The organism is Methylosinus sp. R-45379 (assembly GCF_001644125.1).
Classification (GTDB): Bacteria; Pseudomonadota; Alphaproteobacteria; order Rhizobiales; family Beijerinckiaceae; genus Methylosinus.
The window spans coordinates 1-55,829 of the sequence record NZ_LUUM01000254.1; the positions used below are offsets into that span (position 1 = coordinate 1).

The 55,829-nt window shown below is 66.2% G+C and carries 51 protein-coding genes, 1 tRNA gene, 1 other RNA gene and 1 pseudogene (1 of these 54 running past the window's edge); 38 read left to right on the forward strand and 16 right to left on the reverse strand.

Annotated elements, in window-relative coordinates; all coding sequences use genetic code 11:
• Window positions 1–126: 126 nt before the first annotated feature.
• The gene (locus tag A1351_RS12705; protein ID WP_157096296.1) at window positions 127–1,686 is read left to right on the forward strand and encodes a hypothetical protein; all 1,560 of its coding nucleotides are present in this window, start codon (window positions 127–129) and stop codon (window positions 1,684–1,686) included.
• On the opposite strand, the gene A1351_RS12710 is transcribed toward A1351_RS12705, so the two are convergent.
• Window positions 1,667–2,722 (reverse strand): DUF2865 domain-containing protein, encoded by a 1,056-nt coding sequence (locus tag A1351_RS12710; RefSeq protein WP_245291650.1) that lies wholly within the window; start codon window positions 2,720–2,722, stop codon window positions 1,667–1,669. The genes A1351_RS12705 and A1351_RS12710 overlap by 20 nt on opposite strands.
• 242 nt (window positions 2,723–2,964) lie before the next feature.
• Here A1351_RS12710 and A1351_RS12715 point away from each other — a divergent pair, with 242 nt between their 5' ends.
• Entirely contained in the window at window positions 2,965–3,489 is a 525-nt protein-coding gene (locus A1351_RS12715) for a CreA family protein (RefSeq protein WP_026598146.1), read from the forward strand.
• Window positions 3,490–3,518: 29 nt separating this feature from the next.
• Here the strand turns inward: A1351_RS12715 and A1351_RS12720 are convergent, their stop codons facing one another.
• Together A1351_RS12720 and A1351_RS12725 are read right to left on the reverse strand one after the other, a co-directional pair.
• Window positions 3,519–3,854: a hypothetical protein gene (locus tag A1351_RS12720; protein ID WP_024879419.1), complete on the reverse strand. Its 336-nt coding sequence runs from the start codon at window positions 3,852–3,854 to the stop codon at window positions 3,519–3,521.
• 213 nt (window positions 3,855–4,067) lie between these two features.
• Window positions 4,068–4,466, reverse strand: coding sequence for a carboxymuconolactone decarboxylase family protein (locus A1351_RS12725; protein ID WP_024879420.1), 399 nt, complete (start codon window positions 4,464–4,466; stop codon window positions 4,068–4,070).
• Window positions 4,467–4,551: 85 nt separating this feature from the next.
• On the opposite strand from A1351_RS12725, the gene A1351_RS12730 reads away from it, so the two are divergent.
• Complete coding sequence (locus tag A1351_RS12730) at window positions 4,552–5,049, forward strand: hypothetical protein (RefSeq protein ID WP_245267255.1); 498 nt, start codon at window positions 4,552–4,554, stop codon at window positions 5,047–5,049.
• A gap of 189 nt (window positions 5,050–5,238) precedes the next feature.
• Entirely contained in the window at window positions 5,239–5,982 is a 744-nt protein-coding gene (locus tag A1351_RS12735) for a hypothetical protein (RefSeq protein WP_024879422.1), read from the forward strand.
• Here the strand turns inward: A1351_RS12735 and A1351_RS12740 are convergent, their stop codons facing one another.
• Window positions 5,983–6,882, reverse strand: a complete 900-nt coding sequence (locus tag A1351_RS12740; RefSeq protein ID WP_024879423.1) for a LysR family transcriptional regulator — start codon at window positions 6,880–6,882, stop codon at window positions 5,983–5,985.
• Between the two features lie 94 nt (window positions 6,883–6,976).
• On the opposite strand from A1351_RS12740, the gene A1351_RS12745 reads away from it, so the two are divergent.
• Window positions 6,977–7,897 carry an alpha/beta fold hydrolase gene (locus A1351_RS12745; protein WP_083967311.1) on the forward strand — a complete coding sequence of 307 codons (921 nt, stop codon included), beginning with the start codon at window positions 6,977–6,979 and terminating at the stop codon, window positions 7,895–7,897.
• Window positions 7,898–7,924: 27 nt separating this feature from the next.
• Here A1351_RS12745 and A1351_RS12750 read toward each other — a convergent pair whose 3' ends face one another.
• Window positions 7,925–9,121, reverse strand: coding sequence for a beta-ketoacyl synthase (locus A1351_RS12750; protein WP_256388644.1), 1,197 nt, complete (start codon window positions 9,119–9,121; stop codon window positions 7,925–7,927).
• Between the two features lie 292 nt (window positions 9,122–9,413).
• On the opposite strand from A1351_RS12750, the gene rnpB reads away from it, so the two are divergent.
• The 20 genes from rnpB to aspS all read left to right on the forward strand — a co-directional run bounded on the left by rnpB (window position 9,414) and on the right by aspS (window position 34,361).
• Window positions 9,414–9,806, forward strand: an RNA gene (gene rnpB / locus A1351_RS12755) — RNase P RNA component class A.
• A 524-nt stretch (window positions 9,807–10,330) separates the two neighbouring features.
• A complete protein-coding gene (rsmH, locus tag A1351_RS12765) occupies window positions 10,331–11,341 on the forward strand; it encodes a 16S rRNA (cytosine(1402)-N(4))-methyltransferase RsmH (RefSeq protein ID WP_024879427.1) in 1,011 nt (336 codons plus the stop codon).
• Window positions 11,341–11,727, forward strand: coding sequence for a hypothetical protein (locus A1351_RS12770; protein WP_024879428.1), 387 nt, complete (start codon window positions 11,341–11,343; stop codon window positions 11,725–11,727). Before rsmH ends, A1351_RS12770 begins: the two co-directional genes overlap by 1 nt.
• Entirely contained in the window at window positions 11,724–13,493 is a 1,770-nt protein-coding gene (locus A1351_RS12775; RefSeq protein ID WP_157096297.1) for a penicillin-binding protein 2, read from the forward strand. Before A1351_RS12770 ends, A1351_RS12775 begins: the two co-directional genes overlap by 4 nt.
• Entirely contained in the window at window positions 13,493–14,941 is a 1,449-nt protein-coding gene (locus A1351_RS12780; RefSeq protein ID WP_064033159.1) for a UDP-N-acetylmuramoyl-L-alanyl-D-glutamate--2,6-diaminopimelate ligase, read from the forward strand. The genes A1351_RS12775 and A1351_RS12780 overlap by 1 nt, the downstream gene beginning before the upstream one ends.
• Window positions 14,942–16,360, forward strand: coding sequence for a UDP-N-acetylmuramoylalanyl-D-glutamyl-2,6-diaminopimelate--D-alanyl-D-alanine ligase (locus tag A1351_RS12785; protein ID WP_064033160.1), 1,419 nt, complete (start codon window positions 14,942–14,944; stop codon window positions 16,358–16,360). It abuts the gene before it with no gap.
• Window positions 16,361–16,372: 12 nt separating this feature from the next.
• Complete coding sequence (gene mraY / locus A1351_RS12790; RefSeq protein ID WP_024879432.1) at window positions 16,373–17,455, forward strand: phospho-N-acetylmuramoyl-pentapeptide-transferase; 1,083 nt, start codon at window positions 16,373–16,375, stop codon at window positions 17,453–17,455.
• A 4-nt stretch (window positions 17,456–17,459) separates the two neighbouring features.
• Complete coding sequence (gene murD, locus A1351_RS12795) at window positions 17,460–18,884, forward strand: UDP-N-acetylmuramoyl-L-alanine--D-glutamate ligase (protein ID WP_064033161.1); 1,425 nt, start codon at window positions 17,460–17,462, stop codon at window positions 18,882–18,884.
• Window positions 18,881–20,044, forward strand: a complete 1,164-nt coding sequence (locus tag A1351_RS12800) for an FtsW/RodA/SpoVE family cell cycle protein (RefSeq protein ID WP_024879434.1) — start codon at window positions 18,881–18,883, stop codon at window positions 20,042–20,044. The genes murD and A1351_RS12800 overlap by 4 nt, the downstream gene beginning before the upstream one ends.
• Entirely contained in the window at window positions 20,041–21,165 is a 1,125-nt protein-coding gene (gene murG, locus A1351_RS12805; protein WP_083967312.1) for an undecaprenyldiphospho-muramoylpentapeptide beta-N-acetylglucosaminyltransferase, read from the forward strand. Before A1351_RS12800 ends, murG begins: the two co-directional genes overlap by 4 nt.
• The gene (gene murC / locus A1351_RS12810; protein WP_026598159.1) at window positions 21,162–22,568 is read left to right on the forward strand and encodes a UDP-N-acetylmuramate--L-alanine ligase; all 1,407 of its coding nucleotides are present in this window, start codon (window positions 21,162–21,164) and stop codon (window positions 22,566–22,568) included. The genes murG and murC overlap by 4 nt, the downstream gene beginning before the upstream one ends.
• A gap of 223 nt (window positions 22,569–22,791) precedes the next feature.
• Window positions 22,792–23,718 (forward strand): UDP-N-acetylmuramate dehydrogenase, encoded by a 927-nt coding sequence (gene murB, locus A1351_RS12815; RefSeq protein WP_064033162.1) that lies wholly within the window; start codon window positions 22,792–22,794, stop codon window positions 23,716–23,718.
• Entirely contained in the window at window positions 23,715–25,229 is a 1,515-nt protein-coding gene (locus tag A1351_RS12820) for a hypothetical protein (RefSeq protein ID WP_064033163.1), read from the forward strand. The genes murB and A1351_RS12820 overlap by 4 nt, the downstream gene beginning before the upstream one ends.
• 505 nt (window positions 25,230–25,734) lie before the next feature.
• Window positions 25,735–26,073, forward strand: coding sequence for a hypothetical protein (locus A1351_RS12825; protein WP_036308753.1), 339 nt, complete (start codon window positions 25,735–25,737; stop codon window positions 26,071–26,073).
• Between the two features lie 202 nt (window positions 26,074–26,275).
• A complete protein-coding gene (locus A1351_RS12830) occupies window positions 26,276–27,199 on the forward strand; it encodes a D-alanine--D-alanine ligase (protein WP_024879439.1) in 924 nt (307 codons plus the stop codon).
• Window positions 27,196–28,194, forward strand: a complete 999-nt coding sequence (locus A1351_RS12835; RefSeq protein ID WP_083967313.1) for a cell division protein FtsQ/DivIB — start codon at window positions 27,196–27,198, stop codon at window positions 28,192–28,194. The genes A1351_RS12830 and A1351_RS12835 overlap by 4 nt, the downstream gene beginning before the upstream one ends.
• Complete coding sequence (gene ftsA / locus A1351_RS12840) at window positions 28,191–29,504, forward strand: cell division protein FtsA (protein ID WP_026598166.1); 1,314 nt, start codon at window positions 28,191–28,193, stop codon at window positions 29,502–29,504. The genes A1351_RS12835 and ftsA overlap by 4 nt, the downstream gene beginning before the upstream one ends.
• A 97-nt stretch (window positions 29,505–29,601) precedes the next feature.
• Window positions 29,602–31,308, forward strand: coding sequence for a cell division protein FtsZ (ftsZ, locus tag A1351_RS12845; RefSeq protein ID WP_024879442.1), 1,707 nt, complete (start codon window positions 29,602–29,604; stop codon window positions 31,306–31,308).
• A 218-nt stretch (window positions 31,309–31,526) separates the two neighbouring features.
• Window positions 31,527–32,447 carry a UDP-3-O-acyl-N-acetylglucosamine deacetylase gene (lpxC, locus tag A1351_RS12850; protein ID WP_024879443.1) on the forward strand — a complete coding sequence of 307 codons (921 nt, stop codon included), beginning with the start codon at window positions 31,527–31,529 and terminating at the stop codon, window positions 32,445–32,447.
• 135 nt (window positions 32,448–32,582) lie between these two features.
• Window positions 32,583–34,361: an aspartate--tRNA ligase gene (gene aspS, locus A1351_RS12855; protein ID WP_024879444.1), complete on the forward strand. Its 1,779-nt coding sequence runs from the start codon at window positions 32,583–32,585 to the stop codon at window positions 34,359–34,361.
• 230 nt (window positions 34,362–34,591) lie between these two features.
• On the opposite strand, the gene A1351_RS12860 is transcribed toward aspS, so the two are convergent.
• The 4 genes from A1351_RS12860 to A1351_RS12875 all read right to left on the reverse strand — a co-directional run bounded on the left by A1351_RS12860 (window position 34,592) and on the right by A1351_RS12875 (window position 37,437).
• The gene (locus A1351_RS12860) at window positions 34,592–35,068 is read right to left on the reverse strand and encodes a GNAT family N-acetyltransferase (protein ID WP_024879445.1); all 477 of its coding nucleotides are present in this window, start codon (window positions 35,066–35,068) and stop codon (window positions 34,592–34,594) included.
• Window positions 35,065–35,775, reverse strand: coding sequence for an aminotransferase class IV family protein (locus A1351_RS12865; RefSeq protein WP_024879446.1), 711 nt, complete (start codon window positions 35,773–35,775; stop codon window positions 35,065–35,067). The genes A1351_RS12860 and A1351_RS12865 overlap by 4 nt, the downstream gene beginning before the upstream one ends.
• Window positions 35,727–36,926, reverse strand: coding sequence for an aminodeoxychorismate synthase component I (locus tag A1351_RS12870; RefSeq protein ID WP_026598170.1), 1,200 nt, complete (start codon window positions 36,924–36,926; stop codon window positions 35,727–35,729). The genes A1351_RS12865 and A1351_RS12870 overlap by 49 nt, the downstream gene beginning before the upstream one ends.
• Window positions 36,927–37,002: 76 nt before the next feature.
• Window positions 37,003–37,437 (reverse strand): MarR family winged helix-turn-helix transcriptional regulator, encoded by a 435-nt coding sequence (locus A1351_RS12875; protein ID WP_024879448.1) that lies wholly within the window; start codon window positions 37,435–37,437, stop codon window positions 37,003–37,005.
• Between the two features lie 155 nt (window positions 37,438–37,592).
• On the opposite strand from A1351_RS12875, the pseudogene A1351_RS25375 reads away from it, so the two are divergent.
• The 4 genes and pseudogenes from A1351_RS25375 (at window position 37,593) to A1351_RS12895 (ending at window position 42,222) form a co-directional block, all read left to right on the forward strand.
• A pseudogene (locus A1351_RS25375) lies at window positions 37,593–38,275 on the forward strand (SDR family NAD(P)-dependent oxidoreductase).
• A 123-nt stretch (window positions 38,276–38,398) separates the two neighbouring features.
• Window positions 38,399–39,274 carry a TIGR00282 family metallophosphoesterase gene (locus A1351_RS12885; protein WP_024879450.1) on the forward strand — a complete coding sequence of 292 codons (876 nt, stop codon included), beginning with the start codon at window positions 38,399–38,401 and terminating at the stop codon, window positions 39,272–39,274.
• Entirely contained in the window at window positions 39,271–40,188 is a 918-nt protein-coding gene (locus A1351_RS12890; RefSeq protein WP_024879451.1) for a neutral zinc metallopeptidase, read from the forward strand. The genes A1351_RS12885 and A1351_RS12890 overlap by 4 nt, the downstream gene beginning before the upstream one ends.
• Before the next feature lie 123 nt (window positions 40,189–40,311).
• Window positions 40,312–42,222 carry a S9 family peptidase gene (locus tag A1351_RS12895; RefSeq protein WP_064033165.1) on the forward strand — a complete coding sequence of 637 codons (1,911 nt, stop codon included), beginning with the start codon at window positions 40,312–40,314 and terminating at the stop codon, window positions 42,220–42,222.
• A gap of 56 nt (window positions 42,223–42,278) precedes the next feature.
• Here A1351_RS12895 and A1351_RS12900 read toward each other — a convergent pair whose 3' ends face one another.
• Entirely contained in the window at window positions 42,279–42,809 is a 531-nt protein-coding gene (locus A1351_RS12900) for a hypothetical protein (RefSeq protein ID WP_024879453.1), read from the reverse strand.
• Window positions 42,810–42,908: 99 nt separating this feature from the next.
• On the reverse strand, window positions 42,909–43,664 hold the full coding sequence (locus A1351_RS12905; RefSeq protein WP_064033166.1) for a hypothetical protein: 756 nt from the start codon (window positions 43,662–43,664) through the stop codon (window positions 42,909–42,911).
• Between the two features lie 182 nt (window positions 43,665–43,846).
• Here A1351_RS12905 and A1351_RS12910 point away from each other — a divergent pair, with 182 nt between their 5' ends.
• Window positions 43,847–44,080 (forward strand): hypothetical protein, encoded by a 234-nt coding sequence (locus A1351_RS12910; RefSeq protein ID WP_064033167.1) that lies wholly within the window; start codon window positions 43,847–43,849, stop codon window positions 44,078–44,080.
• A gap of 37 nt (window positions 44,081–44,117) precedes the next feature.
• On the opposite strand, the gene A1351_RS12915 is transcribed toward A1351_RS12910, so the two are convergent.
• The gene (locus A1351_RS12915) at window positions 44,118–44,786 is read right to left on the reverse strand and encodes a glutathione S-transferase family protein (RefSeq protein ID WP_024879456.1); all 669 of its coding nucleotides are present in this window, start codon (window positions 44,784–44,786) and stop codon (window positions 44,118–44,120) included.
• A gap of 125 nt (window positions 44,787–44,911) precedes the next feature.
• Between A1351_RS12915 and A1351_RS12920 the strand changes: the two genes are divergently transcribed.
• From A1351_RS12920 to mtnA, 3 genes are all read left to right on the forward strand, one after another.
• Window positions 44,912–46,129 carry a polyhydroxyalkanoate depolymerase gene (locus A1351_RS12920; RefSeq protein WP_371441487.1) on the forward strand — a complete coding sequence of 406 codons (1,218 nt, stop codon included), beginning with the start codon at window positions 44,912–44,914 and terminating at the stop codon, window positions 46,127–46,129.
• A gap of 609 nt (window positions 46,130–46,738) precedes the next feature.
• Window positions 46,739–47,029, forward strand: coding sequence for a hypothetical protein (locus A1351_RS12930; protein WP_024879459.1), 291 nt, complete (start codon window positions 46,739–46,741; stop codon window positions 47,027–47,029).
• Between the two features lie 121 nt (window positions 47,030–47,150).
• Window positions 47,151–48,239, forward strand: a complete 1,089-nt coding sequence (gene mtnA, locus A1351_RS12935) for an S-methyl-5-thioribose-1-phosphate isomerase (RefSeq protein WP_024879460.1) — start codon at window positions 47,151–47,153, stop codon at window positions 48,237–48,239.
• Window positions 48,240–48,294: 55 nt separating this feature from the next.
• On the opposite strand, the gene A1351_RS12940 is transcribed toward mtnA, so the two are convergent.
• Window positions 48,295–48,945, reverse strand: coding sequence for a class II aldolase/adducin family protein (locus A1351_RS12940; RefSeq protein WP_024879461.1), 651 nt, complete (start codon window positions 48,943–48,945; stop codon window positions 48,295–48,297).
• An 89-nt stretch (window positions 48,946–49,034) separates the two neighbouring features.
• Between A1351_RS12940 and hslV the strand changes: the two genes are divergently transcribed.
• The 4 genes from hslV (at window position 49,035) to A1351_RS12960 (ending at window position 52,381) form a co-directional block, all read left to right on the forward strand.
• Window positions 49,035–49,601: an ATP-dependent protease subunit HslV gene (hslV, locus tag A1351_RS12945; protein WP_024879462.1), complete on the forward strand. Its 567-nt coding sequence runs from the start codon at window positions 49,035–49,037 to the stop codon at window positions 49,599–49,601.
• A gap of 18 nt (window positions 49,602–49,619) precedes the next feature.
• Entirely contained in the window at window positions 49,620–50,927 is a 1,308-nt protein-coding gene (gene hslU / locus A1351_RS12950) for an ATP-dependent protease ATPase subunit HslU (RefSeq protein WP_024879463.1), read from the forward strand.
• 119 nt (window positions 50,928–51,046) lie between these two features.
• Window positions 51,047–51,122 (forward strand) — tRNA-Ala (locus tag A1351_RS12955).
• Window positions 51,123–51,265: 143 nt separating this feature from the next.
• Window positions 51,266–52,381 (forward strand): acyltransferase, encoded by a 1,116-nt coding sequence (locus A1351_RS12960; RefSeq protein ID WP_024879464.1) that lies wholly within the window; start codon window positions 51,266–51,268, stop codon window positions 52,379–52,381.
• A 22-nt stretch (window positions 52,382–52,403) separates the two neighbouring features.
• Here the strand turns inward: A1351_RS12960 and pstS are convergent, their stop codons facing one another.
• Together pstS and phnA are read right to left on the reverse strand one after the other, a co-directional pair.
• Window positions 52,404–53,435: a phosphate ABC transporter substrate-binding protein PstS gene (gene pstS / locus A1351_RS12965; protein ID WP_024879465.1), complete on the reverse strand. Its 1,032-nt coding sequence runs from the start codon at window positions 53,433–53,435 to the stop codon at window positions 52,404–52,406.
• Between the two features lie 46 nt (window positions 53,436–53,481).
• Window positions 53,482–54,699 carry a phosphonoacetate hydrolase gene (phnA, locus tag A1351_RS12970; RefSeq protein ID WP_064033168.1) on the reverse strand — a complete coding sequence of 406 codons (1,218 nt, stop codon included), beginning with the start codon at window positions 54,697–54,699 and terminating at the stop codon, window positions 53,482–53,484.
• A gap of 196 nt (window positions 54,700–54,895) precedes the next feature.
• Between phnA and A1351_RS12975 the strand changes: the two genes are divergently transcribed.
• Entirely contained in the window at window positions 54,896–55,789 is an 894-nt protein-coding gene (locus A1351_RS12975; protein WP_064033169.1) for a LysR substrate-binding domain-containing protein, read from the forward strand.
• Here the strand turns inward: A1351_RS12975 and A1351_RS12980 are convergent.
• Window positions 55,786–55,829: the end of a hypothetical protein gene (locus tag A1351_RS12980; RefSeq protein WP_064033170.1), read on the reverse strand. Its footprint extends 259 nt past the window's final position; only the last 44 of its 303 coding nucleotides appear in the window; the start codon falls outside the window, past its right edge; it ends in the stop codon at window positions 55,786–55,788. The genes A1351_RS12975 and A1351_RS12980 overlap by 4 nt on opposite strands.

Consider the following 55,829-nt stretch of genomic DNA (forward strand, 5'->3'; position numbering starts at 1 on the left):
CCCTCTCCCCGCGAGCGGGGAGAGGGAGCGATAGCCGCGCTGATCGGCCGAAACCGAGAGACGATATTGCGTTGAATGAGGGCGAGCCATCACGCTCACACTCACTTTCCGATTTTGCGAGCCATCGTGGATCTCTCCGCGCCCCCTCCCCAACCCTCCCCCGCTTTGCGGGAGAGGGAGCAGATTCCGCGCGTCATCGACGTTTCGCGTAACGTCGCCGTTCCCCTCTCTCGCGAAGCGGTAGAGGGTGAGGGAGGGGGCCTCGGTGCCTTCCGTTACGCCCTCATCGCCCTTACCCTGCTCGGCGCGGCGCTGCGCCTCTACGCCGCGCAGGGCGATCTCTGGCTCGATGAAATCTGGACGCTGAACCTGCTCGAGCGGGCGCATTCCTTCGGCGATGTCTTCATCGGCCTGCATCACGACAATAATCACGTCGCCAATTCCGCCTGGCTCTATCTCATCGGCCCAAACGCCTCGGTTCCGCTGATGCGATTGGCGGCGGTCGCGTTCGGGACGCTGGCCATTCCCGCCGCCGCGGCCGCGAGCCGCCGCTATTGCGCGACCGCCGGCCTCATCGCGGCTTTCGTCTTCGCGACCTCCTATTTCTTTGTCCATTACGGCTCGGAGGCGCGCGGCTATGCCGGCATGACGCTCGCCGTGCTGCTGGCCTATGGTCTCGTGGACGCCATTCTGGTCGAGGGCGCCTCCTGGCGCCGTCTGCTGGCGCTGGCGGCGGCGATCGGTTTCGGGACCTTCTCCCATCTCACCATGATCGAGGCGAGCGCCGCGCTGGCGCTGACGGCGATGTTGCGCTTTCGCCGCAGCACTCTCGGCCGGGCGGTCGCCATAGGGGCGGTCGCCGGGCTCGCCAGCCTTCCGGCTCTGTTCTGCTTCGCCTATGGCGCGCTGGCGCCGGATTTTCAGGTCGGGGCCATGGTTCCGCTGAGCCCGGCGATCTTCGCCGAGGGCGTCGCGGGAATGGCGCGGGCGACCTTGGGATTTCCGCGCGGCGTCGATGATTTCGCCCTTCTCGGCGCCGCGGGCCTGCTCGCCCTCGGCCTGCTGGCGGTTCTGCCGGCGGAGCGGCGGGTTTTCCCGGCCATCGCCGTCTTCGGCCTGCCGCTGCTGCATATCGCCGCCGGCCTGCCGAGTCAGCAATATCCGCGCTTTCACGCCACCGCGGCGATCGGCCTGGCTCTGCTCGCCGCCGAAGGCTGCGCCGCCCTCTATCGTGCTGGAGCATTGCGGCGCGGGGCGGCGGCAGTCCTGCTCGGCGCCTTCGCCATAGGCGACGCCGGGCGGCTCGCCGATTTCTACCGCGACGGCCGCGGCCATTACGCCGATGCGGTGAAGATCATGGCCGAGCGCAAGGAGGCGCCCTACGCCGTCGATTTCGCGCGCGGCGAGACGAAGGCGGTCGTCGCCTATCACGCTCGCAAGCTGGGCGTCGTCGCGACGATGGTCTCGCCGGCTGAATGGTGCGCGACGCCGCCGGCCTTTCTGCTGGTGGTCGATCTGCCCGATTCACAGGCGGAACATGCAGAGAGGCGCTCCGCCGGGCCGCAGGATTGCCGCTCGGCCTTCCTGCGCCGCGGATATTTCCCGGCCTCGGGCCTCTCGGGCTTCGCCTGGACGCTCTATGAGCGCGAGAATCCAGAGATGGAGATCACAAAGTCGGCGCGATGACGCGGACGCGCTTCTTGACGCCATCGGCGCCGACGATCTCGCGCGTCGTCTCATGCGCGTCGACCGGGCGCTTCTCCGGTTGCGCCGCCTCCGTGGCGGGAAGGTTGGGCGAGACGGCGCCGCGCGCGGCGCGCACGCCGATCGGCCGCGACATCTCCTCCGCCTTCTCCGCCGAGACGACGAGATCGCCCTTATTGCGCTCGGCCAGCAGCCGCTCCGCCTCGGCGAGCGTCTCCGCCCAGCTGCGGCCGGGCGGCCGGCAGGAGCAGGTCGGATCATAGCTCTTGGTGAATTTCAGCGCATTGGGATGGTCGCCATAGGCTTCGCCATCCATCGACACCGCTGTCTCTATGTCGCGCGAGGGCGAGCGCGTGTAGAGCGCTACTTCCACATTTGGGCATTGCGCGCGGCACAATTCCTGGAGATCGGCGAGATTGGCGCGCCGCGCCGAATAGCTGATGGGGAAGAAGCCGCCGTCGCAGGCGCGCACGCAGACGGCCAGCGAGCCGCCGCGCGCGACAGGCCCGCCATTGTCGTCCTCGTCGCGTTCCTGCTGCCCGTTGAGGGGCAGCTCGCGGACCGGCGTCGGCTCCTCCTCCTGCGAGCCGAACAGCTCCTCGAAAATATTGCGCTGGCGGGAGGCGACGCGCACCGGCTGCTGCGGCTGCCGGCACTGCTGATCGAAGCGCGCCTGCAGCGCCTGGCGCTGGCCGTCGCCGGAGTTTTGCTGGAGCGAGGCGAGGTTGGAGCGCATCTGCGCGATGCGGCCGTTGATCGCGCCGCATTGCGCCGGCGGCGCGTTGCCGAAGAAGAGGAACTGCTGCCGGTCGCAGCCGATGGAACGCCCATAGGCGACCGTGCGGTCGATCTCCTTCTGCTGGGTCGCGGCGGCGGCGCGATAGCGGGCGGAGCCGCTATTATTGCCGGCGGCGGCGATCTGCGCCCGCAGATTGTCGCAATAGGCCGATTGCGCCATCGCCTGCGCGGAGAGCAGAGCGGCGGCGGCCAGAACGAGCGCGCCCGCGAGGCGTCGCAACGGCCCCTTTCGGGAAAGCGTCTTCCGAATGATATGTTTCGCCGACATTGGTCCTATATTTCGCGATTCGAAAGGCGAGGCGCCGCGGGCCGGCGAATCCGAAACCGTCGAGCTCGAGACCATATCGGCCATATCATCCGTCCGATCAATCGGCGCGCGATTGTCGCGAGCTTCTTGTCGCGAACAAGGCGCGTCACGACATTTGTCGAGGGAATTTCCTGGCGCTCTGGAGGAACGCAGTTATGAAGCCGTCCAAATTCGTCCTGTCCGCTCTCATCGCCTCGGGGCTCTTCGCCGCCGCGGGCGCAGCGCCCGCCCGGGCCGACGGGCCGGATCTGATCTTTCGCAAATCCACCGACTTCAAGCTGCTGACGCCTAACGACAAATTGGCGACCTATGTGCTCGACGATCCCGATATAGACGGGGTGGCCTGCTATTACACCGTGCATGAGAAGGGCGGCGTCGCGGGAATGTTCGGCGTCGCGGAGCAGACCTCCGATGTGTCGCTGTCCTGCCGTCAATATGGGCCGGTGAAATTCAAGGACAAATTCGGTCAGGGCGACGAAGTGTTCAGCGAGCGCCGCTCGGCGCTGTGGAAGCGCCTGCATATCGTCCGCGGCTGCGACGCCAAGCACAATGCGCTGGTCTATATGGCCTATTCCGACCGGCTGATCGAAGGCTCGCCGGAGAACTCCACCTCGGGCGTGCCGATCCAGCCCTGGGGCGCCGGCGATGTCGAGCAATGCGGCGAGTTTTTGAAGAAATGACGCAGCGGCGGGCCTGCGCCCGCCCACGCTCATTCGCTGCAGGAAACGACGGCGGCTTCCGCCGTCAAGGGCTTGCGCGCCGAGGCCGGGCCGATCGCCGAGGTCACATCGTCGGCGCGGCCGAAGGCCACCGCGGGGCCGTGGCCATGCGACTCGCACCAGCTGTCGGCGACGATCTTCCCGCAATCTTTCTTCTGCGTGATGCATTCGACGACGCCATAGCCTTCGTGGCCGGAAATCAAATAGACATTCTTCGGCGCCTCGGCGGCGCGGGCGCCGCCCTGGGCCGCCGCGAGCAGCAATCCGCCCAGCAGCGGAAAGGCGAGACGCGGGAGAACGAGACGCTGAAATTCGGTGGAGAGCATCGGGGGGCACGCCTCGCGCGGGGACGCTCATTCGCCTCACCGCGCCGGCTCCTGGTATATGCGATCGCGGTTAAGGCGCGGTTAAGTTCGCGCCGATTTGCGTAAGAGACGTCGAGGGCGGGCCATTCACGCCACGACGAGCGCGGGCAAGACGCTGGCGCGAAGGTTTTGCCGACCCGGACTCTCGGAGCCCGGGGGCGTGGGCGTCGCCGTTCAGCGAATATCGTATTCCGCATCCACCTCCACGCCGAGCGCGGTGACGAGACGGTTGGTTTCCGAAGCCATGCCGACGATCGCCAAGAGCTCGTTGAACTCCGCCTCGGTCATGCCCTTGGCGCGCGCGCTCGCCGTGTGGGAGTGGATGCAATAGCTGCAACCATGCGCGATGGAGACGGCGATATAGATCATCTCCTTCACCTTCGGGTCCAGGACGCCCGGTCCCATCACCGCCTTTATGCTCTCCCATGTGCGTTTCAGCGTCACCGGATCATGCGCGAGGGCGCGCCAGAAATTATTGACGAAATCGCTTTTGCGCGTCGCGCGAATATCGTCGAAGACCGCGCGGGCTTCGTCCGAGAGCTCATCGTCGCCGAGCAGCTTCACAGTGGCCATTGTTCCCTCGCTTCCTCTCACATTCGCCTTCGGCCTATCATAGCGGCGGCGTGCGCGGCGCGCATGTCTCGAGATGGAGAGGAAGATGTCGATCGGCGTATTGGCTCGCAGGGCGCCCGCGGCGCTCATCGTCGCGCTTTTGGGGATTGCGTCGCCGGCGGCGGCGCAGCAAGGGCGCATATGGAGCTTCTCTCTCGACGAGGCGAAGCCGCCGATGGCCTTTCTCAACTATGGCGTTCCCGAAACGGACGATTCCCTCGGCGGCTTTCATTGCGACGCCCATAGCGGCGCGACGACGCTGTTCATCTCCGAAACCGACGGCAAGCAGAAGGCCGGCAAGGCCGCGACGGCGATTTTGGCGGTCGGCGACGCGCAGACGAAGGTCGCGGGAAAGCTCGTGCCGAATGAGGAGGCGGGCGTTCCGAGCTTCGAAGGGCGGGTCGCCGCCGATGATCCGATCTTCGCCGCCATGGCGCGCGGCGAGACGCTCGTCGTGACGATCGGCGGCTCGAAACAATCCGCGCCGCTGAAAGGCGCATGGGCAAAGATCGGCAAATTCGTCGACGCCTGCAAGAAGAGGTGACGGCGGCGCGGCGCTTTCCTGCGCCGCCGTCGATCTCGTCCTGATGCGCCACCCGCGGGCCGGGCTGTCTCGACAGCGCTCATAAAATAGTTATAATCGATCGACTTTATATGAATATGGATCGGCTATGCGCTTCGCCGGCCTTCTGAGCGCGGCGCTATCCACCTTCTCACGCCAAAGGTCGTTCCCATGAGCGAAGCCGTCGATAGCCTACCCGTCGCGTCCAAAATTCATCTGCCGAAACAGGGCTGGTTCGTTGGGCTCGCAGTCCTGCTGCTGCTCGTCGGCTTTGCGCCGACCTTCTATCTGAAGCCGGTCTTCGGCGCTGGAAAGCCGCTGACCCTGCTCGTTCTCGCGCATGGCGTGACGACGACGGCCTGGCTCGCCGTCTTCATCTATCAATATGTCGCCGCGAGCCGCGGCGCGCTGAAGAATCACCGCACTGTGGGCGTGATCGGCGCGGTTCTCTTCGGCCTCGTCATCGCATTGTCGATCGTCACCGCGGTGGCGCGCGTCGCCGCCGCGGACCCCAAGGTCGCGGGAACGGCGCCTTTGATCGGCCTCGCCTATCCCTTCTGGGTGATCACCGAGGTCGCCTTCTTCGGCATAGGCGCTTTCGTCACTGTACGTCGTCCCGAGTGGCACCGCCATTTTCAGCTGGCGAGCTTCTTCACCTTCATCGCTCCGGCGACGGCGCGTGCGCTGCGCTTCGTCATTCCGGGCGGACCGGCGGTGACTTATGGATCGCTGCTGATCTCGCTTCTGCTCTATGTCGGGGCGAGCCGTCTCGACGACGGCGCCGGAAAATTGTCGCGCGCGGCGCTGGTCGCCATCGGCGTTCAGCTCGCGGCGGCGGCTCTGATTTTCGTCAGCCTCTCCGGCGCGGATCCATGGCTGTGGTTCGCTTCCGCCATCACGGGCTATTCTTTGTAATTAGAATATCCCTTCGATGCGGCGTAGCGCCGGCGTGGCGAAATCCACGAAGGCGCGCACCGCGGGTCGCAGGAATTTCGTCGAAGGATAGACGAGGAAGAATTCGCTCGGCTCGATCTCATGATCGGGCAATGCGCGGGTCAATGCGCCGCTGCGCAGCTCTTCGGCGACGAGCAGGAGCTGCGTGGTGGCGACGCCGCGGCCGGCGCGCAGCGCCTCGAGGAGAACCTGCGCGCTATTGGTCGTGAGCTTCGGCCGAACGGCTATGTCTTCCGCGCTGTCGCCCTTGCGCAGACGCAGCGCGCCATTGTGCAACGACGCGTCGGTGACGAGAAGATCATGCGCGGCGAGATCGGCGGGCGTGCGTAGAGGCGCCGCGCGCGAGAGATAGGCGGGCGCGGCGACGAGGATGCGCCGGCTGAAGCCGATGCGCTTTTGAATCAGTGATTGTTCTCTCGGCCGGCCCATGCGCAGCGCGAGGTCGATATTCTCGAAAATGAGATCGACCGGACGATTTTCGAGCGACAGAGCGACGGCGACGGAAGGATGCGCGTCCTGAAACGCCATCGCGATGCGAAACAAATGCCTTTCGCCGATACAGCTCGGGCCATGCAGGCGCAACTCGCCGGCGATCGCCGCGCCGTCGCCGCGAAGACTTTCCAGCGCGGCGTCTATCGCCGCGAGCGGGCCGCCGGCGGCCTCATAGAGCGCGAGGCCTCGCGCCGTGGGACGTAGCGCGCGCGGGCCGCGCTCCAGCAGGCGCGCGCCGGCATGCGCTTCGAGATTGCGCAGCATCTTGCTGACGGCAGGCTGCGACACGCCGAGGTCGGCGGCCGCGGCGGTCATCGAGCCGCGCTCGACGATGCGGATGAAAGCGCGAAGGGCGGCGGCGAGGTCCATGCATAACATTTGGTTATAATAATTCGATCCGCCTATTCGATAGACGCATGAGCGACGATCGGCAACTCTCGCGAAGCTTTCGAAGGAGGAGAGGATGACGATCGACAGGCGGGCGTTTCTGGCCGCCGCTGGAGCCGTCGCGACGCAGGGATTCGCGGGGGCGCATGCCGAAGAGGCGCGACTTTTGCCGCAGGGGGCGGAGAGCCGTTGGCTCGCGCTCGACGGCGCGCGGCTGCATTTCGTCACATTGGGCGCGGGGCCGACGGTCGTGCTGCTGCACGGCTGGCCGCAGACATGGTTCGCCTGGCGCGCGACGATGGAGCGACTGGCGCCTCGCTTCACCGTCGTCGCGCCGGATCTTCGCGGCCTCGGCCTCTCCGAGCCCGCGCAGTCCTATGACAAGCGCGCTGTCGCCGGGGATATCGTCGCTCTCATCGATCGCGTGGCGGGCGGGAGGGCGCATGTGATCGGCCATGACATGGGCGGCAAGGCGGCCTTCATGCTCGCGCTGCTTCATGCGGAGAAAGTGGAGCGGCTCGTCCTCGTCGACTGCCTCGTTCCGGGAACCGAGAATATGGACGCGCGGCGCGGCGGCGCCTGGCACTACGGTTTTCACATGGCGCGCGACATTCCCGAGCTGCTGACGCGCGGACGCGAGAGGGATTATATCGCCGCGCAAATTCGCGCCTGGTCGCATCGCAAGGACGCGGTCGGCGCGGCGGCGATCGACGAATTCGCGCGCCATTATGCGAGGCCGGGCGGCATGGCCGCGGGCTTCGACTATTATCGCGCGCTGCCCGAGGATGCGCGTCTCGTGGCGAGCCTTTCGGATCGTAGGCTCGACATGCCGGTGCTCGCCATCGCCGGGCGACATGGCGTCGGGCCGCGACTCGCCGAAGCGCTGGCGCCGCGGACGCGAGCGCTTTCCTCTATTGTCGTCGAGGAGAGCGGCCATTTCGTCCCCGACGAGGCGCCGGAGACGTTTTTTCGGGAAGTCGAGCGATTTCTCGCGTGACGCGTGAGATGGCGCGAGACGCCGGCTCTATCGCGCCCGCCGCACCACCAGCACGGCGTTGATGCCCCCAAAGGCGAAGGAATTGGACATGGCCGCGCGGATCGGCACGCGGCGCGCCTCGTGCGGCACGGGGTCCACCGGGCATTTGGGGTCCGGCGCCTTGAAATGGATCGTCGGCGGGGCGAGCTGCTCGCGCAGGGCGTTTATCGTGATGGCGAGCTCGAGCGCGCCGGAGGAGCCCAGCGCATGGCCGTGGATCGGCTTGGTCGAGGAGACCGGCAGACGCGCGCCGCGCTCGCCGAAGACGCGCAGGATCGCCTCCGACTCGGTGATGTCATTGGCGTAAGTGCCGGTGCCATGGGCGTTGAGATAATCGATATCGTCGGGCGTGAGGCCGGCGCTCTCCAGCGCCTGCCGCATGGCGGAGGAGGGGCCTTCGACATTGGGCCGCAGCGGATCGAAAGCGTCGCTCGACGTGCCATAGCCTGCGAGCTCGCAGAGCGGCGCATGGCCGCGGGAGTGCGCGAGCTCCTCCGTCTCCAGCACGAAGATCGCGGCGCCCTCGCCGAGCACTATGCCGTTGCGGCCGGCCGAGAAGGGCCGGCAGAAATCCGGCGTCAGCACGCGCAGCGCCTCCCAGGAGCGCAGCGAGCCATTGATGACGGCCGCCTCCGCCCCGCCGACGATGGCGCGATCGGCCGTGCCGGAGCGGATCATCTCCAGTCCGACGCCGATCGCCTGGCTCGCTGAGGAGCAGGCGCTGGCGATGGCGAATGTCGGCCCATTGCAGGAAAAGCGCATGCCCAGCATGGTGGGCGCGGCGCTGGGGATGAGGCGCGGCACGGTCAGCGGATCGGCGCGCTCGCGCGTGTTGTATTCCTTATGCGCCTCGTCATCGATGGTCTTGGAGCCGCCTATGCCGGAGCCGATGACGACCGCCGTGCGCGGCCCGGCGATATCCTTGCGCGCAAAGCCCGCCTGCGCCATGGCCTCGTCGGCGGCGACGATGGCGTATTGGGTGAAAGGGTCGCAATAGGGAAGAATCTCGGGCTCGAGATAGGCGAGCGGATCGAAGTTCTGCGGCTGCGCGGCGATCTTGATGCGGCCGCCATAGGGTCGCTCGAGCTTCAGCGGGCGGACCTGACATTGGCCGTCGCGCGCCGCCTCCCAAAGTGGCTGCGCCCCGACGCCGGCGGCCGAAACCGCGCCCATGCCCGAGATCACAACCCGTCTCTCGTTCGATTTCACCGCTGTCGCCAAAGTAGAAATTCGCTCCGTTGCCGCCGTCTCCAGTCCGACGGGACCAGACGTTAATCCTTTTTGCCGTCACGATCGCCTCGCGCGCAAGCAGAGGTCCTCGCTTTTCCCCGAAAAGGCGCGCGGCGCGGCGCCGCAGCGGTCTCTACTCGACTGATTCATAAGTTGTTCTACTGAGACGTGCGGCTCTGCGCAGCCGCGGCCGCTGGTTTTTGCGGCGTCTTGACCTTCCGCGCCGGTCTGCCTATTGGCTCATCAGCCAGTCGGCTGGATGGCCGCTGTCCTTCGGGATAGAGGAAAGTCCGGGCTCCACGGAGACACGGCGCCGGATAATGTCCGGCGGGGGCGACCCCAGGGAAAGCGCCACAGAAAGCAAACCGCCGCGGCCTTCGGGCTCGCGGTAAGGGTGAAAGGGTGCGGTAAGAGCGCACCGCTCGGGCGGCGACGTTCGAGGCATGGCAAGCCCCGCCGGGAGCAAGACCGAATAGGGGCGACTGGAAATAGCGATATTTCCTGGCCCGTCTCCGGGTCGTCGCCCGGGTTGGTTGCTAGAGGCGGCGCGCAAGCGTCGTCCCAGAGGAATGGCCATCGCGCGTGGAAGGGGCGACCCGACCGCGCCATACAGAACCCGGCTTATAGGCCGACTGGCGATTTTTTGGGTGAGCGGTAGGAGCGCCGGAAGAGGCGCTTCTACCTCCCCCTCGAGCGGGGAGGTCGAGCGCGAATGCGCTCGGGAGGGGGTGAACGCCCCAAGTCTTTGCTGTCGAACCCCACCCCGGACCGCTGCGCGGTCCGACCCTCCCCCTAAAGGGGAGGGTAGATACGGCGCCTGTGGAATTTGCTACGGCCTACCGCCACGCCCCCCGATGGCTAACGCGAAATGCGCGGCTCGCGCCCGCGTCAACGCTCTCTTAACCCTGACGACGGCTAATAATCGCAAGCGCCGCGCCGCCCGCGCCGCTCCGTCGCCCGTGGTCTTTCATGATATGCGTTGTTGTTCAGAGCGATGACACGTCTCTCCGGGAAAAGTCGCGCCCGCGCCTCGCGCGCGTCGGCGCTTTCGCGTCTGCGCGCGGGCTCGGCGGACGGCCGCGTCGACGCCAAATATCCGCCCTGGAGGGCGCGTCCGACGGGCGCGGACCGGCCCTGCGGCGACATTTTCGGATCGGAGGAGAGATGACGGCGAGCGGCGCTGAGCGGCATGTTCCCGTGCTGCTCGAGGAGGCGGTCGCCGCCCTCGCGCCACAGGCGGGCGGCGTCTATCTGGACGCCACCTTCGGCGCTGGCGGCTACACGCGCGCCTTGCTGGCGCATGAGGGCACACGCGTGCTGGCGCTCGACCGCGATCCGAACGCCATAAGGGGCGGCTATGCGCTGGTGGAGGAGGCGGGCGGACGGCTGACTCTGGTGGAGGCGCGCTTCTCCGAGCTGGCGCAGGTCGCCGAGCGCGCGGGGCTGGCGCCGCTCGACGGAATCGTCGCCGATATCGGCGTCTCCTCCATGCAGTTCGACGAGGCGGCGCGCGGCTTCTCCTTCCGCAATGACGGCCCGCTCGACATGCGCATGGAAGGCCGCGGACCGAGCGCCGCCGACATTATCGCGGATGCCGAGGAAGAGGCGCTCGCCGATATTCTGTATCACTATGGCGAGGAGCGCGCCTCGCGCCGCATCGCCCGCGCCATCGTCAATGCGCGCGAGGCCGGCCGCATAGAGACGACGCGCGCGCTGGCGCAGATCATCGAGCGCGCCGCGCCCGGAAAGCCGGGCGATATTCACCCGGCGACGAGGAGCTTTCAGGCGCTGCGCATCGCCGTCAATGACGAGCTGGGCGAATTGGTCGCCGCGCTGGGCGCCGCCGAGCGGGCGCTGAAGCCGGGCGGTCGGCTCGCCGTGGTGACGTTTCACTCGCTCGAGGATCGCATCGTCAAGCAATTCTTAGGCGAACGCTCCGGCCGCGGCGAGACGCGCTCGCGGCTCCTGCCTGGCGAGCCGGTTCCGCCGCCGCGGACCTTCATCAGCGAAGGGCGCCAGCCGGTGACGCCTTCGGACCGCGAAATCGCCGCAAATCCGCGCGCGCGCTCCGCCAAGCTGCGCTTTGCGACGCGAACGGACGCGCCGGCGCGCGCGATCGACGAGTCTCTGGCGCGTCTCGCCCGCCTGCCGGAACGCGTGAAAGGAAGACGCTGATGCTGCGCATTCTCAATGTCGTCGCCATTCTCGCGCTGATCGGCTCGGGCTTCTACGCCTATTCGATCAAATATCAGACCATGCTGCGCGCCGAGCAGATCAACAAGATGAAGCGCGAGGCGAAAAGCGAGCGCGACGCCATCGCCGTGCTGCGCGCCGAATGGGCCTTCATGACGCGGCCCGAGCGCGTGCAGGATCTCGCCGACAAATATCTCGATCTGAAGCCGGTCGCCGTGACGCAGATCGCCACGGCGCAATCGCTGCCGGAAAAGCCCGAGCGCATCGACTCGATCGGCCGCAAGCTGGATGCGCTCGGCCTCGGCGGCGCCGCGACGACTCCGGCCGCGAGCGAGGCGCCGACGACGCCGAAAGGAAAGCCGCGATGACGACCGCCGAAACTGTGACGAAAGCCGTGAAGCGAGGCCTGCGCGGGCCGCTCGACGGGCTGTTCACCACCTCGCTCGGCAAGACAGGCGCGCGCATGCGCCTCGTCGCCGTGGGCTTTTGTTGCCTTTATGTCGGCATTGGCGCGCGTCTCGTCGCCATCGGCTTCAAGCCTGATCCGACGACGATGCGCCGCGCCTCCGGCGAGCCCATCGCCGCATCGCGTCCCGACGTGCTCGATCGCAATGGCGAGATACTCGCGACCGATGTGAAGACCATGTCGGTCTTCGCCGAGCCGCGCCGGCTCATCGACAAGGACGAGGCGACGGAGCTGCTGACCGCGGTGCTGCCCAATGTCGACTCGCGCGAATTGCGCGAGCGTCTCGCCTCGCGCAAGGGCTTCGTCTGGGTGAAGCGCGAGGTGACGCCCAAGCAGCGCGACGAGGTGTTTCATCTCGGCTTGCCGGGCGTCGGCCTCGCGCCCGAGAATAAGCGCGTCTATCCCAATGGGCCGGCGGCGGCGCATGTGCTCGGCTATGTCAATATCGACAACGCCGGCATCGCCGGAATCGAGAAATATATCGACGGGCAAGGCCTCGCCGATCTTCACGACGCCGGCTTCAGCCTGACGCCGGAAGAGCTGAAGCCCATCTCGCTGTCGATCGACATAAAGGCGACGCACGCCATTCGCGACGAGCTGGAAAAGGGCGTCGCGCATTTCAAGGCCAAGGCCGGCGCCGCCGCGATCATGGACGTCAACACCGGCGAGATCATCGCGCTCGCCTCGCTGCCGGATTATGATCCCAACAAGCCCGGCGACATGCGCGATCCGACGATCATCAATCGCATGAATGTCGGCGTCTATGAGATGGGCTCCACCTTCAAGGCGCTGACCATCGCCATGGCGCTCGACTCCGGCAAGGTCAATCTCAACTCGCGGCTCGACGCGCGCGGCACGCTCAATTTCGGCCATTTCCGCATTCACGATTATCACGCGACCAATCGCGTGCTCACCCTGCCGGAAGTGTTCACCCATTCCTCCAACATCGGAACGGCGCGCATGGCGCTCGGCCAGGGCGTCGAGCGGCACAAGGCGTTTTTGCGCAAGATGGGCCAGCTCACGCGCATGCGCACAGAATTGCCAGAGAGCGCCGAGCCGATCGTGCCGAAGAATTGGGGTGAGCTGAACACCATGACCATCGCCTTCGGCCATGGTCTCGCCGTCGCACCGCTGCAGGCGATGATGGCTGTCGGCGCGCTGATGAACGGCGGCTATCTGATGGCGCCCACTTTCCTCAAGCGCAACGAGGAGGAGGCGAAGAAGAGCGCCGTGCAGGTGATCAGGCCGGAGACCAGCGAGTCCATGCGCTATCTCATGCGGCTCAACGCCGAGATCGGCTCCGCCAGGAAGGTCAACATCAACGGCTATTTCGTCGGCGGCAAGACCGGAACCGCGGAAAAGGTGATCGGCGGCCATTATTCCAAGACCCGCCTCTTCACCACTTTCATGGCGGTGGCGCCGGCGGACAAACCGAAGTATCTCTTCCTCACCATTATGGACGAGCCGCAGGGCCTGCCGGAGACCGGAGGCTACGCCACGGCCGCCTATAACTCGGGCCAGGTGACGGGCCAGATCATCGAGCGCGTCGGCCCGCTGCTCGGCCTGCCGCCGCGCTTCGAATTGCCGACGCAGCCTTTCCCGCTGCTCGCCAAGCTCGGCTATGGCATGGCCAATAATCCCGCTGTTCCCGGCGGGGGAGGGCATTGATGCGATTTTCCGACCTTCTCGATGAAGCGACGGCGGCGGGCTGCGGCGATCTCGATATCGTCGGCGTCACGGCCGACAGCCGCGACGTGCGCGAAGGCTATGCTTTCTTCGCCGTGCCGGGTCATGCCGGCGACGGCCTCGCTTACGCCGCCGATGCGCGCGCGCGTGGGGCGCGCGTGGTCGTCGCGCCGCACGCGGCCGAGGTCGGGCTGCCGTTACTCGTCGTCGCGGATGTGCGCGCGGCGCTCGCTCATGCGGCGGCGCGATTTTTTGCGCGTCAGCCGCAGATCGTCGCCGCGGTGACGGGCACCAGCGGCAAAAGCTCGGTCGTCGATTTCCTGCGCCAGATCTGGCTGACGCTCGGACGCGACGCGGCCTCGCTCGGCACGATCGGAATTGTCGATAAAAACGGCGCGCATTACGGCTCGCTGACGACGCCGGGACCTGTGGCGCTGCATCAGTCGCTCGACGCGCTGGCCGCGCGCGGCGTCACCCATCTCGCCATGGAGGCGTCCTCGCTCGGCATAGACCAGCGCCGCCTCGACGGCGTGCGGCTGACGGTCGGCGCCTTCACCAATTTCTCGCGCGACCATCTCGATCATCATCGCGATCTCGAGGAGTATTTCGAGGCGAAGATGCGCCTCTTCGACACGCTGCTCGCGCCCGGCCAGACGGTGGTGATCGACGCCGACAGCTCCGTCGCCGCGCGCGTGATCGACATTTGCGAGAAGCGCGGGCTGACGATCTTCGACGTCGGCGAGAAGGGCCGCGCCATTGCGCTGCTCGAGGCGGATGCGCAGGCGCTCGGCTCGCGCTTGCGGCTGCGCTGCGGCGACGAGACTTTCGCCGTCGCCCTGCCGCTCGCCGGCGCGTTTCAAATTTCCAATGCGCTGGTCGCCGCCGGAATGGCGATCGCCTGCGGCGCGACGCCGGCGCAGGTTTTCGCGGCGCTCGAGAAATTGCGCGGCGCGCCCGGACGGCTGGAATTCATCGGCGCGCGCGACGGCGCGCCCGTCTTCGTCGATTACGCGCATAAGCCCGATGCGCTGGACAAGGTGCTGGCCGCCGTGCGCCCTCTGGCGAAAGGACGGCTCGTCGTCGTTTTCGGCGCCGGCGGCGATCGCGACAGAGGCAAGCGTCCATTGATGGGCGAGATCGCGGCGCGCGCGGCGGATGTCGTCATCGTCACCGACGATAATCCGCGCAGCGAGGAGCCGGCCTCGATCCGCGCCGCTATATTGGAGGCGGCGCGCGGCGCGAAGGGCGCGGAGATTCATGAGATCGGCGACCGCGCCGCGGCGATCCGCGCGGCGGTCTCCTGGCTACGCGAGGGCGACGCGCTGGTGGTCGCCGGAAAGGGCCATGAAACGGGCCAGATCGTCGGCGATCAGGTCCTGCCATTCTCCGACCGGGCGGCGGTCGAAGCGGCCTTGCAGGGTGGGACTTGAATGAAACAGCAAGCGCTATGGACCGGACTGGGGCTGATCGGCGCATTGCGCGCGCGCATCAGCGGCGGCTTGCCGCGCGACGTCACAGGCGTCTCCATCGACACGCGCACGCTGGCGCCGGGCGATCTCTTCTTCGCCATAAAGGGCGAGGCGCGCGACGGTCATGATTTCGTGCGCATGGCGTTCGAGCGCGGCGCCGCGGGCGCGGTGATCGACGACGCGCACGCTGGCGCGTTTCGTGACCTCTCGCCGCTCTATGTCGTGCGCGACGTGCAGGAGTCGCTCGAGTTCCTCGGCGCCCGCGCGCGTGAGCGCTCGCCGGCCTATATTGCGGCGATCACCGGCTCGGTCGGCAAGACCTCGACCAAAGACATGGCGAAGACAGTGTTCTCGCGCTTCGGCGAGACGCATGCCTCCGCCGCCTCCTACAACAACCAATGGGGCGTGCCGCTGTCGCTGTCGCGCATGCCCGCCTCGGCGCGCTACGGCCTGTTCGAGATTGGCATGAATCACGCGGGCGAGATCGCGTCGCTCGTGCGCTTCGTCGAGCCGCATGTCGCCGTGGTGACACGCGTCGCGCCCGTGCATCTCGAGCATTTCGACTCGCTCGAGGCCATAGCGGCGGCCAAGGCGGAGGTTTTTTCCGGCCTCGTCGAAGGCGGCGTCGCCATCATCAATCGCGACGACGAGACTTATGAGACGCTGCTGGAAGGCGCCGCCGCCTCCAGAGCCGCGCATGTCTTCTCCTTCGGCGAGAGCGAGGCCGCGCAGGCGCGGCTGCTCTCCTATGATGGCGAGAGCCAAGTCGCCGAGGCGGAGATTTTCGGCCGCCGCCTGCGTTATCGCATCGGCGCGCCGGGCAAGCATTTCGCAGTCAATTCGCTCGCCGTGCTGACCATCGCCCATGTCTTCGGCATAGATCTCGCCGAGGCGGCGGAGATGCTCGCCGATTTCGCCCCGCCCAAGGGCCGCGGCCGTCGCGAGACGCTCGCGATCGGCGGCGGCGCCCTCACGCTCATCGACGAGAGCTACAACGCCAATCCCACCTCCATGCGCGCGGCTTTCGATCTCATCGGCGCGGAGAAGAGCGCGCGGCGACGCATCGCCGTGCTCGGCGACATGCTGGAGCTCGGGCCGAGCGCCGGCGAATTGCACGCGGGACTCGCCAAAGACCTCGAGGCTGCTGGCGTCGATCTCCTCTTCACCGCCGGCCCGCTGATGGCGCGGCTCTTCTACGCCGCGCCCGAGTCTATGCGCGGCGCGCATCGCGCCAACGCCGCCGAGCTCGAGGAAGCGGTTCTCTCGGCGCTGGCGCCGGGCGATGTGGTCATGATCAAGGGCTCGAACGGCTCGCGCATGGCGCGCATCGTCGAGGCGATCAGAACGAAATTCCCGGCCGAAACCGAAGCGGCCTCGTAAAGGAAAAGACGAATGCTGACGCTGCTCGCGGACTTCTCGCATCTCTTCGGTCCGCTGAACCTCTTCCGCTACATCACCTTCCGCGCCGCCGGCGCGGCGACGACGGCGCTGTTCTTCGTCTTCTTCTTCGGCCCCACCATCATCGACGCGCTGCGCTTGAAGCAGGGCAAGGGCCAGCCCATTCGCGAGGACGGTCCGGCCTCGCATCTGCTCACCAAAAAAGGCACGCCGACCATGGGCGGGCTGATGATCCTCTCGGGTCTGCTCGTCGCCACTCTCCTCTGGGCGAATTTGAAGAATTCCTATGTGTGGATCGTCATTCTCGTCACCGCCTCCTTCGGCGCGATCGGCTTCTACGACGATTATCTGAAGGTGACGAAGCAATCGCACAAAGGCTTTTCCGGCAAGGCGCGGCTCGCGCTCGAGTTCGCCGTCGCCGGCCTCGCCTGCTATGCGCTCACCACGGTCGGCGGCGACAATATGTCCAAGCTGGCGCTGCCGCTGCTCAAGGGCTACGCCTTCTCGCTGGGCTGGCTGTTCATCCCCTTCGGCGCCTTCGTTATCGTGGCGGCGGGCAATTGCGTCAATCTCACCGATGGTCTCGACGGCCTCGCCATCGTGCCGTCGATGATCGCGGCCGGCGCCTTCGCCATTATCGCCTATCTCGTCGGCAATTCGATCTTCTCGGATTATCTCGGCGTCAATCACGTCGCCGGCACGGGCGAGCTGACCATCGTCTGCGCGGCGCTGATCGGCTCGGGCCTCGGCTTTTTGTGGTTCAACGCGCCGCCGGCGCAGATCTTCATGGGCGACACCGGCTCGCTCGCGCTCGGCGGATTGCTCGGAACCATATCGGTCGCCATCAAGCAGGAATTCGTGCTCGCCATCATCGGCGGCCTCTTCGTGCTCGAGGGCGCCTCCGTCATCGTGCAGGTGGCGAGCTTCAAGCTCACCGGAAAGCGCGTGTTCCGCATGGCGCCGATCCACCATCACTTCGAGCAGATGGGTTGGACCGAGCCGCAGATCGTCATTCGCTTCTGGATCATCTCCTTCGTGCTCGCCCTTCTCGGGCTCTCCTCGCTGAAGCTGAGGTGAGCGCATGACTCCGGCGACGACATTTGCAGGGCGCAAGGTCGCGCTCTTTGGGCTCGGCGGCTCTGGCCTTGCGACGGCGCGCGCATTGATCGCAGGCGGCGCGAATGTCGCCGCCTGGGACGATGGCGAGGCCGGCCGCGCCAAGGCGCAGGCGCAGGGCGTCGAGATCGTCGATCTGACGAGTGCGGATTGGCGCGAGTTCTCCGCGCTCATTCTTTCGCCCGGCGTGCCGCTGACACATCCCGAGCCGCATTGGACGGTCACGCGCGCGCGTGAGGCGGGCGTCGAGGTGATCGGCGACATAGAGCTGTTCTGTCGTGAGCGGCAGGCGAAGGCGCCCGGCGCGCCCTTCATCGCCATCACCGGCACCAATGGCAAATCGACGACCACGGCGCTGATCGCGCATCTTCTGCGCAGCGCCGGCAAGGATGTGCAGCTCGGCGGCAATATCGGCACGCCGATCCTCGATCTCGAGCCGCCCTCCGAGACGCGCATTCACGTCATCGAATGCTCCTCTTTTCAGATCGATCTGACGCCTTCGCTCGCGCCGTCCATCGGCATTCTCATCAATCTGACGCCCGACCATATCGACCGTCACGGCACGATGGAAAATTACGCGGCGGTGAAGGAGCGTCTCGTCGCCGGCGCCGATGTCGCGCTGATCGGCGTCGACGACGCCTTCTCTCATGCGATCGGCGCGCGGCTGACCGAGCGACGCCGCGAGGGCCAGCGCGTCTATCCCGTCTCCGCCGCGCGTGCGCTCGATTGGGGCTTTTTCATCGAGGCGCGCAAGGCGCTCTATCGAGAGGCCGGCCATGGGCCGGAGGAGACGGAGACGCTCGGCGATCTCGAGGGCGCGCGCACATTGCGCGGCGCGCATAATGCGCAGAACGCCGCCTTCGCCGCCGCGGTCGCCTGGCATTGCGGACTTTCCTGCGCGGAGATCGCGCGCGGGCTGCTCACCTATCCCGGCCTGCCGCATCGCATGGAGGAGGTGGGGCGTCGCGGGCGCGTCGTCTTCGTCAATGATTCGAAAGCCACGAACGCCGACGCGGCGGAGAAGGCGCTGCTCTCCTACGACGATATTTTCTGGATCGCCGGCGGCAAGGCGAAGGAGGGCGGCATAGAGCCGCTGCGTCCGCTCTTCCCACGCATCGCCAAAGCCTATCTCATCGGCGCGGCGGCGCAGGATTTTGCGCGCACGCTCGAGGGCGCCGTGACTTACGAGCACTGCGGAACGCTCGATGTGGCGATCGCGCGCGCGGCCGAGGAGGCCGCGCTGAGCGCGGCGCGCGAGCCCGTGGTGCTGCTGTCGCCGGCCTGCGCCTCTTACGATCAATTCGCCAATTTCGAAGCGCGCGGCGACGCTTTTCGCCTGCTCGCGCGCGAGCTGCATGCGCATGCGCCCATTGCCGGAGAAAGCCTATGATCTCGCGCGCGGAGCGTTCCACCTTCTCTGATTGGGCCTGGACGATCGATCGCTGGCTCCTCGCCGGCGTCGCGCTGCTCATCGTCTGCGGCCTCGTCTTCGCTATGGCCGGCAGCCCGCCCGTCGCCGAGCGGCTGCATCTCTCCACCTTTCATTTCGTGCATCGGCAGGTGATCTATCTCGCGCCGGCGATCCTCGTGATGATCGGCGTCTCCTTTCTCACGCCGCGTCATGTGCGGCGCGCGGCGATTTTGCTGTGGATCGTCTCGCTCGCGCTCGTCGTCGGCACGCTGTTCTTCGGCCAGGAGGTGAAGGGCGCCAAGCGCTGGATCTTCGGAGTTCAGCCCTCCGAATTCTTGAAGCCGGCCTTCGTCATCATGGCCGCATGGGCCTTTTCGGAAGGCGCGAAGCGCAAGGACGTTCCCGGCAATCTTCTCGCCATCGCTCTGCTGCCCGTCACCGTCGCGCCGCTGGTGATGCAGCCGGACATCGGCCAGACCATGTTGATCTCGCTCGTCTGGGCGGGGCTCTTGTTCATGGCCGGCATTCACTGGTTCTGGATTTTCGGCGTCGGCGGCGCGGGCGCCGTCGGCGCGGTCGCGGCCTATAAATTTCTGCCGCACGTCCATGCGCGCGTGACGCGCTTTCTCGATCCGCAAGCGGCCGGGCAGGGCGTCGCCGACACATTCCAGGCCGACACCGCGCTCTACAGCTTCATCAGCGGCTCCTGGTTCGGCAAAGGGCCGGGCGAAGGCACGCTGAAGCGCATATTGCCGGACGCGCATACGGATACGATCTTCGCCGTCATCGGCGAAGAGTTCGGCCTCTTCGTCTGCATGGCGGTGGCGGCGATCTACGGCCTCATCGTGCTGCGCGGGCTCTATTCCGCCTCGCGCAATGACGACGCCTTCTGCGGCTTCGCGACCGCCGGCCTCGTCATGCTGTTCGGCCTGCAGGCCGCGATCAATATGGCGGTGAATCTTCAGCTCATGCCGTCGAAGGGCATGACGCTTCCTTTCATTTCCTATGGCGGCTCCTCGCTCATTTCGCTGGCGCTCGGCTTCGGCTTTCTGCTCGCTGTCACGCGTCGGCGCCCGCATATAGAACCCGTCGTCGAGACGGAGCATGCGAGCCATGCGCCGATGGGAGCGGCGGCATGAGCGCGCCCGTTCTGCTCGCCGCCGGCGGCACCGGCGGTCATCTTTTTCCGGCCGAGGCGCTCGCGCATGCGCTGCGCGCGCGTGGGCTCGAGGTGGAACTCGTCACCGATGAGCGCGCCTTGCGCTATGGCGGCGAGTTTCCCGCGCGCGCCATGCATACAATCGCTTCCGCGACTCCGCGCGGCGGCTCTGTCTTCGCCAAGGCGACGGCGATCGCGACACTCGGCGTAGGCGCCGCGCAGGCGCTGTTTCTTCTGCGGCGCATTCGGCCGCTCGCCGTCGTCGGCTTCGGCGGCTATCCCAGCGTGCCGCCGCTCTTCGCCGCCACGCTTCTGCGCATTCCCGCAGTGCTGCATGAGGCGAATGCGGTGATGGGCCGCGCCAATTCCTTTCTCGCCGGCCGCGTCGATGCGGTCGCCTCGGGCTTTCCGCTCTCCGGCGTTTCGGATGTGCTCACGGAAAAGATCGTCGTCACCGGCAATCCGCTGCGACCCGCCGCGCTCGCGGCGGCTGCGCTGCCCTATCCCGGCTTTGAGGACGGCAAGCTGCGCCTTCTCGTCACCGGCGGCTCGCAAGGCGCGCGGGTGATGTCCGATATCGTGCCTGCGGCGCTCGAATCTCTGCCGAAAGAATTGCGCGAGCGCATCGAGCTGACGCAGCAGGCGCGCGAGGAAGATCTCGCGCGCGTCACCATGACTTACGCGCGCGCCGGAATCGTCGCGCAGATCGCGCCCTTCTTCGCCGATCTGCCGGAGCGCATCGCGCATGCGCATCTCGTGATCGCGCGCGCCGGCGCCTCCACCGTCACCGAGCTGGCGGCGATCGGGCGACCGAGCATTCTGGTGCCGCTGCCGCATGCGTTGGACCAGGACCAGGCGGCAAACGCCGCCGTGCTGGCGAAATCGGGCGCGGCGGAGGTCGTGCGCCAAGCTGATTTCACGCCGCAATGGCTCGCCGAACGCATCGCCGCGCTCGTTGCGGACAGCGGCGAATTGCAGCGGCGCGGGCAGGCGGCAAAAAGCGTCGGCGTGACCGACGCGGCCGAGCGGCTCGCCGATCTCGTGCTCGCCGTCGCGCAGAAGAGAGAGAGCGCCGCGCTGGCGCGAGGGAGCCTCACATGAGAATGCCGCGCCGTCTCGGCCCCATTCATTTCGTCGGCATTGGCGGAATTGGAATGTCCGGCGTCGCCGAAATTCTGCTCGCACAAGGCTATGATGTGCAAGGCACGGACGCCGCCGACAGCGCCAATCTGCAACGGCTCGCCGGCAAGGGCGCGCGCGTGCATGTCGGCCATGACGCCAAATGTCTGGGCGAAGCAGCCGTCGTCGTCGTGTCGAGCGCGATCAAGCGCGACAATCCCGAGCTGGCGGAGGCGCGCGCGCGGCGCCTGCCCGTGGTGAAGCGCGCGGAAATGCTCGCCGAGCTGATGCGCGACAAGCGTTGCGTCGCCGTCGCCGGCACGCATGGCAAGACGACGACCACCTCGCTGGTCGCTACTCTGCTCGACGCCGGCGGTCTCGATCCGACAGTGGTGAATGGCGGCATCATCAACGCTTACGGAACAAATGCGCGGCCGGGCGCCGGCGAATGGATGGTGGTCGAAGCTGACGAGAGCGACGGCACATTCTTGAAGCTGCCGGCGGAAGTCGCCATCGTCACCAATGTCGATCCCGAGCATTTGGATCATTTCGGCGATTTCGACGGCGTGAAGAAGGGCTTTCGTAGCTTCATCGAAAATCTGCCGTTCTATGGTTTTGCAGCCGTCTGTCTCGATCATCCGACCGCGCGCGAGATCATCGGCCAAATCGAAGATCGCCGCGTCATTTCCTATGGCGAGAGCGAGGAGGCCGAGGCGCGTCTGCTCGATCTCGATCTTTCCGGCGGCGTCGGACGCTTTTCGGTGCTCCTGCGTGATCGTGATACGGGCGCAGAGACGCGGCTCGACGAGCTTCTGCTGCCGGCAGCGGGGCGGCACAATGCGCTCAACGCCACGGCGGCCATTGCGGTGGCCCATCGGCTCGGCGTTCCCGCGGATAAGATTCGCGAGGGGCTCGCGCGCTTCGCCGGCGTGAAGCGGCGCTTCACCAAGACGGGCGAGTGGAAGGGCGTTTCCATCTTCGACGATTACGGTCATCACCCGGTCGAGATCGCCGCCGTGCTGCGCGCCGCGCGCGCTTCCACCAAGGGCAAGGTGATCGCCATCATGCAGCCGCATCGCTACACGCGGCTGCAGTCGCTGTTCGATCAATTCGCAGGCTGTTTCAGTGACGCGGATGTGGCGCTGATCGCCGATGTTTATCCGGCCGGCGAGAGCGAGATAGAGGGCGTCGACGGCCCGGCGCTGGCGCGCGCCGCCGCTGCGCAAGGGCATGAGCGCGCGAGCGCCTTCGCTTCGCCGCAGGAGCTGCCGGGATTGATCCGCGAGATCGCCGCGCCGGGCGATTATGTGGTGTTTCTCGGCGCCGGCGACATTACGAAATGGGCTTATGCGCTGCCGGCGCAATTGGCGGAGCTCGCGCCATGACAATCGCGCAGACATGGAGAACGCGCGTCCCTTCTCCCACTTGTGGGACAAGGTGGCCCTCGCGTCAGCGAGGGTCGGATGAGAGGCCGCGTAGAAGTGCGGGGCTCTTCGTTTTGCTGCGTTCAAGTGCTGCGCGTAATGTCGATGGACCCTCATCCGACCCGGCTACGCCGGGCCACCTTCTCCCACGAGTGGGAGAAGGAGACGCGCACGGAGATTGCGGATGAGCTTTCCGGATATCTCGGCCGAGATCGTCGCGCTCGCGCCGGAATTGCGCGGGCGTCTCGCCGCAAATGAGCCGCTCGCGCCGCTCACCTGGTTTCGTGTCGGCGGGCCGGCGCAGCTTCTCTTCTCGCCGGCGGACGAGGCCGATCTCGCTTACTTTCTCGCGCGTCTGCCGCGCGAGATTCCGGTCACGGTCATCGGCCTCGGCTCCAATCTCATCGTGCGCGATGGCGGCGTGCCGGGCGTCGTCGTTCGGCTGACGGCCAAGGGCTTCGGGGCCATCGCTGTCGAAGAGGGCGAGCGCATTCGCGTCGGCGCCGCGGTTCCCGATGTGAAGCTCGCGCGCGCGGCGGCGGACGCCGGCATAGACGGGCTCGCTTTCTATCGCGGCATTCCGGGCGGCGTCGGCGGCGCGCTGCGCATGAATGCGGGCGCGCATGGCGGCGAGACCAAGGATGCGCTGATCGAGGCGCGCGGCGTCGATCGCGCGGGGAATCTGCGCATCTATACGAACGCCGATCTCGGCTTCTCCTATCGCCATAGCGATGCGCCGGACGATATGATTTTCACGCAGGCGCTGTATCAGGGCCGCAAGGGCGATCCCGCCGCGATCCTCGCGGAGATGGAGCGGATCACGCAGGCGCGCGAAGCCTCGCAGCCGATCCGCGAGAAGACTGGCGGCTCCACTTTCGCTAATCCGCCGGGCCATAAAGCGTGGCAATTGATCGACGAGGCTGGCTGCCGCGGGCTCGTGATCGGCGATGCGCAGGTCAGCGAGATGCATTGCAATTTCCTCGTCAATCGGGGCCAGGCGACGGCCGCCGACGTCGAGGCGCTGGGCGAGGAGGTGCGGCGGCGCGTGCAGGAGAAGAGCGGCGTTCTCCTGCGCTGGGAGATCAAGCGGATCGGCCTCGCCCTCGCATGACGGTCCTCGAGAAGAGCGCGCGCGCGAGCGTCGAGAGCGACGGGCTCGCGCAGCTTTTGTCGAGCCCGCTGCTCGGCGTGGCGCTCGCTGTTGTCGCCGTCGCGCAGCAGCTCATCGGCCATATCGATTGCGACGTCTCCTGGTTCTCGACCTTCGCCGAGAAGGTTCTCGATGGGCGCGTCGCTTATGTCGAGGTGAGCGATCCCAATCCGCCGGCGGCGTTTCTCTCGCTCATGCCGGCCGTGCTGCTGGCCCGCGCGCTGCATCTTCCGACGGAGGCGATGGTCGCGGCGCTGGTCTTTTTCGCCGCCGCGGGCTCCATCGGCTTTTCTTTTCTGCTGCTGCGCCATGGCGCGGCGCGCAGCCGGCACGAATGGATGCAGCTGCTCAACGCCGCGATCTTTCTGCTGCTGGTCGCGCCGGAGATCGTCTTCGCCGAGCGCGAGCATATCGCGCTGCTCGCTCTGCTTCCTTTGCTCGCCGCGCTGGCGGCGGAGGGGCGCGCGCCGGCGCCGCGCCTCGCGCGCATCGTCGCGGGAATTTGCGGCGGCCTCGCCGTGGCGATGAAGCCGCATTTCATCCTCGCCATCGCGCTGCCGGCGCTGGCGCTCGCTCGGCGGGAGCGCAGCGTGCGCGCCTTGCTGCGAGCGGAGCTGGTCGCCGCGGCGCTCGCCTCCGTCATTGTGACCGGCGCGACGCTGATCGCTTTTCCGGCCTATGTCGGCGAGGCTCTGCCGCTCGCGCTCGAGGTTTATGGGCCGGCGCGCGACGATCTCGGCCATTTTCTCGCGCATTCGCTCGCGCTCGCCTATGTGGCGCTGCTCGTGGGCTTTGTCGTCGCGGCGCGCGGGGCCGCCCTCGGCCGTGCGAGTCTGGTCGCGCTCTATTCCTCACTGGGTTTTTTCGCGGCCTTTCTGCTGCAGGGGAAGGGCTGGATGAATCATGCCTATCCCGCGATCGTTCTGCTGCTATTCGCCTGGATATTTCTCGCTCTGCGCGACCGCGCGGCCCCCGTCGCCGGCGTGCGCGCGGCGCTGACGAAATTCCTGTTCGTGCCGGCGCTGCTCGCCGCGCCGGCCTATTTCGGAATCGTCGAGCAGCTGACCGATCACGAGGAGCACGAGGACCTTCTGGCCGCCGTGGCCGCGGTCGCGCCGCCGCATCCGCGCATCGCGACCATCGCCAGCCAGCTCGATTTCGGCCATCCTCTGACGCGGCGGCTCGCGGGCGAATGGGTGGGTAGGCAGAATGCGCTCTTCGTCACAGCGGCCGTGGGCCGGCTGCTCGAGACGGCGGGGCCGGAGCGGCGCCAGCGGCTGGAGGCGCGGCGCAGCGCCGATCTCGCCGCGCTGGCCGAGGACATTCGCGCGGGGCGCCCCGATGTCATCGTCGCCGAAGATCGGGCGACGCGGGAATGGGTGCTGAAGCGCCCGGAAATGGCCGGCGCGCTCGATGGCTACAGGCTCGCGAAACAGGCGGCGGATATAGAGATTTGGCGGCGGGCGGAGTGAGAGTGGGGAGGCGCCGCCTGACCGATTCCCAGTCGCTCGGGGAGTTCTCGAGGTTGCCGAGCCCGATTTGCGAATTGCTCGCGCTGCTGGCAGAGTGCGTTCGACGAGGGACGACCTATGAGAGCGGATGATTTTCAAATTTGGCTCGAGGAAAAGGGAGCTCTCGGCGGCTGCCCCTTTTGCGGGACGAACAATTGGATCGGGGAGTCGTCGGCCGAGGATGAGCAGCAATTGGTAAAAGTGTCGGTCGTTTCTCGCGGAAAAGCGCGTTCCGACGATTCTGGCCCCCCATATTCGGTTCTGGTCCGACACGACTGCTATATGCTTACTTGTAGTCATTGCGGCTTCGTGCGCTTACATAACGTGTCGGTGGTCGACAAAAATGACTGAAAAGCCTCGTCTGCACGTCGTCGGCGGCTCGACGGCTCCCCATGATAGAAACATCGCCCAGGCAAGCGCTGGAGCTGCGAGCGCTGGAGCTGGAGCCGGCGGCGGAGGAGATGGGATGAGCGATCTCGAGCGTCGTGTCACCACACTCGAGTCGGACATGAAGAAGCTTCTTCAGGACACCGCCGAGATCAAGGGGCTTCTCCGCGCAATGCCGACGTCCTCCGACTTCAAGGACCTGAAGGCGATGTTGGCTGCAGATATCGGCGAGCTGAAGGGGCGCGTGGCCGGCCTCCCTTCCGCGGTCGAGTTCGGCGAGCTGAAAGGGCGTGTGAACGCCCTTCCGACCACGGCCAAGATCGCGTCGATTGTCTCGATCATCGGCGCCGTGATCGCCATCATTCTGCGCTGGCAGGAGATAGTGGCCTTCACCGCCGGAATGGTAGCGAAGCATTAATTTCGCGCTGCCACTCCAAGGCGTGAGTCGATCGTCGGTGGCGTCATCATGGGCTGGCGCGCTCTTTCGTAGCCCTGCCGATGGCGGCGATGATCTGCTCAGGGCATGTCGTGATGGGTGGCGGCGCGCCGTCCGCGCCCCCGCCGGCCCATTCCCAAATCCAACCGAGGGTCGAAGCCCTCGCACAACTCGAAGGTGCGTCATGACTGCTCACGTCGCCGTGCTCATGGGCGGATTCTCCTCGGAGCGCGATGTCTCGTTGCGCTCGGGCGAGGCGAGCGCCAAGGCGCTGGAGAGCGTCGGCTATCGCGTCACCCGCGTCGATGTCGGCCGCGACGTCGCCGAGGTTCTGGCCAAGCTCGCGCCGGATGTCGCCTTCAACGCGCTGCACGGCCGCTTCGGCGAGGATGGCGCCATTCAGGGCGTGCTGGAGATTCTGCGCATCCCCTACACGCATTCGGGCGTGCTCGCCTCCTCGCTGGCGATGAAGAAGGATGTGGCCAAGAGCGTCATGGCGGCGGCCGGCGTGCCCGTGCCGCGCGGCCGCGTGCTGCATCGTCTCGAGGCGGCCAAGGCCCACGCCCTCGAGCCCCCTTACGTGCTGAAGCCGGTGAGCGAGGGGTCGTCCTTCGGCGTCTTCATCGTCAAGGAGGGGCGCTCGCATCCGCCGCAGGAGCTGGCCGCCGCCGATTGGCGCCATGGCGATTTCATGCTGGCGGAGAATTTCGTCGACGGCCGCGAGCTCACTTGCGCGGTGATGGGCGACCGCGCTCTCGACGTCATCGAAATCCTCCCCGTGTCGGAGGACTTCTACGGTTTCGACGCGAAATACGCGAAAGGCGGGTCGAAACACGTGCTTCCAGCGAATCTTAAACAAAATATTTACCAAGAGGTCCAACAGTTGGCGCTCGAGGCTCATCGGGCTCTCGGCTGTCGTGGCGTCAGCCGTGCGGACTTTCGATACGACGATCGCCCCGGAGGTACGGGCGAGCTCGTCGTGTTGGAGGTCAACACGCAGCCGGGCATGACCGAGACCTCGCTGGTTCCCGAAATGGCGGCATATGCCGGATATTCGTTTGGCGAGCTCGTAAAATGGATGGTGGAAGACGCGTCCTGCGATCGTTGAGGGAGCCTGTCGAGGCTCTCTTCGATGTCGCGCATCCGCATCCCGTCCAAGCTGGCTCGTATCAAGCCGGATCGTATCAAGCCGGCGCCTATTCCGCCCCTTACGTAAACCCCGTCGCCTCCCAGCCGGCCGAGCGGCGCGTCCGCCCGCCGGCGGCCTCGGCTCCGCGCGCGGAGCGCGGGCGTCTCTCGCGGCTCGCCGCTCTGCCGGGAATCGGCACTGCGGCGCTCGCTCTGCTGTTCGGCGGAGTGGGCTTCGCCGGCGTCGCGCATAATGGCGGCTATGCGGAATTCGTCGCCCGCAATGGCGCGCCGCGCGATATCGTGGCGCGCGCGCTCGGCTTTTCCATCGAGGTCGTCACCATCAGCGGGCTCGGCGAGCTCTCCGAGGGCGACGTGCTCGCCGCTTCGGGCGTGAAGCCCACACATTCGCTGCTCTTTCTCGACGCGGAGACGATTCGCGAGCGGCTGACCGCGCTGCCGCTGGTGGAGAGCGCGCGTGTGCTGAAGCTCTATCCCGATCGGCTCATTATTGCGCTCGAGGGGCGTCGGCCCTTCGCGCTCTGGCAGCGCGACGGCAAGCTCTCGGTCGTCGCCGCCGATGGCGTCGTCATCGACGAGATGCGCGACGAGCGATTTTTGGGCCTGCCCTTTGTCGTCGGCGAGGGCGCGGAGAAGCGGCTCGACGAATATATGCGGCTGCTGGAAGCCGCCGGCGATCTCAAATCGCGCGTGCGCGCCGGCATTCTCGTCTCCGGGCGGCGCTGGTCGCTCGACATGACCAATGGCGTCGAGGTCAAGCTCCCCGAGCAGGATCCGGAGGCGGCGCTCGCCGTCCTGCAGCGACTCCAGCGTGAGGCCAGGATCCTCGATAAGGATGTGATCTCGATCGATTTGCGCGCGCCGGGACGCGTAGCGGCGCGCCTTTCCGAGGAGGCGGCCGCCGCGCGTGCGGCCGCGAGTTTGCGTGGTTCACACAAGGGCGGCCAGACATGAAGTCACATCTCTTCCCGCCGCGAATGAAGCAGCTCGGCGCTCGTCGCAGCGCGACCATGGCGGTGCTCGACGTCGGCACGTCGAAGATCGCCTGCATCATCGCGCGGCTGACGCCGGTCGGCGACGGCTCGCCGCGCGGGCGCACGCATCGTGCGCGCGTGCTCGGCATCGGCCATCAGCGCTCGCGCGGCGTGAAGGCCGGCCAGATCGTCGATATGGAGGAGGTGGAGAGCGCGCTGCGCCGGACCGTCGACGCGGCCGAGCGCATGGCGCGCTCGCAGATCGACGCCATCATCGTCACCGCTTCCGGCGGCCGCCTCGCCTCGCAGCATTTCGCCGCCAAGACGCGCGTCGTCTCGGGCGCCGTCGCGCCTTCCGATGTGCATCGCGTGCTCGAGGCCTCCGCCGCCCATGTGACGGAGCGCGGCCGCGTCGTCGTCCATTCGCTGCCCACCGGCTTCTCGCTGGACGGCTCCGCCGGCATTCGCGAGCCCGCCGGCATGGTCGGCGGCGAGCTCGGCGTCGATCTCCATGTCGCCAGCTGCGATCAGGCGGCGATGCGCAATCTTCTCGTCGCCGTGGAGCGCTGCCATCTCGGCATAGAGGCGGCCGCTGCGGCGCCTTACGTCGCCGGCCTCGCCGTGCTGGAGGCCGATGAGGCCGAACTCGGCGCCATCGTCATCGATATGGGCGCGGGCGTCACCTCGCTCGCCGTCTTCGCCGGCGGCGCGCTGGCGCATGTCGATGCGGTGACGCTCGGCGGCAATCACATCACTATGGATATCGCCCGCGGCCTCGACTGTCGTCTGAGCGACGCCGAGCGTCTGAAGACGCTCTATGGCGCGGCGATCTCCTCTCCCTCCGACGATCGCGAGACGATCGCCTTCGATCATGTGGGCGAGAGCGGCGAGCATCCGGCGCATGCGCCGAAATCGCATCTCGTGCGCATCATTCGTCCGCGCGTCGAGGAGACTTTGGAGTTCCTGCGCGACCGTCTGGCGGCGTCCGGCTTCTCGGCGCATGCGGGGCGGCGCGTGGTGCTCACCGGCGGGGCCTGCATGCTCACGGGCCTGCCGGAGGCGGCGCGCCGCATTCTGGGCGGACAGGTGCGCGTCGGCCGGCCGGCCGGCATAGACGGCCTGCCCGAATCGGCCAGGAGCCCGGCTTTCGCCGCGGCCGTCGGTCTGCTCGTCTATCCGCAATTCGCGGGGCGCGAATATTTCGAGCCACGCCGCGAGGCGGAGATGCGCGGGACCGGGACCAATGGGTACATCTCTCGGGTCGGACAGTGGTTGAGAGACAGTTTTTGAGAATTTCGAGCATGGAGAGCGAGGCGCGCGTCGGCGACACGCTCCGGGGATGGCAACCGACGCGCAGTCGCATGAAAATCAGTCGAAAGGTCTGGCGATGACGATCAATCTCAAGGCGCCCGAGCTCCGGGAATTGAAGCCCCGCATATTGGTGTGCGGCATCGGCGGCGGTGGGGGCAACGCCGTCAACAACATGATCATGTCGGGCCTGTCGGGCGTGGACTTTCTGATCGCCAACACCGACGCGCAGGCGCTCGCCTCCTCGCGCGCCGAGCGCATCATCCAGATGGGCCTGCAGGTGACCGAAGGCCTCGGCGCCGGCGCGCAGCCGGAAGTCGGCCGCGCCGCCGCGGAAGAGGCCAAGGACGAGATCCGCGAACACCTCACCGGCGCGCATATGGTGTTCGTCACCGCCGGCATGGGCGGCGGCACGGGCACGGGCGCCGCGCCTGTCATCGCGGCCATCGCCCGCGAGATGGGCATTCTCACCGTCGGCGTCGTCACCAAGCCCTTCCATTTCGAGGGCCAGCGCCGCCTGCGCATCGCCGAGGGCGGCATCGCCGAGCTGCAGAAGTCGGTCGACACTCTGATCATCATCCCGAATCAGAATCTTTTCCGCATCGCCACGGAGAAGACGACCTTCGCCGACGCTTTCGCCATGGCCGATCAGGTGCTCTACTCGGGCGTCGCCTCGGTCACTGATCTCATGGTCAAGGAAGGCCTCATCAATCTCGACTTCGCCGACGTGCGCTCGATCATGCGCGGCATGGGCAAGGCGATGATGGGCACGGGCGAGGCCACCGGCGAGCGCCGCGCCAGCCTCGCGGCGGAGGCGGCCATCGCCAATCCGCTGCTCGACGAAGTGTCGATGAAGGGCGCCCGCGGCCTCTTGATCTCGATCACCGGCGGCAACGACCTCACCCTCTATGAGGTGGACGAGGCGGCGAGCCGCATCCGCCAGGAGGTGGACGAGGACGCCAACATTATTCTCGGCGCGACCTTCGACTCCTCGCTCGAGGGCGTCGTGCGCGTGTCGGTGGTGGCGACGGGCATCGATCTGCCTTCTACCGCCGCCGAGGACGCCGCGGCCGCGGAAGCCCGCGTGCTGGAGGCCGCCGAGCGTCTGCGCGCCCAGGTGGCGGCGCAGGGCCGGGTCTCCTTCGTACAGACCATCTCCGAGCCCGCTCCGCAGCCGGCGCCTCAGGCCTATGCGCCCGAGCCCGCGCCGGCGCCGATCGAGCGCCAGCCCTCGCCCTATTACGGCGAGCCGCAGCAGGCGCAAGCGCCCTCGCGCGACGTCTATCTCGAGCAGGTGGCGGCGCGTCCGGTCTATGCGCCGGAGCCCGCGCCGCAGCCGGCCCATATGATGGAGGCGCATGAGCCCTACATCCCGCCGGCCGCCGAGCTGCCGCGCATGCGCATGCCGCAGATCGAGGACTTCCCGCGTCCGGTGCAGGAGCAGTATCGCCAGGCGCGCGGCGACGTCGCCGGCGCTCAGGCGCCAGAGGCCGCCCGCCGCCGCACGCTGCTGGAGCGCCTCGCCTCCTTCGGCGCGAGCCGCCAGGAGGACACGCTGCAGGGGCCGGCCGCCGCCGCCGCGCCGCGTCCGCAGATGCGCCCGCAGGCTCCCGCGCCCACGCAGAGCCATGCGGAATACGCCAAGCGCCCGGTTCCCCAGGCGCCGCAGCAGCCGGCGGGACACGCCGGGCTCGATCCGCATGGCCGCCGCGTGGCGCAGGCCCGCTCGATCGAGGAGGAGCAGCTCGAGATCCCGGCCTTCCTGCGCCGCCAGATCAACAGCTGATCTTTCGCCGATCCTGCGCCGCGTGATCGCGAAATCTGTGAAAGGCCCGCTCCGGCGGGCCTTTTCTCATTCGTGTCGGCTGTAACATTTTGTAAAAAACCGTGACTGGAGCCCCGCTGCGGCGCGGATTATTCTGCGCCGGCGCCGCTCCGCCACAATCGCGCATCATCGCGCGCGTGCGGCGGGCCGGACCGCTTTCCCGGAGTGAGACGAAATCGATGACGTCGCATCGACCGACGAGGATGCAGACGACGCTCGGCGCCACAGTGGCGCTGGGCGGCGTCGGCGCGCATAGCGGCCTCGCCTCGCGGCTCCTCCTCATGCCCGCCGAGGCGGGCTCGGGAATCGTCTTCACGCGGCTCGGCGGCGTGGATGCGCTACGCGCTGAGGCGCGCAATGTCTCCTCCACCGATCTTTGCGTGCGCCTCGGCTCCGGCGCCGCGTCCATCTCGACGATCGAGCATCTGATGGCGGCGCTGCGCGGCCTTCGGGTCGACAATGTGGCGATCGAGGTCGACGGGCCGGAGGTTCCGGCGATGGACGGCTCGGCGGCGGCTTTCGTCGAGGCGATCGACGAAGCGGGAATCGTCGCGCTCGCCGCGCCGCGCCGCGCCATTGTGATTCGCGCGCCGGTGCGCGTCGCCGACGGCGCCGCTTGGGCCGAGCTCACGCCCGCGCCAGCCGGCGGCTTTTCCATGGATGTCGAGATTTCCTACGCCGCCGCGCCGATCGGCCGCATGCGGCGGCGGATGCGGCTGACGCCGGCGAGCTTTCGCGCCGAGATCGCCCGCGCCCGCACCTTCGGCTTTCTATCGGACGCCGAGCGTCTGTGGCGCGAGGGCAGGGCGCTCGGCGCCTCGCTGGACAACACCATCGTCCTTTCGGACGGCCGCGCGCTCAATCCGCAGGGGCTGCGCTTCGCCGACGAGTTCGTCCGTCACAAAATGCTGGACGTGCTCGGCGATCTCGCCCTCGCCGGCGCGCCGATCATCGGCGCTTTCCGCTCCTATCGTGGCGGCCACAGGCTCAATCTCGCTCTGGTCGAGACGCTGCTGGCGACGCCTTCCGCTTTCGCCATCGTCGGCGGCGAGCAGCGGCCGCGCGGGCGCCCCGCCGCCCGTATCGGCGCGTCTGGCTGAAGCTCCGCTTCCGCTCGTCCGCCATGTTTCGGTCGCAGCGCCCGCCACGCAACGCTCCGGCTTGACACCGGCGCTTCCCCCTGCGCTTCTCCGCGGCTAGAAACGTCCCTCCCTACGAGACAAAAGACACGCAAAATGCATCGCTATCGTTCGCATAATTGTGGAGAGCCGCGCGAGGCCCATGCCGGCGAGAAAATCCGGCTCTCCGGCTGGTGCCACCGCATTCGTGACCATGGCGGCGTGCTGTTCATCGATCTGCGCGACCATTACGGCCTCACCCAATGCGTGGTGGACCCCGATTCGCCGGCCTTCAAGGCCGCGGAGAAGCTGCGTTCCGAATGGGTCGCGCGCCTCGACGGCGAGGTGCGCAAGCGCCCCGCCGGCACAGAAAATCCCGACATGCCGACCGGTCTCGTCGAGGTCTATGTCACCGAGATCGAGGTGCTCGGCCCGGCGGCCGAGCTGCCGCTGCCGGTGTTCGGCGATCTTCCCTATCCGGAGGAGACGCGGCTCAAATACCGCTTCCTGGACCTGCGCCGCGAGAAGCTGCACGCCAATATCATGCTGCGCGGCAATGTGATCGATTCGCTGCGCCAGCGCATGAAGTCCCAGGGCTTCTTCGAGTTCCAGACGCCGATCCTCACCGCCTCCTCGCCGGAGGGCGCGCGCGACTTTCTGGTGCCTTCGCGCATTCACCCCGGCAAATTCTATGCATTGCCGCAGGCGCCGCAGCAGTTCAAGCAGCTGCTGATGGTGGCGGGCTTCGACCGCTATTTCCAGATCGCGCCCTGTTTCCGCGACGAGGACGCCCGCGCCGACCGCAGCCCCGGCGAGTTCTACCAGCTCGATATTGAAATGAGCTTCGTGACGCAGGAAGACGTGTTCGCCTCGGTCGAGCCCGTGCTGCGCGGCGTGTTCGAGGAATTCGGCGGCGGCAAGCCGGTGACGCCGATCTTCCCCAAGATCGCCTTCCGCGACGCCATGCTGAAATATGGCTCCGACAAGCCCGATCTGCGCAATCCGCTGATCATCGCCGATGTGAGCGCGGAATTCGCGCGCGACGATGTGAGCTTCAAGGCCTTCAAGGGCAAGGTGGTGCGCGCCATTCCGGCGCCGGGCGCAGCCGCGCAGCCGCGCAGCTTCTTCGACAAGCTCAATGATTGGGCGCGGTCTGAAGGCGCGCCGGGCCTCGGCTATATCATCTTCGACGAGGAGAATGGCGCGCTGATCGGCAAGGGGCCGATCGCGAAATTCATCCCGCCGGAGGCGCTGGCTGCGCTCGCCGCCAAGGGCGGCGTGAAGGCCGGCGATGCGCTGTTCTTCTCGGCAGGCGAGGAGCTGAAGGCGGCCAAGCTCGCCGGCGCCGCGCGTCTGCGCGTCGGGACGGAACTCGGGCTTTCGAAGACCGATGTCTTCGAGTTCTGCTGGATCGTCGACTTCCCGATGTACGAGTATAACGAGGACGACAAGAAGATCGACTTCTCGCATAATCCTTTCTCCATGCCACAGGGCGGCCTGGAGGCGTTGGAGAGCAAGGACCCGCTCGATCTTCTCGCCTATCAATACGACATCGTCTGCAACGGCATCGAATTGTCCTCGGGCGCGATCCGAAACCATCGCCCGGACATTATGAAGAAGGCTTTCGAGATCGCCGGCTATGGCGAGGATGTGCTGATCGAGAAATTCGGCGGCATGTATCGCGCCTTCCAATATGGCGCCCCGCCGCATGGCGGCATTGCGCCGGGCGTCGATCGCATCGTGATGCTGCTGGCGGGCGAGGAGAATTTGCGCGAGGTGGTGCTGTTCCCGATGAATCAGCGCGCCGAAGATCTGCTGATGGGCGCGCCCTCCGAGGCGACGGCCAAGCAGCTGCGCGAGCTGCACATTCGCTTGAACCTGCCCGAAAAAGGCTGAGCCTACCAGCTGCGCCCCTTCTCCCACTCGTGGGAGAAGGTGGCCTCGCGAAGCGAGGTCGGATGAGGGCGGCTGCGGTTGGCTGCCCTCTTGAAATTTATCTCCATGTCGGATCGCAATGAAAATCCGCGCATGGATTTGATATTTCGCCCTACGTCGAAGAACCCTCATCCGACCCCGCTTCGCGGGGCCACCTTCTCCCACAAGTGGGAGAAGGAAGGGATGCGGCGTCATTTTTCCGCGAGATTTCCCAGCGCGGGGCCGGTCATGCGGCAGATTTTCCATTCATGCATGAGCTTTGCGCCCTGCGCCTCGTAGAAGGCGATGGAGGGCGCGTTCCAATCCAGCACCGACCATTCGAAACGGCCGAGTCCTTCGGCGACGCAACGCCGCGCGAGATGGGCGAGCAGCGCCTTGCCTATGCCGGCGCCACGAAACTGCGGCCGCACGAAAATATCCTCGAGCCAGATTCCGTGCCGGCCGCGAAACGACGAGAACGTATAGAACCAGAGCGCGAAGCCGGCCGGCGCGCCGTCCCATTCGGCGATATCGCAGAAGACGCGCGGATTTTGCGCGAACAGCGCCTCGGCGAGCATTTCCTCCGACGCTTCGACCTCATGCGAGAGCTTCTCATATTCCGCTAGCTCGCGCACGAAAGCGGCGACCAGCGCGCTATCCGCGCGCGCGGCGGGGCGGATGCGGATCACGCCTCCTCGTCCTCGGCGGTCTCGTCCTCGACGGACTCTTCCTCGACGATCAACGCCGCGCGAACGAGCCCGCGCACGGAATTGCCGAAATAAAATTCCGCGTCGCCGGCAAAGTCCTCGAGCCGCAGCAGGCTCTCGCGCGCCTTGCCGCTGGCGAGAAGATGCGCGCGCAATGTTCCCGGCAAAAGCCCGCTGGAGAGCGGCGGCGTCAGCAGCACGCCATCGCGTGCGAGAAAGACATTGGTGCGCGCGCCCTCGCAGACTTCATCGCGCTCATTGCGAAACAGCACTTCGTCGGCGCGGCAGCGCATCGCCGCTTCGGCCAGCTCGCGCTCATAGAGCTCGCGCCGCGTCGTCTTGTGGCGCAGCATCGGATCGTCGGCTTCGAATCGCGCCTCGGCGATGGCGACGCGCCAGATCGTATCCGGCGTGATCGCGTCGATCGGCAGCGAGCTGGCCTCGAAACGGCCGTCGCGGCCGAGCGCATAGCGCACGCGCAGACGGTCGTCGAGCGGATCGGCGACCTCCTCGTTCAGCGCCGCGAGAAAGGCCTCGTCGCTATGGAGAAAGCCGAGCGCGCGCGCCGAGGCGGAAAGCCGCGCGACATGCTCGTCCAGATAGAGAAAACCGCCGTCCTGCGTCCACAGCAGCGTTTCGATCAGGCCGAAGTCTTCGCTCCGGTCAGGAATTTCGCCTTGATCAGACATTCCTCATATTCCTCGCGCGCCCGCGAATCGGCGACGACCGCAGAGCCGACGTTGCAGACGAGCTCCCCATCGGGGAAAAGTGTGAGCGTGCGGATCGCCACATTGAAACGGATCGCCCCGTCGGGCGCGATGAGGCCGAGCGAGCCGCAATACACGCCGCGGGGCGCGCATTCGAGATCGCGAATAATCTCCATGGCGCGGATTTTCGGCGCGCCGGTCACGGAGCCGCAGGGAAATAGCCCGGCGAAGAGATCGGCGAGCGTCACGCCGTCGCGCAGCTTGGCCTCTATGCCGGAAGTCATCTGATGCAGCGTCGGATAGGTCTCGACGGTGAAGAGATCGGTCACGCGCACCGAGCCGACCTCGGAGAGGCGCGAGAGATCGTTGCGCAGAAGATCGACGATCATCAGATTTTCGGCGCGCGATTTCTCGTCCTGCGTCAGCAGCGCGGCGCGCGCCATATCCTCGGTCGGCAGAAAGCCGCGCCGCGCCGTGCCCTTCATCGGCCGCGCGCGGATCACGCCTTCGCAGGCGTCGAAAAAAACCTCCGGCGAGAGCGAGACGATTTTCTCCTCGCCGAGCGCGACCACGCCGCCATAGGCGACCGGCTGGCGCTTGCGCAGCGCGCGATAGAGCGCCGTCGCCTCGCCCTCGTAGCGGCCATGCATGGGGAAGGTCAGATTGATCTGATAGACGTCGCCCGCATAGATGAGCTCGCGGCAGGCGTCGAAGCGCTCGGTATATTCGGCGAGGCTCCACGCGGGGGTCAGCGCGATCTCGACCGGCGCGGTCTCGGTCGCGAGCGAGGCGGCGTTGCGCCACTCATATTGGCGCGGCGCGCGAAACGCGCCGAAGAGCAGCAGCGGCGTGCGCGCCCGGGGCAGGGGGCCGCTCGCGAATTTCGCTTCCAGCGCATAGCCCAGCTCATAGCCGGCGTAGCCCGCGAGAAAGAGCCCGCGCCGTGTCGCCGCCTCCATGCGCGCGAAAGCCTGCGGGACCTCCGCCGCCGTGTCGGCGCGGATGATCTCCTCCGGCTCGTCGAAGAGCAGGGCGGCGCCGTTTCGTCCGTCCTCGAAGACGACGAAGGGGCCATCGGGCGCCTTATTGGGGTCGAAAGGCTCGCGCCCGCGAAGCTCGGCGATATGGAACATGAGGGACGCGGCGCTCCGGTTCGGAAAGCCCATCTTATATCAGCCGGGCCTGCGGATGAAGCCGCGAGTTGGAGCTTCATAGCGAAGCGCCTGAAGCTTTCGCCGGCGCGATTTTGTCGAGCAGCCGGATCAGCTGCTCGATCTCGGCCGCGCTAAGCTCGGAAAAGGCGCTCTGCAAGGCTTCTTCAAGCAGAGGCGCCGCGCGTTCGAGCAGCTCTCTTCCCGAATCTGTCAGATGGTGGCGGATCGCGCGGCCGGGTCCGCTCACGCGTTCGACGAGGCCACGTTTCGCCAATTTGCTCACCAGCTCGCCGACGGATTGATCGGTCATCAGGCTCGCCTCGGCGAGCGCATGGGTGGATAGGGCCGGATTGGCGCGAATTCGTTCGAGGACGACCCAGAGCGCCATCGTCAGGCCGATGCTCGCGAGACGTCGGTCGAGAAGCGCGCTCTTTGCGGCTTGCGCGCGCTTCAGCCCGAGCGCCGCCGCCCTCAATCGGTCATCGACCATATAAGGCCCCTTGTATAATTGCCTCGATCAATATATAAGGGTCCTTGTATAAGGGGCCTTTAATTTTCAGGAGAGCGCTCATGTCCATCGTCGAGTCCGCCGATTCCACGGGCGATACCGCCCGCGTCGCTCTTATAACCGGAGCCACTGCCGGCATGGGGCTCGAAATCGCGCGTCAGCTGGCGGCGAAAGGGCTGAAGGTCGTCATCGGCGCGCGCGACGTCGAGCGCGGCGACTCCGTCGTGACGGAACTTCGCGAGGGGGGGATGTCGTCGCGCTCGCGCTGGACGTCACCGATTCCGCCGGCGTCTCTCAGGCCGCGATCCGGCTCGCCGGCGAGATTGGTCGGCTGGACGTGCTGATCAACAATGCGGGGATCGCCAGGGACCAGCACAAGCGTCCGACGGAAACAACATTGCAGGATTTTCGTGAAACCTACGAGACGAATGTCTTCGGCGTGGCCATGGTGACGAACGCGTTTCTGCCGTTGCTCATGAAATCCGAAGACGGCCGCGTCATAAATCAATCCGCCTTGCTCGGCTCGCACAGCATGACGGCGCGCATGGAGCCGCCTCTGGTGAAGCTCAATTGGCTCGCCTACAACAGCTCGAAAGCGGCGCTGAATTCGCTCACGCTGGAATATGCCAAGCATTTGAGAGAGACCTCGGTCAAAGTCTATGCGACCTCGCCGGGGCAGGTCGCGACCGCGCTCAATGGCTATCGCGCGGGCGGGGTGACGCCGGCGGAGGGCGCGGAAGTCGCCGTGCGTCTCGCGACGCTGGACCCGGCGCCGACGAGCGGCGGCTTTTGGGGGCCTGCCGGGCGACTGGACTGGTAGCGTCGACCCCAGCGGAAAATTGCTCCCCGCCCCATTGCGCTATATGGAACATCTGAGCTTCCCTTCCGTCCCACGAGCGTTCTCATGCCCCATTCCACCGATCATTCGCCGAGCGAGCGCGGGATGCGCCTCCTCTTCATCGGCGATGTGGTGGGGCGGGCCGGGCGCAAGGCGATACAGGAGCGGCTGCCGGAGCTGCGCCGTCGCTGGGCGCTCGATTTCATCGTCGTCAATGGCGAGAACGCCGCCGGCGGCTTCGGCATAACCGAGGCGATCTGCGACGAGATGCTCGCCGCCGGCGCCGACTGCATCACCACCGGCAATCACGCCTTCGATCAGCGCGAGGCGCTGGTCTTCATCGAGCGTCAGCCGCGGCTGCTGCGCCCGGTGAATTATCCGCCCGGCACGCCCGGCCGGGGCGCCAATCTCTACACGGCGGAGAACGGCCGTCAGGTGCTGGTGGTGAACGTCCAGGGCCGCGTCTTCATGGACGCGCTGGACGATCCCTTCGCCGCCATTGAGCGGGAAGTGGGCGCCTGTCCGCTGGGCATGGCTTGCGACGCGCTCATCGTCGACATACATGCCGAAACGTCCAGCGAGAAAATGGCCATGGGCCATTTCGTCGACGGACGCGCCTCTCTGGTGGTGGGCACGCATACCCATGTGCCGACGGCGGACGGGCAGATATTGCCGCATGGCACGGCCTATATGACCGACGCCGGCATGACTGGAGACTATGATTCGGTCATCGGCATGGAGAAGGAGGAGCCGCTGCGCCGCTTCACGCGCAAAACGCCGGGCGCCCGTTTCGAGCCCGCCCAGGGCGAGGCGACGCTCTGCGGCGTCGCGGTGGAGCTTTCGGCCGACGGCCTCGCGCGGCGCATCGCCCCGGTGCGGCTCGGCGGCCGGCTGGCGCAGGCCAAGCCGGACTTCTGGCAGGAGGAGGACGAGGCCCGGGCAGGGCGGCTCGTCGAAGCGATCGGAGCGCCAAGGCGATGAGATGGGATCAGCTCGGCCAGTCCGACAACATTGAGGATCGTCGCAGCCAGGACTACGCCGACGCCGGCGCGGGGCCGAGCTTCGGAGGCGGCGGCGGGCTCGGGCTGGGCACGATCGTCATTCTCGGCGTCCTCGCCTATGCGTTCGGCATAAATCCGGCGCTGCTGATCGGCGGCGCGGAAGTGCTCAGCAATATGCGCGGCGGCGGGCAGGTGGCGCAGCAGCGGCTCGATCGCCCGACGCGTCAGGCGCCGACTGGCGCGCCGGCCGATCGCCAGGGTCAGTTCATCTCCGCCGTGCTCGCCGGCAATGAGCGCGTGTGGTCGCAGATTTTGCCCGAGCAGAAGGGCATTCGCTTCGACCCGGCGCGGCTCGTTCTGTTCAACGGCGTCACCGGTTCGGCTTGCGGCCGCGCGCAATCGGCCATGGGGCCTTTCTACTGCCCCGTCGACCGGAAAATCTATCTCGACACATCGTTTTTCCGCGACATGGATCGGCGCTTCGGCGGCGGCGGCGATTTCGCCTATGCCTATGTGATCTCCCATGAGATGGGCCATCACATCGAGAATCTGCTCGGCATTCTGCCCAAGGTGCAGCGCGCGCAGCAGATGGCGTCGAGCCGTTCCGAGTCCAATAATCTCTCGGTCCGCGTGGAGCTGATGGCCGATTGCCTCTCCGGCGTCTGGGCGGCGCACGCCGATCAGAATTGGAAGATTCTCGAGAAGGGCGACATCGAAAAGGCGATCAACACCGCGCAGGCGATCGGCGACGATCGTCTCCAGCGTTCCGCGCAGGGCTATGCGGTGCCGGACAGCTTCACCCATGGCTCCTCGGCGCAGCGCGTCGAATGGTTCCAGCGCGGTCTGCAGACCGGCAAGATCGACGCCTGCAACACATTTACGGCGCAGCGCTAGCGTCTCGCGTCATTGTTCGACTGAGAAGCGAGCCTGAAGGCTCGCGGTCCAAAGAGCTCCCTGGACCGCGAGCCTTCAGGCTAGCTCTGTGAAGCGGTTTCGATTTTGCGGAGATCGATTGCAATGCCCGACCGGCTCATTCCCAGAGCGCATCTTTTCGGCAATCCGACCAAGGCGGGGACGCGGCTGAGCCCGGACGGGCGGCGGCTCGCCTGGCTGCAGCCGGATGCAGGCGTGCTCAATATTTTCGTGGCGCGGCTCGATCGCCTCGAGGATGCGCGCGTCGTCACCAATGATCGCAAGCGCGGCGTGCGGAGCTTCTCCTGGGCCTATGACGGCCACAGCCTGCTCTATATGCAGGACGAGGGCGGCGACGAGAATTTTCACGTCTATGTCGTCGACGCCGAGGGCGGCGCCGCGCGCGATCTCACGCCCTTCGAGGGCGTCGCCGCGCGCGTCAGCGGAACCAGCCGCAAGATTCGCGATCGAATCCTTCTCTCCATCAACCGCCGCGACAAGCGCTTTCACGATCTCTATTCGGCCATCATCGCCACCGGCGAATTGACGCTGGTGCAAGAAAATCCAGGCTTCGCCGGCTTCATCCACGACGATGATCTCACGCCGCGCCTCGCCATACGCAGCGGCAAGGATGGAAGCAGCGAGATTTTGCGTCCCGATGGCGGCCGTGGCTGGACGCAATGGATTACCTTTTCGCCGGAGGATGCGCGCACATCATCGCCGCTGCATCTCGACGCCGCGGCGAAGACCTTGTTCTTGCGCGACAGCCGCGGGCGTGACAAGGCCGTGCTGTTTCGCGTCGACGTCGCCTCTGGCGAGACCAAGCTCATCGCCGAGAGCGACAAGGCCGATATCGGTCATATCATCGGCGATCGCGACAGCTATGAGCCGCTCGCCTATAGCGTCGAGCGCGAGCGCTTCGAATATGTCGCGCTCGACGATCGCATAAAGGCGGATATCGACTTTCTGAACGCGCGCGGCATCGGCGATTGGAGCATTGGCAGCCGCACCGAGGATGATTCTCTTTGGACCGTCTCGGCGCAATCCGACACCAGTCCGTCCGCCTCCTATCTCTATGATCGGCGCGCGAAGAGCCTGCGCCTGCTGCATCATGCGCGGCCGCAGCTCATCGGCGCGCCTTTGCGTCCGATGCGGCCGGTGACGATCAAATCGCGCGATGGGCTCGATCTCATCTGCTATCTCACGTCGCCGCAGACGGCGGAGGCGAAGGCGCCGCAACCCATGGTTCTCTATGTCCATGGCGGGCCGTGGTCGCGCGATTCCTTCGGCTTCAATGCCGCGCATCAATGGCTCGCCAATCGCGGCTATGCCGTGCTCAGCGTGAATTTCCGCGCCTCGACCGGGCTGGGAAAAGCATTCGTCAACGCCGGCGATCACGAATGGGGCCGGCGCATGGACGATGATCTCAACGACGCCGTCGATTGGGCGATAAGGCAGGGGATCGCCGATATGAGTCGTATTGCGATCATGGGCGGCAGCTATGGCGGCTATGCGACTCTCGTCGGCCTCACGCGCAATCCGCAGCGCTATGTTTGCGGCGTCGATGTCGTCGGCCCGTCCAATCTCGAGACGTTGATCGCGACCATTCCGCCCTATTGGGAATCCGCACGCGCGCAATTGGTGAAGGCGCTCGGCGATCCGGCGACGGAGGAGGGGCGCGCGCTGCTGCGCGAGCGCTCGCCGCTCCATTCCGCCGATCGTCTCGCCAAGCCGCTGCTGATCGCGCAAGGCGCCAATGATCCGCGCGTAAAAAAGGCCGAGGCCGAGCAAATGGTGGCGGCGCTGGAAGCCAAGAAGATTCCCGTCGCCTATCTGCTCTATCCCGACGAGGGCCATGGCTTCGCGCGGCCGGAGAATGCGCTCTCCTATCACGCGGTCGCGGAGAATTTCCTCGCCCGCCATCTCGGCGGCCGCGCCGAGCCGGTGCGGGCGGAAGAGCTTTCCGCGAGCAGCCTGAAGATCGAGAAGGGCGCGTCGGAACTGGCGCTGCCGTAGCGGCCGGCCGCCGCTGGACGAGAGCGAGCCTGAAGGCTCGCATCGGAGAACCCACGTCAGATCGCGCGGCGGGCTTTCGTCGTCAGCTCGGTCGCGCGCAGCTTTTTGGCGAGCGTCGCCAAATCGCCGGCGGCGCCGAAATCCTCGCGCCGGGCGACGAGGCCGACGGGCTCCGCCAGCCGCGGCGCGATGCGCGTCAGCAGCGAGCTGGGCGCCGCGCGCAGCACGAGCGCGCGGTCGCGTCCGCCATAGGCGAGAGCGTCGCGCACTTCATCGACGAAGCCGCGCTCGGGCGCATGGCCGGCGCGTAGAACCAGCACATCGGGATAGCGCATAGCCGGCAGCGCGCGGGCGAGGCCGGAGCGCGCGTCGACGGCTTCCACCAGCCCACAGCCGGCCTCCTCGGCAATGATGCCGAGGCCGGAGTCGGGCGGCCCCACCAGCACGGCGTCGGCGACGAGGCCGGCGACGCAAGCGTCGATCAGCGAGGCGAGCGTGCGCACGATCGCGTCGCGCTCGGCCGATTCCCGGGCGCGCCCGCCCGTCGCCGGGGGCGTGTCGAATGCGAGTATGACGGCCGAGAGCATGAGCGTCGCCAGAGAGAGCGCCTATCGTAAGACGCTCATATCCCATATTTTCGCCCTGCTCGGCAAATGCGCCGCGTCAGCCCCGCCAAATGTGCCGCGTCAGCTTCGCAACGAGTCGAATGTCGCGGCGATCTCGGCGGCGTCGAAATCCGCTATTGCGGCGGGCAGCAGCGGGTCCTCGCCGTCGATCCAGCGCTGCTCGGCGTCGGCGTCGTCGAGCGCTATGGCGACCGCGCCATTGAGCTCATACAGGCGCCAGGCGAGGCCGGCCGAGCGCATCGAGGACATCATCGCATTCTGCACCATGCTGCGGACCATGAGATGCGGCGTCGAGACGGCGGTGTCGGCGTCGTAGCCGTTGGTCGCAGCGAGGCAGGCGTTCTTGTCATAGGAGGCGTGCCCGCGACAGGCGAGCGGACGCAGCCGATAGAGCAGGCAGAGGCCCGCCTCGATATAGGGGCAGGGCTGGCGCAGCGCCATGCGCGCGCTCTCCGAGCAGCCATTGGCGAAAGCGTTGATCGCCGCTATGCGCCCCGGCAGATCGACGCCGCGCTGCGCGAGCGCGCGCTGATTGGCGTTGACGAAACGCGCGATGAGAAACACCTCCGGCGCCGTGGCGACAACGCGCAGCACGCAGCAGGCGGGACAATCGCCGGCGCAGGCGATGGCCGGCGCGCCTTCCGTCTGAATGACGAGATTGCCCTCGAAGCTGTCGAAGGCCTGGAGGCAGAGCGCGCCGATGAATTCCGGCCGCTTGCGGCGCTCGCGGATCGTCGCGTCGAAGGCGTTCGCCATAGCTTTGAAGAAGGAGGAGGGGCCGTCGGAGGTCGGATCGGTCGGGCTCGGATCGGTCATGGGCGCGCTCGGGTCGTGGCTCTCATTCGCGTTATGTAACCATGATACATAACGATGGGCAAGCCGCCGAATCCCCCCAAAGCCGGCGGTTGCAGCGCCGGACGCCCGCGGCGGCCGGAACTCGCATCCTGCTCGCGCGTTTTCTAGCTCTTTGGGGCCGGGCGCGTAAAGAGGAGACCGTTATGGGACGAAACGCCTTGAAATTGGCCTCGGCCGCCGTCGTGGCCTGCGCCTTCGCCGGCGCCGCGCAGGCGCATAATGATTTCACCGATCGCGCGGAAAATTACGCCGCCACGCCGCAGTCCCCGGCCTATTACGACCCGCAGTATTATTACGCTTATCCGAGCTATGTGGAGCCGTATTATTCGGGACGCTCGATCTATGTCGCGCCCCGGCGCAGGTGGCGCTATCGATAGGCGATGTCGGAAACCTAAAGAGCGCGAGGCGCGAGCTTCAAAACTCGACCTCGAGCTCCTCGATCTCTTCCTTCTCGAGCAGCGCCGCAGCGATCCATTCCTGCATTGCAGGCAATTCGAAAATGCGATCGCAATAGGCTTGGCTGACGTCGTCCAGAGGAACGTCGTAAGTGCGAAAGCGCGTCGCCACCGGCGCGTACATCGCGTCGGCCATGGATATCTGGCCGAAGAGATAAGGCCCGCCATAGGTCTCGAGGCATTCGCGCCAGATCTGCGTGACGCGCGCGATGTCGCCTTGCGCCTTCGACCAGACCTTGAACTTGGGGAAATGGCCTTTCAGATTCATCGGCAGCGCCGAGCGCAGCGATGTGAAGCCCGAGTGAATCTCGCCGCAGATCGAGCGGCAATGCGCGCGGCGCATGCGATCGGCCGGCAATAGTCCCGCCGTCGGCGCGATCTCGTTCAAGAATTCGCCAATCGCCAGAGTGTCCCAGATTTTCGCGCCGTCATGCGTGAGGCAAGGCACGAGGATGGACGGCGACAGCAGGAGAATTTCCGCGCGCGCCGCGACATCGTCGGGACTGACGACGACTTCCTCGAAAGCGACGCCGGAAAGCTTGGCCATCAGCCAGCCCCGCAAGGACCAAGACGAATAGTTTTTGCTGCTGATCGTGAGCGTCGTCGTCGCCGCCGTGTTCGCCGCCATGAGAAACGCTTCCTCCTTTTCCTTTGGTGGACTGTGCAGCAAGCGCTGTGCCATGCTAGAGCCCGTCCATGGCACGGGGCTTGCTCGACCTGCCCCATCGGTAACGGAAGGTTTCGCTCAGCCGCATGATGTATGACGCATATCAGAGCTACGCCGACGTGAGCAATCGACTTCGTCTGGCGGCGGCGAGCGGCGAGCGACTTGCTCGCCTATGGAAATCGACGCCTTACGCGTCGCCTTTGCGGTGCTTCGAGGCCTATTGCGAGCTGGTCTCGCTGCTCGGCTTCACGCATGTGCGTCCCGACTATGGCGTCACGCAGATCACGACGCATAATGGCGCCGCCATCGACGTGATAGAGGAGCCGGTCTACGCCACGCCCTTCTGCCAGCTGCTGCGCTTCGTGCGCAAGGATGCGGAAAATCTCCCGCGCGTGCTGCTCGTCGCGCCAATGTCCGGGCATTTCGCGACTCTGCTGCGCGGCACGATCCGCACGCTCGCGCAGGACCACGACGTCTATGTCACCGACTGGATCAACACGCGCGACATACCGCTCTCGCAGGGCGTTTTCGGCATGGACGAGTTCGTCCAGCATCTGATCGATTTTCTGCGCTTCCTCGGCCCGCCCGCCCATGTCGTCGCGGTCTGCCAGCCGACGGTCGCGGCGCTCTCCGCCGTCGCGATAATGGCCGAGGACAATGACCCCGCGCAGCCGGCGAGCCTCACGCTGATGGCGGGGCCGCTCGATGTCAGCGTCTCGCCCACTAAGGTCAATGAATTCGCCGTCTCCAAGCCGATCGAATGGTTCCGCAGCAATGTGATCGGCACAGTGCCGCGCATGCTGCCGGGGGCGGGGCGGCGGGTCTATCCCGGCTTTCTGCAAATCTCCGGCTTCATGAGCATGAACGCCGAGCGCCACGCCAACGCCTTCATCGATCTCTTCCGCCACCGCGTCGAGGGCGACCATGAGAAGGCGGACCGCATCCGCACCTTCTATGAGGAATATTTCGCGATAATGGACCTCGATGCGGATTTCTATCTGCAGACGATCGAGACCGTCTTCCACAAAAATGCCCTTTCTGCGGGCAGTCTGCTCTTTAAAGGGCGGAAGGTGACGCCGCGCGCGATCAAGAAGACCTTCCTGCTCACGGTAGAGGGCGAGAAGGACGATATTTGCGCCGTGGGCCAGACGCTCGCCGCTCAGGATATGTGCAGCGGCCTGCGTCCCTATATGAAGTCGCACCATTTGCAGGCCGGCGTCGGCCATTATGGCGTCTTCAACGGCAAGCGCTGGGACAATCAGATCTACCCCGTCGTACGCGACCATATCCAAAACAGTCTGTGAGCGGGACGCCGCAGGGGCGGAAGCTGGGCGATCGGACGGGCGCCGAAGGCGTTGCGCCGTCCCGGGGCCGTTGAGCCCGCCCGAGACCGCCGCCTCTCGTCTTCGTCGGGCCGCGCGAGCCGCCAGCGCCTTCCTCTCACGATGCTGGACCTCAACGCGCAGTAGCAGGCCGGCGTCGGCACTATGGCGTCTTCAATGGTGAGCGCTGGGACAATCAGCTCTGCCCCGGTCCCCCGCGACCACATTCAGAACAGCCTGCGAGCGGCGAGCCGAGGCCGGGACTGTGACAAATTGTTGCAGGGCGTCACGGCGGCGCCGCAGGGGCGCGAGCAGGGCGTCCAGCCTCGGCGTAAAATGCACGACAAGCATATGATATAAAACAAAATAAGCTGATCGTTTAGGCGTCATAAGGGTTGCTGGACTATTACGTTCCTCTATAGCCCAACGGGAATTTTTCCTTGAAATTTTTGTGCGGCGCAATATTCTAAGTTCACTGAATTTCGGCGCGCTCCGTCGAGCATCGTTCCCGAGCCGCGCCGCCGGAATCGAACTTTAAAAGAAGCCTTCCGACCCGTTCGACCGTGGCTGTGAAGGCGAGACGAGGTCACTATGGAATCGATCAAGACTTGGTTTCAGGACTGGTCCGACGCCTGCGAATACGCCAAGGAATGCGCGCCCGACCTGTCTTTCCTCCCTGGCGAGCCCTTCACCGCGCTCTTCGGCATCGCCGCCGTGTGCTTCCTGGTCTGGTGGTGGAACGAGCGTTCCTTGCGCGCCCAATTGGCGATCGTCGCCAGCGCTTGGGCCACGCCGCAGCAGGTCGAGGCTCCTGCGAGCCCGGTCGCCGCTCGTGACCGCGCATGGGCTTTCTCTCCGGCCGCTCTGAAGCGCGCCGCTTGATCTGGACGAGCGGGCGGCGGCGCGACAGCGCGGGCCGCCCGATCGCTTTCGGGCGAAAGGTCGACAGGACGGCGGCCATAGGCTAGGCGTGGAGCAGGACTCCGCCGGACACGCCGCCGCGATGCGCATCGACTCACGCCACTACCGCACCATCTGGGAAAACGCCGACGGAAGCGTCGAGGCGATCGACCAGACCAAGCTCCCTCATAGATTCGAGACCAGAAGGCTCGCCTCGCTCGACGACGCCGTCGCCGCGATTGCGACCATGGTCGTGCGCGGCGCGCCGCTGATCGGCGTCACCGGCGCCTATGGGCTGGCGCTCGCCGCAGCCGTCGATCCGAGCGACGCGGCGCTGGAGGAGGCCCATGCGCGGCTCGCCGCGGCGCGCCCCACGGCCGTCAATTTGCGCTGGGCGCTCGATCGGATGCGCAGGCTGCTGCTTTCCGCGGCGCCCTCGGATCGGTGCGCGCTCGCTTTCGGCGAGGCCGGCGCCATCGCCGATGAGGACGCGCTCTGCTGCGAGGCGATCGCCGACCATGGCGCGCCGCTGATCTGCGCCGCCGCCGCCGAGCATCCGGGCCGGCCGGTCAATATTCTCACCCATTGCAACGCCGGCTGGCTCGCCGCCGTCGATTGGGGCACAGCGCTCGCGCCCATCTACAAGGCGGCGCGCGATGGAATCGATCTGCATGTGTGGGTCGACGAGACGCGGCCACGCAATCAAGGCGCGAGCCTCACTGCCTTCGAGCTTTCGGGCGAAGGGATTCCCCACACCGTCATCGCCGACAACACGGGCGGCCATTTGATGCAGCACGGGCTCGTCGATCTCTGCATCGTCGGCAGCGACCGCACGACGCGAATCGGCGATGTCTGCAACAAGATCGGCACCTATCTGAAGGCGCTCGCCGCCCATGACAATGGCGTGCCCTTCTATGTCGCGCTGCCGAGCTCGACGATCGATTGGGCGATGCGCGACGGCGTCGCCGAAATCCCGATCGAGCAGCGCGACGCGAGCGAGGTGACGCATATCTCCGGCCTCGCCGACGATGGCGTGGTGACGCGCGTGCAAGTGACGCCGAAAGGTTCGCCCGCCGCCAATTACGCTTTCGACGTGACGCCTGCGCGTCTCGTCGGCGCGCTGATAACAGAGCGCGGAGTGTGCGCCGCGAGCGAGGCGGGCTTGCGCGGATTGTTCCCCGATCTGGCGTAACCGACGTGCGCGATTCCTTCTCCCACTTGTGGGAGAAGGAGAGAACGGCACGATCTCACTTCGACGATTTCAATCCGTAATTTTCAAAACGGGTGATTTCGTTTTCGATTTCTTCCTCTGAAATCAGCACCGGCTCGCCGGCGATGCCCGCGAGATAATAGAGCCGCGCCAGCGTCTCGAGCTCCACTGCGCGCCACATTGCGCGATCCAATCCTTCGCCGAGCGCGATCATGCCGTGATTGCCGAGCAGCACGCCATGCGCGCGGCCCAATCCTTCGACCGCGAGATCGGAGAGCGCCTGTGTGCCGAAAGGCGCGTAATCGGTGCAGCGAATGCGGGACGTGCGGAAAATCCCGATCATATAATGCACGGGCGGAATCTCGCGCCGCAGCGTGGCCAGCGTCGTCGCATAAATGGAATGCGTATGCACCACCGCCTGCACATCCGGCCTGGCGCGTAGGATATCGCGATGCATGCGCCATTCGCTGGAAGGCGCCAGTGGTCCTTCAGACTCGCCGTCGCCCGCGAGCGGCATGCGCGCGATCATCTGCGGGGTCATTGTGGCGTAGGAGATTCCGCTCGGCGTGATCAGCATCGCCTCGCCGTCGCGCACCGATAGATTGCCGGCGGTTCCTTGATTGAGGCCGAGCGCATTCATGCTCCGCGCCGCTTCGACGATCGCCTCTCGCTTGCTCGCATCCGTCATTCCACCCCTCCGTCTGCGAATGCGCGCCCCTTGCCGAGCGACGCCTCAATCCCTACATCCTCGAAACTCTTTTTCCAGCCGAGGCTCGGATGACACAAGAACAAAATACGAAACCGGCGAGCTGGCACGCGACGACCATCGTTCTGGTGAAAAAGAACGGCAAGACCGTCATCGCGGGCGACGGACAGGTGAGCCTCGGCCAGACCATCGTCAAGGCGAACGCCAAGAAGGTGCGTCGTCTCGGCAAGGGTGATGTGATCGCGGGTTTCGCCGGCGCAACGGCTGACGCCTTCACTCTGTTCGAGCGGCTCGAGGGCAAGCTCGAGCAATATCCCGGGCAATTGACGCGCGCCTGCGTGGAGCTCGCCAAGGATTGGCGCATGGACCGTTATCTGCGCCGGCTCGAGGCGATGATGCTGGTCGCCGATCGCGAGGTGGGGCTGACGCTGACCGGCGCCGGCGACGTGCTGGAGCCGGAAGCCTTCGAGCATGGCTCGGTGGCGGCGATCGGCTCCGGCGGCAATTTTGCGCTCGCCGCGGCGCGCGCGCTGCTCGATCAGCCGATAGAGGCCGAGGTGATCGCCAAGCGCGCGATGGAGATCGCGGCCGACATCTGCGTCTACACCAATCGCAACATCGTGCTCGAATCGATCTGAGCTTTCCGAGGAACTGATATGGCCGATTTTTCCCCGCGCGAGATCGTCTCGGAGCTCGACCGATTCATCGTCGGACAGAAGGACGCCAAGCGCGCCGTCGCCATTGCGCTGCGCAATCGCTGGCGCAGGCTCCGCCTCGAAGGCTCTATGCGCGAAGAGGTGCTGCCCAAGAACATATTGATGATCGGCCCCACTGGTTGCGGCAAGACCGAGATCGCGCGCCGTCTCGCCAAGCTCGCCAATGCGCCCTTCCTCAAGATAGAGGCGACGAAATTCACCGAGGTCGGCTATGTCGGCCGCGATGTCGAGCAGATCGTCCGCGATCTCGTCGAGGTGGCGATCCTGCTGGTGAAGGAGCGTCGGCGCAAGGATGTCGAGGCCAAGGCCCAGCTGGCGGCGGAGGAGCGCGTGCTCGATGCGCTGGTCGGCCCGGCGGCCTCGCCGGCGACGCGCGATTCCTTCCGCAAGAAGCTGCGCGCCGGCGAGCTGGACGATAAGGAGATCGAGGTCGAGCTGGCGCAATCGGGGCCGCAGGTCCCCATGTTCGAGCTGCCGAACATGCCCGGCGCCAGCGTTTCCGCCTTCTCCATCGGCGATATTTTCGGCAAGGCGTTTCAGGGCCGGCCGAAGCGCCGAAAAATGGCGGTGAAGGAGGCCCATGGCCCGCTGCTCGCCGAGGAGAGCGACAAGCTCATCGACCAGGAGGAGAGCGTCCGCGAGGCGATTTCCGAGGTCGAGAATAATGGCATCGTCTTCCTCGACGAGATGGACAAGATTTGCGCCCGCGAGGGCAGGGGCGGCGCCGATGTCTCGCGCGAGGGCGTGCAGCGCGACCTGCTGCCGCTGATCGAGGGCACCACGGTCGCGACCAAGCACGGGCCGGTGAAGACCGACCATGTTTTGTTCATCGCCTCCGGCGCCTTCCATGTCGCCAAACCCTCCGATCTGCTGCCGGAGCTGCAGGGCCGCCTGCCGATCAGAGTCGAGCTCGCCTCGCTGGACGAGGAGGATTTCCGCCGCATCCTCACCGAGACCGAGGCCTGCCTCACCAAGCAATATGTGGCGCTGCTGGCGACGGAGGGCGTCGCGCTGGAGATCGCGCCTTCGGCGGTGGACGCCATCGCCCGCGTCGCCGTGCAGGTGAATTCCTCGGTGGAGAACATAGGCGCGCGCCGCCTGCAGACGGTAATGGAGCGCGTGCTGGACGAGGTGAGCTTCTCCGCCTCCGATCGCGCCGGCGAGACGGTGACGATCGACGGCGCCTATGTCGAGGAGCATATCGGCGACCTCGCCAAGAACCGCGATTTGAGCCGCTTCATTCTCTGACGAGAAAGGGCGAAAAGCGGGCTTGCGGCGCGCGACGGGCTGCACTATACAGCCCTCGCGCTGCAGCGGCGACGCCGCGGTTCGCCCCGCCCTCACCCCAGAGAGGGCGGCAAAAAAGTGGGGCCATAGCTCAGTTGGGAGAGCGCTTCAATGGCATTGAAGAGGTCGTCGGTTCGATTCCGTCTGGCTCCACCAAAGACATCCCGCTGCAGATACGCTCATGCTTCCGCTCCGAGCCTCGGCGCTCGAAGCGCCTTGAAGCAGGCGTGATTCTCTGATCTCGAAGGCGCCGGAACGAATGGGCGTGCTCGCCCCTCGGCGGCCAATCGCGAAACCCCATGCAGCAGCCTCGAAAGCCTCGTCTCCAGCATCTCGACATGCTGCGCGGTCTCTGCGCGCTCGGCGTGGTGGTCAGCCATTTGCGGGCGCTGCTCGTCGTTCCCTATGCCGAAGCGGCGCGACATGGACTCCTCGACAAATTCCTCTTCACGCTCGGCGGTCTCGGCCATGAGTGCGTGATCGCCTTTTTCGCGCTCAGCGGCTTTCTCGTCGGCGGCTCGACTCTCGCTGCGATGCGGGCGGGGCGCTTCTCCTGGGCGGATTACGGCGCCGCGCGGCTCTCGCGGCTGTGGACCGTGCTGATTCCCGCGCTGGCGCTCACTGCCGTCTGGGATTTCGCCGGCGCGGCGCTCGGACCCGCCGGCGCCTATCAGGGCGCGCTGGCGGCGGTGCTGCCGAGCGGGCCGACGCCCGCCGAGCCGACGAATCACTCGCTCGCGACGCTGCTCGGCAATGTCTTTTTCCTGCAGACGATCGAGACGCCCGTCTTCGGCTCCAACCGGCCGCTGTGGAGCCTCGCCAATGAGGCCTGGTATTATCTCGCCTTCCCGCTGCTCGCCTTCGCCTTTTTCCACCGTGCGCCGCTCGTGCGGGGGCTGTGCGCGAGCGCGGGCCTGCTGATGCTGGCGCTCTTGCCGGCGGAGATCGCGCTGCTCGGCCTGCCATGGCTCGCCGGCGCGCTGGCCGCCGATCATCCGGCGCGCCCGTCGTGGGCGCGCGCCATCGGCGGCGCGCTCGCCACCGTGGCGGCGATCGGCGTCGCCCATGCGTGGCGCAATATTTTCGGCGATATGATTCTTGGCTGCGTCATCGCCTTCTGGCTGCGCGATCTCGCCGCCTTTCGGCCTTTCGGCGGGCTCTATGGCGGAGCGGCGCAGGGGCTGTCGGAAATTTCCTACACGCTCTACGCAGTGCATTTTCCGCTGCTGCTGATGCTGTGGTTCTGGCTGCTGGCGCCCGGCCAGAGCCAGCCGGGCGTCGCCGTCCTGTTGCGAATGGCTGCGCTGATGGCCGTCGCGCTGCTCTATGCGACGGCCGTCTGGTTCCTGTTCGAGCGCCGCACCAATTTGGCGCGCGGCTGGATGCGAGGGCTGGCGCGCTGGCGGCCGCTCTGAAGTCGAGCGCGCGAGCAGGCGATCAATCCTTGGCGCGGAACGCCACTTTCTGACGCCAGGCGGCTCTGATCTGATCCTTCACCGCATGGGGCAGCGGAACATATTGCAGGGCTTTCGCCGTCTTGTCGCCATGAGCGAAAGCCCAATCGAAGAACTTCAGCAGAGCCGCCGTCCGCTCCGCCTTGGCCGGAGCTTTCGGCGCCAGCACGAAGGTCGCCGTTACCAGCGGCCAGCTTTTCTCGCCCGGCATATTGGTGAGATCGACGGCGAAATTATCAGCGGCCGCCCAATCCGTATTGGCCGCCGCCGCGGCGAAGCTCTCTTCATTCGGCGCGACATATTTGCCGGCGCGATTGAGCAGCTTGGCCGGCGCGAGATGATTGGTCGTCACATAGGAATTTTCGGCATAGCCGATCGAGCCCAAGGTGCGCGGAACCTCGCCCGCCGTGCCGGCGCTGCCATGCACGCCGACGCCGCTCGGCCATTCCAGCGTCAGCGCGACGCCCATGCGCGTCTTCCACGCCTCGCTCACTTTGGAGAGATAGCGCGACAGCGCGAAGGTCGATCCAGAAGCGTTGGAATGATGGATGGGGACGATCAGCAGATCGGGAAGCGCGAGACCGTGATTGAGCGCGACGATGCGCGGATCGTTCCAGCGCGTGATCGCGCCGAGATAGATGTCGGCGATGACCGGCCCGTCGAGCTTCAGCGCATTGGCGCCGACGCCAGGGATGTTGACGATCACATCGAGGCCGCCGACGACGGTCGGAAACTGCAGCAGATCGCCTTCCTCTATCCGCTTCGCCTCCATCGGCACGTCGGAGGCGCCGAAATCGACAGTGCCGGCGGCGGCCTGCTTTTGTCCGACGCCGGAGCCCGTCGCCTGATAATTGACTTCCAATCCGAGGCTCGGCTTCGCCTCATGCGCCCAGCGCGTGTAGATCGGCGCGGCGAAAGCGGAGCCTGTTCCCGAGAGCGAGGTCTCGGCGCGCGCGGCGTCGAGACTCGTGATGGCGGCGATCGAGATGATGAAAATGCTGCAGGCGTTACGCATGGTCGTTCGTCCTGTGGCGGATAGAAAATCAGGAAGCTCGCGCGCGTCAGATCACGCGGTTGAGGGCGAGCGCGAAGACGTCGAAATTCCGCAGGCGCGCATTGCTCTCGCGTCTGACGGGTCGATTGAGCAGCAACGGAACCTGCTGTTCCGAGAGGCCGCCATGCGAGCGCAGCGGCGCGGTCAATCCGGTGAGGTCATGGCTCGTCGCGGATGTGCCGAGCGTGAAGAGACGTTCCGCCAGCACGACGAGATCGCCGACGCGCTCATTGGGCAATTCGAAGCGCGCGCAGGCGGCCTGATTGTCGAGCACGCGATCGACGCCTTCGAGCGCGGCGACGCATTGCGCGACTTCGCTCAATATCGACTGAGGCGCCGAGACGGTCGCATAGGAGCCGAGCGCGCCGTGATGCACGACATAAGGATCGGTGATCGGCAGGATCACGCGGCATGTCCCGGCGCTGAAGCGCATGTCCAGCACGTCTTGCAGAAAGACGATATTGGGACGGCCGATCGAATCCGTCTTGGCGTTCATGCCGTGATCGGCGGTGATTCCGATGACGGCGCCCATCGCGTCGAGCTGCGTGAGATATTTGTCGAGCATCGCATAGAAGGCGTTGGCGACGGGCGTGCCGGGCGCATGCTTGTGCTGCACATAGTCCGTCGTCGAGAGATACATGATATCCGGCCGCATCGTCTTCATCAGCCAGACGCCGGCGGCGAGAACGAATTCCGACAATTCTGCGCTATAGACGGCGGGAAGCGGCAGGCTGACCTTGGCGAGAAGATCGTCGACGCCGTTTTGCGCGAGTGTCGCCTCATTGGCCTTTTCAGCGGAGAAGCGAACGCCCTCGAGCCCGCTGCCGAGCAGCGCGCTGAGCTTGTCCTTCGCCGTCACCGTCGCGACCTTGCGGCCGGCCTTGGAAAACTCCGCGAGGATCGTCGGCGCGCGAAGATATTTTGCGTCGTTCATCAGCACTTCGACGCCCTGCTCTGGATCGAAGAAATAATTGCCGCATATGCCGTGAACGCTCGGCGGCGCGCCGGTCACGATGGAGAGATTATTGGGATTGGTGAAGGAGGGCATCACGCAATCGGCGGTGAGCACGGCGCCGCGTTCGCCGAGGCCGGCGAAGAAAGGCGCGACGCCGGCGCGGATCGCCTGATTGATATAGTCTTGCTCGCATCCGTCGATGCAGACGACGACGGTCGGCTCGGAGGGCGCGGCGTAGCGCCTTCCGTTGATGGTGATTTCGGATGTCATATTCGCGCCCCGCAATCTTTCGTCGCTTCATTTGCGACTTCGCTTCGGCGCTGGTTCATCTATCAGGCGGGGACGCCATCTCGAAACGAATAAATCTCACAGACCCTGTGAGCGAAGCCGATATGCTTCACAAAAGCGTCACATCCGCAGGATGTTCATCGCGTGATACTGCGTATGAGAGAGTGAGTGAAACGAGATGGCGCGCAAGCCGCTACCGCTGAAAATGCTGCAGACGCTCGAGGCCGTGGTGCGGCTCGACGGCGTCTCCAACGCCGCCAAGGAGCTCGGCGTCACTCATGGCGCGGTGAGCCGGCAGATCGCCGCGCTGGAGGATTGGCTCGGGCGCGCATTGTTCGAGCGTGATCGCGGACGTCTGCGGCCGGTCGACGAAACGCGCGAATTCGTCGCCGTCATTACCGATAGCTTCGAGCGTATGGATGCGGCCATGGGACGCGTCGCGACGGCGCGCCGGCGTCTCAAGGTTTTCGCCCATGCGACTTTCGCGATGCATTGGCTGGTGCCGCGGCTCGAGCAATTCTATGCGCTGCATCCCGATGTGGATGTGCATGTGCAGACGCGTCAGACAGGAGAAGATCCCGCTCTCGCTTTTTTCGATGTCGCGATCATGCGCGGCTCCGAGCAGATCGGCAATTGGGAGTCCTCTTCCGTGCTGCAAGAGTCGCTCACGCTGCTGACGACCCGTCGCCGAGCGGAGACGCTCGCCGCCCACGGCGTCGCTGCTCTCCTCGGAGAGACATTCGCCGTCAGCGACACGCGGCCGGGCGAGACCGAGCGATGGCTCGAGGCTGCGCGCCTGCCGCCCTTGCAAAAATGGCGCGTGCGTCGTTTCGGCCATTTTCACACGGCGCTGATGGCGATTCTCAACGGGCAGGGCGTCGCTGTCGGGCCGATCGAGCTGACAGTGGGACAAGCGACGGATGGATCGCTCGCCGCGCCTTTCCCGCAGATCGTCGCGCCCGGTCCGCGCCATGTCGCCTTCATCGATCCGCATTCGGAGAGCTATCCGATGGCGAAGCGTTTCGTGCTGTGGCTCGCCGAAGCCGCGAACGCCGCGGAACGAGGGGGCTAATACACGAATTTCGAGGTCCCGCCGCGGCCGCGCGGGACGG

Excerpts from the sequence above, each read along its gene's own strand:
- A1351_RS12960 (WP_024879464.1), top strand. The coding sequence starts at position 51,266 with ATGCAGCAGCCTCGAAAGCCTCGTCTCCAGCATCTCGACATGCTGCGC.
- A1351_RS12740 (WP_024879423.1), bottom strand. The coding sequence starts at position 6,882 with ATGGACCTCGCCGCCGCCCTTCGCGCTTTCATCCGCATCGTCGAGCGC.
- A1351_RS12910 (WP_064033167.1), top strand. The coding sequence starts at position 43,847 with ATGGGACGAAACGCCTTGAAATTGGCCTCGGCCGCCGTCGTGGCCTGC.
- hslV (WP_024879462.1), top strand. The coding sequence starts at position 49,035 with ATGACACAAGAACAAAATACGAAACCGGCGAGCTGGCACGCGACGACC.
- A1351_RS12885 (WP_024879450.1), top strand. The coding sequence starts at position 38,399 with ATGCGCCTCCTCTTCATCGGCGATGTGGTGGGGCGGGCCGGGCGCAAG.
- A1351_RS12920 (WP_371441487.1), top strand. The coding sequence starts at position 44,912 with ATGATGTATGACGCATATCAGAGCTACGCCGACGTGAGCAATCGACTT.
- A1351_RS12940 (WP_024879461.1), bottom strand. The coding sequence starts at position 48,945 with ATGACGGATGCGAGCAAGCGAGAGGCGATCGTCGAAGCGGCGCGGAGC.
- ftsZ (WP_024879442.1), top strand. The coding sequence starts at position 29,602 with ATGACGATCAATCTCAAGGCGCCCGAGCTCCGGGAATTGAAGCCCCGC.
- A1351_RS12870 (WP_026598170.1), bottom strand. The coding sequence starts at position 36,926 with ATGTTCCATATCGCCGAGCTTCGCGGGCGCGAGCCTTTCGACCCCAAT.
- phnA (WP_064033168.1), bottom strand. The coding sequence starts at position 54,699 with ATGACATCCGAAATCACCATCAACGGAAGGCGCTACGCCGCGCCCTCC.
- A1351_RS12820 (WP_064033163.1), top strand. The coding sequence starts at position 23,715 with ATGACGGTCCTCGAGAAGAGCGCGCGCGCGAGCGTCGAGAGCGACGGG.
- A1351_RS12865 (WP_024879446.1), bottom strand. The coding sequence starts at position 35,775 with ATGTCTGATCAAGGCGAAATTCCTGACCGGAGCGAAGACTTCGGCCTG.
- A1351_RS12895 (WP_064033165.1), top strand. The coding sequence starts at position 40,312 with ATGCCCGACCGGCTCATTCCCAGAGCGCATCTTTTCGGCAATCCGACC.
- aspS (WP_024879444.1), top strand. The coding sequence starts at position 32,583 with ATGCATCGCTATCGTTCGCATAATTGTGGAGAGCCGCGCGAGGCCCAT.
- A1351_RS12890 (WP_024879451.1), top strand. The coding sequence starts at position 39,271 with ATGAGATGGGATCAGCTCGGCCAGTCCGACAACATTGAGGATCGTCGC.
- hslU (WP_024879463.1), top strand. The coding sequence starts at position 49,620 with ATGGCCGATTTTTCCCCGCGCGAGATCGTCTCGGAGCTCGACCGATTC.
- A1351_RS12780 (WP_064033159.1), top strand. The coding sequence starts at position 13,493 with ATGCGATTTTCCGACCTTCTCGATGAAGCGACGGCGGCGGGCTGCGGC.
- ftsA (WP_026598166.1), top strand. The coding sequence starts at position 28,191 with ATGAAGTCACATCTCTTCCCGCCGCGAATGAAGCAGCTCGGCGCTCGT.
- A1351_RS12975 (WP_064033169.1), top strand. The coding sequence starts at position 54,896 with ATGGCGCGCAAGCCGCTACCGCTGAAAATGCTGCAGACGCTCGAGGCC.
- mtnA (WP_024879460.1), top strand. The coding sequence starts at position 47,151 with ATGCGCATCGACTCACGCCACTACCGCACCATCTGGGAAAACGCCGAC.
- murD (WP_064033161.1), top strand. The coding sequence starts at position 17,460 with ATGACTCCGGCGACGACATTTGCAGGGCGCAAGGTCGCGCTCTTTGGG.
- murG (WP_083967312.1), top strand. The coding sequence starts at position 20,041 with ATGAGCGCGCCCGTTCTGCTCGCCGCCGGCGGCACCGGCGGTCATCTT.
- A1351_RS12900 (WP_024879453.1), bottom strand. The coding sequence starts at position 42,809 with ATGCTCTCGGCCGTCATACTCGCATTCGACACGCCCCCGGCGACGGGC.
- A1351_RS12875 (WP_024879448.1), bottom strand. The coding sequence starts at position 37,437 with ATGGTCGATGACCGATTGAGGGCGGCGGCGCTCGGGCTGAAGCGCGCG.
- A1351_RS12715 (WP_026598146.1), top strand. The coding sequence starts at position 2,965 with ATGAAGCCGTCCAAATTCGTCCTGTCCGCTCTCATCGCCTCGGGGCTC.
- murC (WP_026598159.1), top strand. The coding sequence starts at position 21,162 with ATGAGAATGCCGCGCCGTCTCGGCCCCATTCATTTCGTCGGCATTGGC.
- A1351_RS12730 (WP_245267255.1), top strand. The coding sequence starts at position 4,552 with ATGTCGATCGGCGTATTGGCTCGCAGGGCGCCCGCGGCGCTCATCGTC.
- A1351_RS12745 (WP_083967311.1), top strand. The coding sequence starts at position 6,977 with ATGACGATCGACAGGCGGGCGTTTCTGGCCGCCGCTGGAGCCGTCGCG.
- pstS (WP_024879465.1), bottom strand. The coding sequence starts at position 53,435 with ATGCGTAACGCCTGCAGCATTTTCATCATCTCGATCGCCGCCATCACG.
- murB (WP_064033162.1), top strand. The coding sequence starts at position 22,792 with ATGAGCTTTCCGGATATCTCGGCCGAGATCGTCGCGCTCGCGCCGGAA.
- lpxC (WP_024879443.1), top strand. The coding sequence starts at position 31,527 with ATGACGTCGCATCGACCGACGAGGATGCAGACGACGCTCGGCGCCACA.
- rsmH (WP_024879427.1), top strand. The coding sequence starts at position 10,331 with ATGACGGCGAGCGGCGCTGAGCGGCATGTTCCCGTGCTGCTCGAGGAG.
- A1351_RS12905 (WP_064033166.1), bottom strand. The coding sequence starts at position 43,664 with ATGACCGATCCGAGCCCGACCGATCCGACCTCCGACGGCCCCTCCTCC.
- A1351_RS12720 (WP_024879419.1), bottom strand. The coding sequence starts at position 3,854 with ATGCTCTCCACCGAATTTCAGCGTCTCGTTCTCCCGCGTCTCGCCTTT.
- mraY (WP_024879432.1), top strand. The coding sequence starts at position 16,373 with ATGCTGACGCTGCTCGCGGACTTCTCGCATCTCTTCGGTCCGCTGAAC.
- A1351_RS12800 (WP_024879434.1), top strand. The coding sequence starts at position 18,881 with ATGATCTCGCGCGCGGAGCGTTCCACCTTCTCTGATTGGGCCTGGACG.
- A1351_RS12725 (WP_024879420.1), bottom strand. The coding sequence starts at position 4,466 with ATGGCCACTGTGAAGCTGCTCGGCGACGATGAGCTCTCGGACGAAGCC.
- A1351_RS12830 (WP_024879439.1), top strand. The coding sequence starts at position 26,276 with ATGACTGCTCACGTCGCCGTGCTCATGGGCGGATTCTCCTCGGAGCGC.
- A1351_RS12915 (WP_024879456.1), bottom strand. The coding sequence starts at position 44,786 with ATGGCGGCGAACACGGCGGCGACGACGACGCTCACGATCAGCAGCAAA.
- A1351_RS12770 (WP_024879428.1), top strand. The coding sequence starts at position 11,341 with ATGCTGCGCATTCTCAATGTCGTCGCCATTCTCGCGCTGATCGGCTCG.
- A1351_RS12825 (WP_036308753.1), top strand. The coding sequence starts at position 25,735 with ATGAGCGATCTCGAGCGTCGTGTCACCACACTCGAGTCGGACATGAAG.
- A1351_RS12735 (WP_024879422.1), top strand. The coding sequence starts at position 5,239 with ATGAGCGAAGCCGTCGATAGCCTACCCGTCGCGTCCAAAATTCATCTG.
- A1351_RS12775 (WP_157096297.1), top strand. The coding sequence starts at position 11,724 with ATGACGACCGCCGAAACTGTGACGAAAGCCGTGAAGCGAGGCCTGCGC.
- A1351_RS12930 (WP_024879459.1), top strand. The coding sequence starts at position 46,739 with ATGGAATCGATCAAGACTTGGTTTCAGGACTGGTCCGACGCCTGCGAA.
- A1351_RS12785 (WP_064033160.1), top strand. The coding sequence starts at position 14,942 with ATGAAACAGCAAGCGCTATGGACCGGACTGGGGCTGATCGGCGCATTG.